This is a genomic window from Streptomyces sp. WMMB303 (assembly GCF_029351045.1).
Classification (GTDB): Bacteria; Actinomycetota; Actinomycetes; order Streptomycetales; family Streptomycetaceae; genus Streptomyces.
Map to the genome: position 1 here is coordinate 1,140,001 of NZ_JARKIN010000001.1, position 55,637 is coordinate 1,195,637.

Genomic DNA, 55,637 nt, shown 5'->3' on the forward strand with positions numbered 1-55,637 from the left:
GGGACCCCGCTCAGCCGAGCAGGATGCTGAGCGGGGTCTCGCGTACCGCCCAGAAGCCGACCGCCGCGGTGAAGACCTCGGCCGCGGCCGCGGCGTCCCCCGGGTCGGCGTGTTCGAACCCGGACCAGCCGGTGGCCAGCAACAGGTAGCCGTCCGGCTTCCCGCACCAGGACAGGTCGGTGAGCAGATCGGCGAGCGCGTCCCAGTTGCGCCCGAAGTAGTCGGGGAGCTCCAGTCCGGTGGCGCAACGCTCCATGAACTCCGCTTTGTTGTCGACGCCGGTCAGATCCACGACCGCGCCGAACCAGCCCGCCGCGTCCGCCTGCATCAGCGCGTCGGGGCCCACCGACGGCAGCCGGTAGACGCCGGGAGGCACCGAGTCGTCGAAGAGGCCGGGGAGGTCGGCCTGGGGCAGCTCGGGCAGGTCCACGGGGCTGGTCATGGTCGCACCACCGCTTCGGGGTCTCGTCGTGGTCAGTCACCTGATGGCGTTGACTCCTGCGGGCACAGGGCTGGGATGCACGGGGTGTGCTGTCGCACCCCGTCATGGTGGCAAAGAGAGACGGTCAGGATCGTTAGGCTGGCCGTTACAGCGATTCGCGTGACGAGGAGGTTCACGACGTGACCGACCAGCAACGGCGCCCGCTCCCCCATGACTTCCACCCCCAGGTGCCGTCGATTCGCGTGCTGAGCGACGATCTGCCGGACGGCGGCCATCTGGGTACCGCACAGGTGTACGCGGAGGGGAACACCTCTCCGCAGCTGCGCTGGGAAGGCTTCCCCGAGGGGACGAAGAGCTTCGCGGTGACCTGCTTCGACCCGGACGCGCCGACCGGCAGCGGGTTCTGGCACTGGTCCGTCTTCGACATCCCGGCCGACGTGACCGAGCTGCCCGCGGGCGCCGGTACGGGCGGGATGAAGGGGCTCCCCGAAGGGGCCGTACACGTGCGCAACGACTTCGGGACGCGCGACTTCGGCGGTGCCGCGCCGCCGCCCGGGGACGGCCCGCACCGCTATGTGTTCACCGTGTACGCCGTGGACACCGAGAAGCTGGGCCCGGACGCCGATGCCTCCCCCGCCGTCGTCGGGTTCAATCTGCGCTTCCACACCCTGGCGCGGGGTCAGCTCATCGGCGAGTACGAGATCCCGGCCGAGGGCTGAGCCCACCGCCGTCCGGAATGCCGGGCTCCGGGTCCCCGGGTTGTCCGGGGGCCCGGCCCCGTTGGATGCTGTTGGTAAATCCGGGGCCTACGCCTTCTTCGCCCCGTCGATCGTCTGGTCGGCGGGGCGAAGTCGTGCGAAATGACTGGTGCGGGTGCGTGCTCGTGGGGTGCCGGTGAGGTGGGCGTCGACGCGGGCGAGGTTGATCGCGGCGCCGGTGAGCTGGTGCTGGAGGCTGGTCTTCGTCAGACCGCGGTAGCGGGATCTGCGCAGGCCGCAGCGCTGAACGCCCTGGGCGATGGTGCCCTCGACCCCCGCCCGGACCTTGTAGCGTTCCTTCCATTCGTCGCTCTTCTGCTCGGCTCTGGCCGTCTGAAGCGCGTGGTGTTCGTCGTGATGGCGTAGTCGCAGCTCACGGCTCTTGCCGGAGGGCGAGTTGATGCACTCCCGCCGCACCGGACAGGGACGGCAGTCAAGCACGGAGAACCGGACCCGCAGCACGGGCTGTCCTGTCTGGGAGAGCCGTTCGCTCCAGTTGATGCTGGTCTTGCCGCCGGGGCAGGTGGCCTGCTTGCTGCCCCAGTCGATGATGAAGGCGTCCTGGCCGAAGCCACTGTCCGTGCTGGACTGGGCGCTGTTATCGGCCTGGAGCGGCCCGTGCAGGGCGATGCCGTGCTCGTCCCGGGCGCTGATCAGGGTGGCACCGGTGGGATAGCCGGCATCTACCCAGTGCTCGCCGGGCGTGCAGTCCCGTGCGGTGAGCTGGGTGTGGATCGTCTCGGCCATCGACCGGTCGGAGACGGTGGCCACCGTCGTGGCGACGTTCGTGATCAGGTTCGGGGTGTCCGGTTCGCAGGTCTCGGTGAGGTGGACCTTGTAGCCGTCCCACGCCGTATCGCGTTTGATGCTGGTGCGCGCGTCGGTGTCATAGGGGGTGACCGGGCGCAACGCGCCCGGCGGGCGGTCTTTTGGGTCCCGCCGCCTCACCTCACCTTCCACCTGGTGGAAGTGCTGGACCCACATCTGCCGCAGCGTCTCCACCTCGGCGAGGGCGCGGAGACCGTCGGGGGCGCCGGGCGCGAAGACGGCTGCCAGCAGGCGTGTTCCGTCCAGGCCGATCCGTAGCCCGACCTCGTCCCGCTTCGCCCGGCTGGTGGGGAACCGGCTGTCCTCGGCCCTCGTCGCGTAGTGCCTGAACCAGTCGGGCTCGGCGACACCGGCCAGCCAGTCCGGGGCCGTCTGCGCCAGCGCGTTCAGCGCCGACCGCAGCGTCTCCGCCACCATCTCCAGCCAGCACAGGTCACGCGCCGCCGACAACACGTGCGTGGAGTCCGTGCGGGCCCGGCCCGCCTTCTTGACCAGCCCCTTCTCGCGGGCTGCTGTCAGGATGCCGTCCAGCACCCGGCGTCCGCCGTCCGCCTGGGCGAGCCGGTCCCTGAACTCCGACAGAACCGAGAAGTTGAAGCCCGGATCATCCAGTTCCAGGCCGAGCGCGTACTTGACATCGATCCGCGCCCGCACCGCCTCCGCGGCCTGCCGGTCGGTCAGCCCCTCCACGAACTGCAACACTGACACCAGCGCCAGTCCGGCCGGTGACCAGGCATGACGCCCCCGGGCGGGGAAGAGATCCGCGAACTCCTCATCCGTGAACAACGGCCCCAGTCCGTCCCGCAGCCGGATCGCCAGGCTCCCCTTCGGAAACGCGGCCCGCGCCACCCGCACCGTCTCCGCCGGGATCTCCCCAGACCCCTTCGGCTGCATCGACATCCGCACCCACCCCATACGACAACGTCGGCCTTCAAGACCACAACCGGGTCTTGAAGGCCGACGTCACGTACAGGCCCCGGATTTACCAACAGCATCCCGTTGTCCGGGGCCCGGCCCCGGGCCGGCCGGAAGAATTCCGTTGCGCCGCGCTGTGTGCGCGGCGCACCGTATACGGGGCAGTCGGCACCGTGGCGCGGTCCATCACCGCGAGCGGGGGCGGCGGGCACTCTGCGAGTGCTGCCGTCCGCCGGAGTCCGGCCGGGGGCCGGACGACCGCGCCGACTGCCTGCTGTCCACCCGCCGGGGCGACCGCTCTCCCTCTCGCGGGCCTGTGCGACCGGTCCCCGCGCCCCAGGCCCTCGGGGCCCCGCGCTCCCTTTCGCGACCTGGCGTTTTCGGCCCCTTCACCTGCCGTACTCCCCGGCGAAATTGCGTTGTCGGCCCCGATGGACAGCGGCACAGTGGGTGCCACCCGGCGCGAAGCGGTCGGGACGGGAGAAGGGGAGGCGGTCGGGATGCGGGAGACGCTGGTACTGAACGCGAGCTTCGAGCCGCTGTCGACGGTGTCGCTGCGGCGTGCGGTGGTGCTCGTGATGCGGGACAAGGCCGTCGTCGAACAGGCGCATTCCGGGCTGCGGGTGCGTGCGGCGCAGGTGGAGCTGCCGGTGCCGCAGGTGATCAGGCTTCGCCGGTACGTGCGGGTGCCGTTCCGACAACGGGCACCGTGGTCGCGGCGGGGCGTCCTGGTGCGGGACCGGCACCGGTGCGCGTACTGCGGACGCCGGGCGACCACGGTGGACCACATCGTCCCGCGGTCGCACGGCGGCGGGGACACCTGGCTGAACACGGTCGCCGCGTGCGCGGCGGACAACCACCGCAAGGCTGCCAGGACACCGGGCCAGGCGGGGATGAAGCTCCTGGTCAAGCCGTTCGAGCCGACACCGGCCGACGCGCTGCTGCTGGCACTGGGGCTCGCGGAGGGGGAGTCGCTCCCGGAGTGGCTGACGCTGCCGGCGACGGCCTGAGGGAAGGCGGCCGGCTCGCCCCGGTCACCGCAGCAGGAGCTGCACGATCGCGGCGAGGCCGACGACCACGATGACGCCCCGGAGCACGCCGGGGGCCAGCTTGCGCCCGATCCTGGCGCCGAGCTGGCCCCCGGCCGCCGAGCCGAGGGCGATCAGCACCACGGCTGTCCAGTCGAAGTCGGCGACGAAGAGGAAGAACACGGCGGCCGTGCCGTTGACCACGGCGCCCAGGACGTTCTTCACAGCATTGATGCGCTGCAGGTCGTCGGGGATGAGCAGCCCCATCAGGGCCAGATAGATGACGCCTTGGGCCGCACCGAAGTAGCCGCCGTAGGCGCTGGCGAACAGGATTCCGCCCTGCAGCGGCACACCGCCGTGCGGGTGGCCGCCGCTGCTCTCCCGTTCGCGGCGCCGACGGAGGGCCGCGGCCAGTCGGGGCTGGAGGACGACGAGGACCAGGGCGAGCGCGATCAGTACCGGGACGATCGTGTCGAAGGCGCTGGAGGGCAGGGTGAGCAGCAGGACGGCGCCCGCGAGTCCACCGAGGAGGGCGACGAGGCCGAGCCGTAGGACGCGGCGGCCCTGGCCGCGCAGCTCCCGGCGGTAGCCGATCGCTCCGCTGACCGAGCCGGGGACCAGCCCGAGCGAGTTGGAGACATTGGCGGTCACCGGTGGCAGGCCGACGGCCAGCAGCACGGGGAAGGTCAGGAGCGTGCCGGAGCCGACGACGGTGTTGATGCCTCCGGCGCCGATGCCTGCCGCACAGACGGCCACGGCTTCCCATATGGTCACGCGTCAGCCCCTCCGGTGTTCGGTTCCAGTGGAACCGATCATGCCCGAAGGGGCTGCGGCTGTGTACGGGGGTCCGGCTGGTGGACGGCCGCTGTCCGGGTTCGCGGGTCGCGGACGGCGGGTCAGGAGTCCAGCGGGGGCTGCTCGCGCGGGGGCCGCGAGGACTTGGCGACGCTGGGCGGAGCGGGGGTGCCGCCGCCGTTGCCGCCGGAGTCCGGGCGGAAGGTGTCCAGGGCGCCGCCGAGGCCCTTGAGTGCGTCGCCGATCTCGCTGGGGACGATCCAGAGCTTGTTCGCGTCACCCTCGGCGATCTTCGGAAGCATCTGGAGGTACTGGTAGGAGAGCAGCTTCTGGTCCGGGTCGCCGGCGTGGATCGACTCGAAGACGGTGCGGATGGCCTGGGCCTCACCTTCGGCGCGCAGGGCCGCGGAGCGCGACTCGCCCTCGGCGCGCAGGATGGCCGACTGCTTCTCGCCCTCGGCGGTGAGGATCTGCGACTGGCGGACGCCCTCCGCCTGGAGGATCGCGGCGCGCTTGTCGCGGTCGGCCCGCATCTGCTTCTCCATCGAGTCCTGGATGGAGGTCGGCGGCTCGATGGCCTTGAGTTCGACGCGGTTGACGCGGATGCCCCACTTGCCGGTCGCTTCGTCCAGCACTCCGCGCAGTGCGGCGTTGATCTCCTCGCGGGAGGTGAGGGTGCGCTCCAGGTCCATCCCGCCGATGATGTTGCGGAGCGTGGTGACGGTGAGCTGTTCGATCGCCTGGATGTAGCTGGCGACCTCGTAGGTGGCGGCACGGGCGTCGGTCACCTGGTAGTAGATGACGGTGTCGATGTTCACCACGAGGTTGTCCTGGGTGATCACCGGCTGCGGGGGGAAGGGGACGACCTGCTCCCGGAGGTCGACACGGTTGCGGACGGTGTCGATGAACGGGACGACGATGTTCAGGCCCGCGTTGAGGGTACGGGTGTACCGGCCGAAGCGCTCCACGATCGCCGCACTGGCCTGCGGAATGACCTGGATCGTCTTGATGAGTGCGATGAAGACAAGCACCACCAGGATGATCAGGACGATGATGATGGCGTCCATGGCCTTGCCCCCTGCATGATCTCAGAAGTCGCTGACTGAAGAATCACTGCCCGTGTTCGGCTGCTCATAGCCATCACATCACGACAGCCGTAGCTCCGTCGATCTCGACCACGTCCACCTGGCTGCCCGGCTCGAAGGCGGTGTCGGTGTCCAGTGCCCGCGCGGACCAGACCTCCCCGGCGAGCTTGATGCGGCCGTTGTCCCCGTCGACCCGCTCCAGCACCACGGCCCGCCGTCCCTTGAGGGCGTCGACCCCGCTGGCCAGCGCGGGGCGTTCGGTACGCATCCGGCGTGCGACCGGCCGTACGACCAGGATCAGCGCCGTGGAGACGAGGGCGAAGACGACGACCTGGGCCACCGGCCCCCCGCCGATCCCCGCCGCTCCGGCGGCCGCCACCGCGCCCACCGCCAGCATGCCGAACTCCGGCATGGCCGTGATGATGAGCGGGATACCCAGCGCTGCGGCGGCTACGAGCCACCAGACCCATGCGTCCACACGGCCATGGTAGGCGCCCGCTCAGCGCAGTGGCAGGCCCTGTGCGGTCCAGCGACCGTTCTGCGCCTCGACGACCAGCGGCAGGCCGAAGCACAGGGAGAGGTTCCGGGAGGTCAGCTCGGTCTCCAGCGGCCCGGCGGCCAGTACCTGGCCCTGGCGGATCATCAGGACGTGGGTGAAGCCCGGCGGGATCTCCTCGACATGGTGGGTGACCATCAGCATGGAGGGGGCGTACGGGTCGCGGGCCAGTCTGCCGAGGCGCCGGACGAGGTCCTCGCGGCCGCCCAGGTCGAGTCCGGCAGCGGGCTCGTCCAGCAGGAGCAGTTCGGGGTCGGTCATCATGGCGCGCGCGATCATGGTGCGCTTGCGCTCGCCCTCGGAGAGGGTGCCGAACCTGCGGTCCAGGTAGTCGGACATGCCGAGCCTGTCGAGGAAGGCCCGGGCGCGGTCCTCGTCGACCTTGTCGTAGCTCTCCTGCCAGTGGGCCGTCATGCCGTAGGCGGCGGTGAGCACGGTCTCCAGCACGGTCTGGCGGCGGGGCAGCTTCTCGGCCATGGCGATGCTGGCCATCCCCACGCGGGGACGCAGCTCGAACACGTCGACGCTGCCGAGGCGTTCGCCCAGGACACCGACGGTGCCGGAGGTCGGGAAGAGGTAGCTGGAGGCGAGGTTGAGCAGCGTGGTCTTGCCCGCGCCGTTGGGGCCGAGGATGACCCAGCGTTCGCCCTCCTTGACCGACCAGGAGACATCTTCCACCAGAGCACGTCCGTCGCGGACCACGGATACGTCCACCAGCTCCAGTACTTCGCTCATGAGCGCGTTGTCTCCTATTGCAGTCGCCTTGAGGTGCCTATGGGCACATTCCCCAGGGGAAAACCTACGCCACCGTGTGCGAAGCCCGTTCCCTAGGCTTGGTCCATGCTCACAGAACCTCGCTCAGGGCGGCTGGCCGCCTGGGGAAACGCACTGCTCGCCGGCCTCGTCGCGCCCGACGAGGCGGCCGAGCGCATCGTGGCCGAGGACGCCCGGCACCGCGTCGCGCTGCCGGGGGACGACGGCGGTCCGGTGGGGCTGACGCTGGCGCTGGGGAAGCTGCGGTCGCTGGGTGCCACGGGGCTGCGGGTGGCGCTGCCGGTGCCCGGGCATCCGCTGGGGCTGAGCGGGCCGCCGGAGTTCAACGCGCGGGCGATGGAGGCCGAGGAGGCCGTGCTGGTGCACGGGACGGCGCTGGGCCTGGTGCCGGAGGTGCACGCGGCGGGGCCAGCCGACGGGGATCCGGAGGACGTGCACACGGAGGTCCGGTGGGAGTGCCTGCCGGTGCGGGAGGCTCCGCCGGCCGACGTGCCCTCGCTGGCGGAGGCCGAGCGGGAGCTGGCCGAGGCCATGCGGGAGGCGACCGAGGTGCTGACCCGGCTCGACGTCGCGGGCTCGGGGCCGGTGGCCGACGCGGCCCTGGAGGCGTACCGGGCGCGGATGGAGGCGGGCAGGCAGCTGCTGGCCCCGGGCTATCCCCCGCGCGCCGTGCGGGTGCTGGAGCTCGGGCAGCGCGTCGCAGCGCTGGTCTCCATCGCCTACGGGGACGGCGGGGGCGACGGGCGGGAGCACGGCGGCGCGGTGAGCGCCGCGGAGATGGCGTCCCGCGCCGAGGCGCTGCGCCCGGTGGAGCGCACGGCCCGCCGTGCGCAGGTGGCGGCCTACAACGCCTACGCGGAGGAGCTGGAGCGGCGCCGGGAGGGCGGACGGGCCTGACCGGCGCCGCCCGCCTCCCGGGGTCCGGGCCGTGTGCCTCAGCTGTTGTGCGTGAGGTTGCCGAAGGCGGGGTTGAGGACGCCGACCACGTTGACGGAGTTGCCCGTCACGTTCGCGGGCACGTGGACCGGGGCCTGCACGAGGTTGCCCGAGCCGACGCCCGGCGAGTTGGCGGCCTGGCCCTGCGCGCCACTCTGGGCGAACGCGGAGCCGGCGGAGGCCCCGGCGGCGACGCCGGCGGCGGCGAGGACGAGGGCGGCCTTCTTGGCAGTGTTCATGGGGTGTTCTCCCTGTGCGTCTGCGGAACCGTGCCCGCGGCCGACCGCCGCGGGCACGCCATGGAGAACGGGACATCAGCCGGGAGGGTGCGCCGAAAAGATGACGACCACACGACAGTATGAAATTCGGCTCGCTGGGAACTGATCTCCGATTCCCGGCTGCCGGCGAGGTGCGGGGACTGGCCGGTCCCACCGTCACCCCGGCGCCGCCCCGTCACAGCGTCACCGCGTCACGGGGCGTCACGCCGTCATCCCGTCGCCCCGTGGCGGACGGCCCACAGGGCTGCCTGGGTCCGGTCGGCCAGGTCGAGCTTCATCAGAATGTTGGAGACGTGGGTCTTGACCGTCTTCTCCGACAGCACGAGCGAACGGGCGATCTCGCGGTTGGAGCGGCCGTCCGCTATCAGCCCGAGCACCTCGCGCTCCCGCTCGGTCAGCGCGGGGCCGCGCCCGGCGGACGCGCTCTGGTCGTCGGTGAGCAACGCCCCGGCGACCTCGGGCTGCAGCAGCACATGGCCCGCGTGCACGGATCGGATGGCGCCGGCCAGCGCCTCGGGGTCGACGTCCTTGTAGACGTACCCCGCGGCACCCGCGCGCAGGGCCGGTACGACCGTGCGCTGCTCGGTGAAGCTGGTGACGATCAGCACCCTTGCCGGGTTGTCCCGCTCACGGAGCGTGCGCAGCGCCTCGACGCCGTCCGCCCCGGGCATTTTGACGTCCATCAGGACGACGTCCGGCCGCAGTTCCTCGGCGCGTGCCACGCCCTCGGAGCCGTCCGACGCCTCCCCCACGACCTCGATGTCGTCCTGCACCTCCAGGAATGTGCGCAGCCCGCGCCGTACGACCTGGTGGTCGTCGACGAGCAGCACACGGATCGGCTCAGCCACCGGGCACCTCCAGAGCGACAGCGGTGCCCTTGCCGGGCTCCGAGCGGACAGTCAATGTGCCCCCGACTCCGGAGGCCCGGTCGCGCATCGAGACGAGGCCCAGATGGCGGCCGGCCGAGTGCACCGCGCCGGGGTCGAAGCCCCTGCCGTCGTCGGTGACGGTGAGGACGGCGGACGGGCCGCGGCGCACCAGGGACACCTGGACACGGCCCGCGTCCGCATGCCGCAGCGCGTTGTGCAGGGCCTCCTGCGCGACCCGCAGCAGGGCCTCCTCCTGGGCCGCGGGGAGAGCGCGCACGCCCTCGCACACGAAGTCCACCTCGGCACTGTGCGCGCGGTCCAGAACCTGGGCCTGGGTGCGCAGCGTGGCGACCAGGCCGTCCTCGTCCAACGCCGCGGGGCGCAGTTCGACGACAGCCGCCCGCAGCTCGTCGGCGGCCTCGCCGGAGAGCCGGGCCACCTCGTGCAGTTCGGCCTTCGCCCGCGCGGGATCGCGGTCGACGAGGGCCGTGGCCGCCTGGGCCGTCAGGCGCAGCGAGAAGAGCTTCTGGGCCACCGCGTCGTGCAGCTCGTGGGCGATACGGGTGCGCTCCTCGGCGATGGTCAGCTCGCGGCTGCGCTCATAGAGCCGCGCGTTGGTCAGCGCGATGGCGGCGTGCTGCGCGAGCAGGCGGAGCAGTTCCTCATCGTCCTCGGTGAAGGCGCAGGTCCGCTCCCGGGACGCCGGTCGGCTCTGCTCCCGCGGAGGCGCGCAGCGCTTGTTGGCGAGGAAGAGCGCGCCCAGTACCTGCTCGCCGTCGGCGATCGGCATGCCGAGGAAGTCGGCCATCATGGGGTGCGCGGTAGGCCAGCCGCCGAACCGGGGGTCCCTGCGGACGTCGGCGAGCCGCTGGGGAGTGGCGTCCTGCAGCATCGCGGCGAGGATGCCGTGCTGCCGCGGGAGCGGGCCGATGGCCTTCCACTGCTCGTCACTCACTCCGGCGACGACGAACTGCGCGAAGCCGCCCTGATCGTCGGGGACGCCCAGCGCCGCGTACTCCGCGTCGAGCAGATCGCGGGCCGAGGCGACGATCGTCTGGAGGACGTCGCGCACCTCGAGCCGGCGGTTCATGGCGAGCAGTGCCGCACTGACCGCGGCGAGCCCTGTGCGGGGGACCATGCCGATCACGGTACCCGGCGGCACCGGGGCACGGATCGGACCCGGGCCAGGGTCGGGACGGGCCGGAGGTCCTAGGTCCGGCGACGCACGGGCCGGTGCACGGGGCGGCGGCGGGGCGGCGGCGCGGCGACAGAAAAAGGGGCCCCGGCCGAGGGACCCCTTCTCCGTGCGGACCGCGCGGTCAGGCACTCACTTGCGCATGATCTCCGGCTCGTGGCGGCGCAGCAGCCGGATGACGATGAAGTAGCACAGGATGCTCATCCCGACGAGGATGCCCACGTCCGTCACCCACTGGTCCAGGGAGTGGTCCCACAGCGGGTCGGTGTTGGTCGGGTCCTTCTTGTCCTGCGGCATCAGGCGGCCCAGCTCGACCGTGGTGCCCAGGGCCGCGACAGCCCACCGCGAGGGCATGAGCCAGGCGAACTGCTCCACACCAGGGCTGTCGAACAGTTTGAAGAGCACACCCGTGAAGACGATCTGCACCACGGCGAAGAGCACCAGCAGGATCATCGTCTTCTCGGACGTCTTCACCAGCGACGAGATGATCAGACCGAACATCATCGACGCCCCGCCGAGGGCGACCAGCGCGAGGGTCATCTCGATGGCCGGGTTGCTCACCAGGAGGCCCTCCTCGGGGAGGTCCCGCGGAGAGAACCCGACGATGCACATGAGCACCACCTGGATGGCGGCGACGATCCCCAGAACGATCACCTTCGACATCAGGTACGCCGACCGGGAGAGTCCTGTGGCCCGTTCCCGTTCGTAGATGACGCGTTCCTTGATCAGCTCTCGGACCGAATTGGCCGCGCCCGAGAAGCCCGCGCCGACGGCGAGGATCAGCAGGATCGTGCCCGCGTCGCCGTTGGTCCTGCGCGGTGGCGCCGTCAGTCCGAAGTCGGACGGCATCAGGGTGCTGACGAAGCCGAGGATGAGCGGGGTGATGAAGGACAGCGCGAGGAAGGAGCGATCCGAGACGATCACCGAGACATAGCGTCTCATCAGTGTCCACAGCTGGCTGCCCCAGCTCTGCGGTTTCTGCAGCCGCGTGGGCTGCATCGCCTGCTGCTGGGCCGCGTACGGGTCCTGCTGCGGATGCTGCGCGTCGATGTCGGCCGCGTACATCTGGTAGTGCTGCGAGCCCTGCCAGCGGCCCATCCAGTCGTAGTCGCGGTAGTTCTCGAAGGCGGAGAAGACATCCGCCCACGAGTCGTAGCCGAAGAAGTTCAGCGCCTCCTCGGGCGGGCCGAAGTAGGCCACGCCGCCGCCCGGCGCCATCACCAGGAGCTTGTCGCACAGCCCGAGCTCGGCCACCGAGTGGGTGACGACCAGCACGGTGCGCCCGTCGTCGGCCATGCCGCGCAGCAGTTGCATCACGTCGCGGTCCATGCCCGGGTCGAGGCCCGAGGTGGGCTCGTCCAGGAAGATCAGCGAGGGTTTGGTGAGCAGCTCCAGGGCTACGGAGACACGCTTGCGCTGGCCGCCGGAGAGGGAGGTGACGCGCTTGTCGGCGTGGATGTCGAGCTTGAGCTCGGCGAGCACCTCCTCGACCCGGGCGTTGCGCTCGGCCTCCGCGACGTCGCCGGGGAAGCGGAGCTTGGCCGCGTAGCGCAGCGCGGTGCGGACCTTCAGCTCCTTGTGCAGGATGTCGTCCTGCGGAACGAGGCCGATGCGCTGCCGCAGCTCGGCGAACTGCTTGTAGAGGTTCCGGTTGTCGTAGAGGACCTCGCCGACGTCGGCGGGGCGGTATCCGGTCAGCGCCCGCAACAGTGTGGACTTGCCGGAGCCGGACGGGCCGATCACCCCGATCAGCGACTTCTCCGGGACACCGAAGGTGACGTTGTTGAGGATGACCTTGCCGCCGTCGACCTTGACGGTCAGGTGGCGGGCCGAGAAGGACACGTCGCCGGTGTCGACGAACTCCTCCAGCCGGTCCCCGACCAGCCGGAAGGTGGAGTGGCCGATGCCGACGATGTCCTGCGGGGAGATGGCGACCGTGCCGGAGCGCGGTATCGGCTGGCCGTTGACGTAGGTGCCGTTGTGGCTGCCCAGGTCGTGGATCTCGCACCGGCCGTCGGGCGAGGAGCGGAACTCCGCGTGGTGCCGCGAGACCTGAAGGTCGGAGACGACCAGTTCGTTCTCCAGCGCACGGCCGATGCGCATCACCCGGCCGAGGGAGAGCTGGTGGAAGGTGGTCGGGCTGCGATCGCCCGCGCCCTGCGGTGGTACTCCGCCCTGGCCGCCGCCGGCGGCGGGAGCGCCCACCCCCGCTGCGGGGCCGCCCATGCCCTGCGCTGCGTGGCCGCCCTGCTGCGGCATCTGCTGCTGGGGCGGCTGCTGCTGGGGCGGCTGCTGCTGGGGCGGCTGCTGCTGGGGCGGCTGCTGCGCGTACTGCGGCGGGGCCGCGTGCTGCATCTGCTGCGGCATCTGCGGAGCCTGCTGCTGCCAGCCGGGATGCGGCTGCTGGGGCTGCTGGCCCCAGCCGGGCGCTCCTCCGACCTGCGGCTGCTGGGTCGGAGCGCTGTGCTGAGCCGCGGCCTGCGCAGCCTGTTGGGGCTGCCCCTGCTGCTGGGGCGCGGTCTGTCCGCCATACATCCCGCCCGCCGGAGCCTGCCCGGCGGGCGCCCCGCCCGAGAAACCGAGCCGGGGGCCGTCGGTGGCGTTACCGAGATGGACGCTCATGCCGGGCGCCAGCTCCAACTGCTGGATCCGCCGTCCCTGCACATACGTGCCGTTGGTACTGCCGTGGTCCTCGATGATCCAGGCGCGCCCTCCCCAGCGCACCGTGGCGTGCCGCCAGGAGACCCTGGCGTCCTCGATCGCCACGTCCCCCTGAGGATCGCGGCCGAGGGTATAGGCCCTGGACGGATCGAGCGTCCAGGTCTGTCCGTTCAATTCCAGTACGAGTTCCGGCACTCCATGCCCCACAAAGTTGTCCCCCGAGGTACCCCCTGCAGCGAGGGAGTCTAGGGATGGCGAACATCGTGAGGAACTATTTCAGGCTCGGCCGTCCGACAGGAAGCCGGGCCAACTGTAGGGACCATGCTGTGACCGTTCCGTCGGAGAACACCGGGGAACCCGTGCAGGCGTCCGGCGAAGCGACGGGAGAACCGCGAAAGAACGGCGGGAAGCCGCAGGAAGCCACAGGAAAGGCCCCCTGGTGCGGTTGTGTGCACGGAACAGAACCGACCGTGACTGATTCCGACCGATCATGACGAGAGGGACGGAAGCGGTACCTCTTCGTGGTGCCCGGCCACGGTCGCACCGCCCCGGCAGGGTTTCGCAACCGCGCAGCGGTAATGTGAGAGGACCATGAGCACACCTGTGGCCCAGCCTCCGTCGTACGCCGACACCCCGACCCTGCTGGTCAAGATCTTCGGCAAGGACCGGCCCGGCATCACCGCCGGCCTCTTCGACACCCTCGCGGCCTTCGCCGTCGAGGTGGTCGACATCGAGCAACTGGTCACCCGCGGCCGCATCACGCTGTGCGCCCTGGTGACCGCACCCACCAACGGCAGCGGCTCCGAGGGCGAGCTGCGCGCGACCGTGCACAGTTGGGCCGAGTCGATGGGCATGATCGCCGAGATCATCTCCGGCACGGGCGACAACCGCCCTCGCGGCACCGGACGTTCGCACGTCACCGTGCTGGGGCATCCGCTCACCGCGGAGTCGACCGCCGCCATAGCGGCCAGCATCACCTCCACCGGCGGCAACATCGACCGCATCTTCCGGCTCGCCAAATACCCGGTACTGGCTGTCGAGTTCGATGTCTCGGGTACCGAGACGGCGCTGCTGCGCACCTCGCTGGCGCTGGAGGCCGCGAAGTACGGCATCGACGTCGCCGTCGTCGCCTCGGGACTCCAGCGGCGCGCACAGCGGCTGGTGGTGATGGACGTGGACTCCACCCTCATCCAGGACGAGGTGATCGAACTGTTCGCCGCCCATGCGGGCTGCGAGGAGCAGGTCGCCGAGGTGACGACACGGGCGATGCGCGGCGAGCTGGATTTCGAGCAGTCGCTGCACGCCCGGGTCGAGCTCCTGGCCGGGCTCGACGCCTCGGTCGTCGACCGGGTGCGCGAGGCGGTGCAGCTCACCCCCGGGGCCCGCACGCTGATCCGCACGCTCAAACGGCTCGGCTATCAGGTGGGGGTCGTCTCCGGCGGCTTCACACAGATCACCGACGCCCTGCAGGAGGAGCTGGGTCTGGACTTCGCCTCCGCCAACACGCTGGAGATCGTGGACGGCAAGCTGACCGGGCGGGTCACCGGTGAGATCGTCGACCGGGCGGGCAAGGCGCGGCTGCTGCGCCGGTTCGCCGACGAGGCGGGCGTGCCGCTCGCGCAGACCGTGGCCATCGGCGACGGCGCCAACGACCTGGACATGCTGAACACGGCGGGGCTCGGCGTCGCCTTCAACGCCAAGCCCCTGGTCCGGGAGGCCGCTCACGCGGCGGTGAACGTGCCGTTCTTGGACACCGTGCTCTATCTGCTGGGTATCACGCGCGAAGAGGTGGAGGCCGCGGACGGAACCGGTGCCGGCCGGCCCGAGGCCCTCTGACCGCGCCGGATCCGCGAGGCGCGCCTCACTCGGAGGGCGCGCCTCACTCGGAGGGCGCGCCTCACTCGGAGGGCGCGCCTCACTCGGAGGGCGCGCCTCACTCGTGGGGCGCCCAGAAGTGGGTCAGCTCCGCACTCCCGGGCTCCACCGACTTCCAGGACCCGGTGTACCGCAGGACGGCGACGGCCGCCGTGGGGAAGCCGCGGGCCAGCCGCTCCTGCGCCTCCCGGTCGGCTTCCCCGGCGAGCACCTCGGCGACCGACTGCATGCCGGGGTTGTGGCCGATGACCAGCAAGTCGTGCACATCGTCGGGGACTTCGTTGATGACCTCGATGATCGCACCGGGCGGCGCCTCGTAGAGGCGCTCCTCGTACACCGTCTTGGGGCGCTGCGGCAGGTGCGAGACCGCCAGCTTCCAGGTGTCGCGGGTCCGGGTGGCGGTCGAGCAGAGAGTGAGTTGCGGAGTGATGCCCTGGCCGGCGAGCCATTCGCCCGCCGCCGGGGCGTCCAGGCGGCCGCGCTCCGCGAGGGGCCGCTCGTGATCCGCCACTTGCGGCCAGTCCGCCTTGGCGTGCCGGAGAAGGACGATACTGCGGGGCACATCGACGCTCATGTGTCCCAGCTTCGCACGAAACGCGCTGCCGGTCGCGGGGTGTTGACCGGTCGGTCCGGCACGGTCGACGGACGGTGACCCGCCGCATACCGGCGGGCGGGCCTCCGCGGCGGCTCATCCCAGGACGGAACCCCACAGATGGGTGAGGAAGGACAGCAGTGGGCTGTCGGCGGCGCGCTGGGCGGCGTCGGCCTGCCCCCCGCCCACCAGGAGGACCAGCAGCAGTGCGAAGCCGACCACCGGCAGCAGCGCGCCCCACCAGGGCAGCCGGGTCTGCGACGCGTCGTGCGTCCGCCGCGGCAGCGCGGCGCCCGGGGCCGGGCGGTGGTTCCTGCTCCGGTCCGGCATGGGGTGCGCGGGGGCCGTCATGGGGCTTGCCTCCGGGGTCCTTCGGCCTTCCTTCTCCTGGCCTCCGACACTACGGAGCACGAGACCCCCGGGCCCATCCGGCAAGCCCCCCACTCGCCCCTGACCCAGGGCCCCTAGGGGATGGTGGTACTGGCACCACCCCGCGGGCCGGAGCGCCGCGGAGGTGGAGAGATCAGCCGGCGGCGATGCTGGCGATCACGCCGATGACCACCGTGACCGCCATCATGGCGCCGAAGATCAGCAGCAGCTTCTTCCGCGGTTCCGGGGGATTCGGTTCGAGCACTGGCATGTGGGCCAGTGTCCCACTCAGCGCCCCTCTTCGATGACCCGGTCCCTGCCCGCCAGCAGGCCCGTCGCCATCTGGGCCAGCATCAGCGCGGCCATCAGCAGCAGCGGAGCGTGCCAGCCGCCGCTGAGGTCGTGCAGCGAGCCGACCAGCAGCGGGCCGGGGATGGAGAGCAGATAGCCGGTGCTCTGCGCGAAGGCGGAGAGCTTGACGACGCCGGAGTGGGACCGGGAACGCATCCCGATCATGGTGAGGGCCAGCGGGAAGGCGCAGTTGGAGACGCCCAGGGCCAGGGCCCACGCCCAGGCACCGGCGGCGGGGGCCAACCACAGACCCGCGTAGCCCACCAGCCCGCACAGGCCCAGCGCGATCACCAGCGGACCCTGGTGCCGCATCCGGGCGGCCAGCTTGGGCAGGACGAAGGAGAGCGGCACCCCCATGCCCATGGTCACCGCGAGCAGCACACCGGCCGCCGAAGCGGAGACCCCGGAGTCGCGGAAGATCTGCGGAAGCCAGCCCATGGTGATGTAGGCGGCGGACGCCTGGAGGCCGAAGAAGACGGCGAGGGCCCACGCCGTGGGTGACGCGGCGATCCGCAGCCCCGGCGCGGTCTCCGAGGGCGTTGCCGGCCCGCTCGGCGCGCCGGTCGGCTCGGTGCGGCCCCGGTCGCGGGGCTGCCCGGCGGCCTCGCCCTCGGCCGTGCGGGCGGGGACGGCTTCGTCTGCGGTCTGCGGTTCGGGGGCGCGGGCCGAGTGGTTCCGGGAGAGCACCGCCCAGGGAACGAGGGCGACCGCTGCCAGTACGGCCCATGCGCCCAGTCCGGCCCGCCAGCCGCCGCCGAGCGCGTCGGTCAGCGGCACGGTGACGGCGGCGGCGCCCGCCGTGCCCAGCGCGAGCGCCATCGAGTACAGCCCGGTCATGGAGCCGACCCGGTCGGGGAACCAGTGCTTGACGATGACGGGCATCAGCACGTTGCTCACCGCGATCCCGGCCAGGGCCAGCGCGGTGGCGGCGAGGAAGGTACCCGTACCGCCGGCCAGCGGCCGCAGCGCGAGACCGAAGGCGATGGCGGCCATGCCGGCCAGCACGACGGGTGCCGGGCCGCGGCGCCGGGCCAGCCGTGGGGCGAGGCCGCCGAAGACGGCGAAGCACAGCGGCGGCACCGAGGTCAGCAGCCCGGCGACGGTGCCGTTCATGTGCAGACCGCGCCGCACCTCCTCCAGCAGCGGGCCGAGTCCGGATATGGCGGGGCGCAGATTCAGGGCCGCGATGACGAGTCCGGCGGCGACGAGACCGAGCAGCCGGCGGGAGACCGCGGCCGGCGCGGCACCGGCTTCGGGCGGGAGGGCCGGGGGGCGGGCGGAGCGCGCGGGGACCGTGCGGGTCCCCAGGTCGGTGGTGGGTGCGGAGTTCCTGCTGTCGTCGTCTGCCGATGCCATGCGGCCCATCATAGAATCATGGGATGAATGCTGCCCAACCGCTTTCCTCCCCCTCGCTGCCCTCGCTGCCCCCGCTGCCCTCGCCGCCCCCGCTCTCGGCTCCCCAGCGCGCCCCCCTGGCCACCCAGGTGATCGCGACGCTGCGCCAGCAGATCACCTCGGGCCGGTGGCCGGTGGGCAGCCGCATCCCCACCGAACCAGAGCTTGTGGAGCAGCTCGGGGTGGCCCGGAACACGGTGCGCGAGGCGGTGCGGGCCCTGGCCCACAACGGGCTGCTGGACATCCGGCAGGGCTCGGGCACCTATGTACTGGCCACCAGCGAGCTGGCCGGGGTGATGCACCGCCGGTTCGCCGGCGCCGATCTGCGGCACGTGGCGGAACTGCGGTCCGCGCTGGAGACCGCGGGCGCCCGGCTGGCGGCACGCCGGCGCACGGAAGCGGACCTGCGGGAACTCGACGGCATGCTGGAACGCCGGGAGACGGCGTGGGACTCCGGCGACGTCGATCGCTTCATCGACGCCGACCGCAGCCTGCACATGGGGGTGCTCTCGGCCTCCCACAACGAGGTGCTGACCGGGGTGTACGCCGACCTCGGCGAGGTGCTGCGGTCCTATCTGCGGCAGGACGTGGGCGGGGAGTTGCGTCCGGAGAACCACATGGACCACGCCCGGCTGCTGGACGCCATCCGGACGCAGGACGCGGAGGCCGCCTCCGAGGAGGCGGCCTCGCACACGGCGGAGTGGGGCCACGGGGCGCTGTAGCGGGCCGCCCCGCCGCAGCCCGGAACCGTGCCGCGGGCCGGGTGCGGGCCCGGCCCACGGCACGGCGGGGTCAGGCCCCCATCATGTGCACACCGCCGTCGACGTGCACGATCTCGCCCGTGGTACGGGGGAAGAAGTCCGACAGCAGGGCGACGACACCGCGGCCGGCCGGCTCCGGGTCGGTCAGCTCCCAACCGATCGGGGCACGGTGGTTCCACACGTCGGCCAGCTCCTCGAAGCCCGGGATGGACTTGGCCGCCATGGACTTGATGGGGCCGGCCGACACCAGGTTGCAGCGGATGCCCTTCGGACCCAGGTCCCGCGCCAGGTAGCGGCTGGTGGACTCCAGAGCCGCCTTGGCCACGCCCATCCAGTCGTACTTCGGCCAGGCGATCTGCGCGTCGAAGGTGAGACCGACGACCGAGCTGCCCTCGTGCAGCAGCGGCAGGCAGGCCATGGTGAGCGACTTGAGCGAGTACGCCGAGACGTGCACGGCGGTGCTGACGTCCTCCCAGGCCGCACCGAGGAAGTCGAAGGCGCCCTGCGGACCGAAGGCGATCGAGTGGACGATGCCGTCCACCCGCGCGTCCGGGCCCCAGTGCTCGCGGATCCGGTCGGCCAGCCCGTCCAGGTGCTCCTGGTTGCTGACGTCCAGCTCGATGACGGGCACGGCCTCGGGCAGCCGCTTGGCGATGCGCTCGACCAGCGAGAGCCGCCCGAAGCCGGTGAGGATGACCTCGGCGCCCTGCTCCTGGGCGACCTTCGCCGCGTGGAAGGCGATCGACCCGTCGGTGATGACGCCCGTGACCAGGACGCGCTTTCCAGCGAGGATTCCGCTCATGTTCAGTGACCCATGCCCAATCCGCCGTCCACGGGAATGACGGCTCCGGTGATGTACGCGGCCTCGTCGGACGCCAGGAAGCGGACCGAGGAGGCGACCTCCTCCGGCGCGGCGTAGCGGCCCAGCGGTACCTGCTTGACGATGTCGGCGCGCTGTTCGTCGGTGAGCGCGCGGGTCATGTCGGTGTCGACGAAGCCGGGCGCGACGACGTTGCAGGTGATGTTGCGGGAGCCGAGCTCGCGGGAGAGCGAGCGGGCGAAACCGACGAGCCCGGCCTTGGAGGCCGCGTAGTTGGCCTGCCCGGCCTGGCCCATCAGCCCGACGACCGAGGAGATCAGCACGATGCGGCCCTTCCGGGCCCGCAGCATGGCGCGGGAAGCGCGCTTGACCACCCGGTAGGTGCCGGTGAGGTTGGTGTCGACGACCGAGGTGAAGTCCTCCTCGGACATCCGCAGCAGGAGCTGGTCACGGGTGACACCCGCGTTGGCGACGAGCACCTCGACCGCGCCCTGCTTCTCCTCGATCTCCTTGTACGCCTGCTCCACCTGCTCCGGCTCGGTGATGTCGCACTTGACGCCGAGGAAGCCCTCGGGCGGCTCTCCGGAGCGGTAGGTGACGGCGACCTTGTCGCCTGCCTCGGCGAAGGCACGGGCGATGGCGAGGCCGATGCCGCGGTTCCCTCCGGTCACGAGCACTGAGCGGCTCACTGTGCGCCCACCCTTCCTGCTTCTGCTGTCGCGGTCCGCCGCGACCTTCTGCCGTCGCGGTCTGTCGCGAACAGACTGCCGTCGCGGTCTGTCGCAAACAGAACCTATCCGGCGCCACCGGGCCGCGAGCACTCGGGCACGGACAGGGGCATCCGCGGCCTCCTGTGGGGTCCCTACAGAAACGCCGTTCCCCGGCGGGGGGGCTGACTGCCCCGGCCTCCGGCGCGGGTACGGGCGCATAGACTTTCCCGTGACCGTATCGAGCACCCACCACACCAGGACAGTGACGTGACACGCCTCGGCGACTCCGTACAGCGCGCCAGCGAGCTGCTGGCCCAGGACCTCTCCACCGACACGAACGTCGAGCGGCTGCTCGCGGAGACCGGGGCGCGGCGCTGTCTGGACCTGAGCGACCTGTCCGCCGAGGAGCAGGCCGAGCTGATCGGGGCGCGGTCGGTCGACCTGCTGCCGTCGGTGGAGAAGCTGGCCGAGCGGATCGAGGAGCGGGCGGCCCAGGGCAAGGGCCTGCACATCAAGCTGGGCATCGACCCCACGATGCCGGACGTGCACCTGGGGCACGCGGTGCCGGTCATCGTGCTCAGCCGCTTCCAGCGGATGGGCCACGACGTCACACTGATCATCGGCGACTTCACCGCCAAGATCGGCGACCCCTCGGGCCGCACGGCCGAGCGTCCCCCGCTGACCGACGAGGACATCGCGCGGAACCTCTCCGGATACCAGGAGCAGGTGCGGCCGTTCTTCGACTTCGAGAAGGTGCGCTTCGCGCGCAACAGCGACTGGCTGGCCCCCTTCACGCTGCCGGAGCTGCTGGGCCTGCTGACACAGGTGCCGGTCTCCGCGCTGCTCCAGCGGGAGGACTTCCGCAACCGGCTCTCGGAGGGCTCCGGCCTGACGATGTCCGAGCTGCTCTACCCCGTCGCCCAGGCCCTCGACTCGGTCGAGCTGGACTGCGACGTGGAGCTGGGCGGCGTCGACCAGCTCCTCAACCTCCAGATGGGCCGCCGGATGATGGAGGTACGCGGACAGCAGCCGCAGCTCGTGGTCACCATGCCGCTGGTCGAGGGCACGGACGGCTCGGGCGCCAAGATGTCCAAGTCCAAGGGCAACTACGTGGGGCTCGGCAGCGCTCCCGACGAGATCTTCGGCAAGATCATGTCGATTCCGGACCGGCTGATGGCCCCCTACCTGCGCGCCTGGACGGAGTGGACCGACGCCGAGATCGACCAGGTGACGGCCCGCATCGACGCCGGTGCGCTGCACCCCATGGACCTGAAGAAGGTGCTGGCCGGCGAGGTCGTCGCAGCCCTGCACGGAGTGCCCGCGGCGATGGCGGCCCGCGCCCACTTCGTGGCCCAGTTCTCCAAGAAGTCCTTCTCCGACCTGGAGACGCTCCCCGGCGTCGCGCTGGACGAGCACGGCGAGGAGGGCGTCGCCGCGGTCCTGACCAAAGTCCTGGAGTTCACACCGAGCGCGTCGGCCGCCCGCCGCATCGCGAAGCAGAACGGGTTGCGGCTGATCGTCGAGAAGGCGGGCCAGAAGCAGCAGTCCGTGGTGCTCTCCGAGGCGGAGGCGCTGCGCCCGCTCGCCGAGATCGCCCGCGAGGCGGTCGCCGCGCGGGCCGACGGGGCGGCCGACGCGCTGTACCTGAAGGCGGGCCGCAAGGTTGCCGAGATCCGCGGGCTGTGACCGCGCCGCGGCGAGGGGGCACTCCGCACGCCCCCTCGCGCGGCCGGAGTACGCCCCCTGCCGGATCCGCCGCACCACCGTCCTGCGCAGGGCGGCCGGTCCGGTCCACGTGGCGCCCCGGTCTCGTGGCGGACGCATCCGAGGCGTACCGTGGAAAGAGTCCGGATCTCCGCGCGCGGCCGCGGGGAACGGCAGGTGAGCAGGTGGTGGAGAGTGACGCGGAAGCAGCACCAGCACGAGGTTTTCCGGATCACCGGGGCCCGGCAGGGCCTGCAGGAGGATGTGCGCGGAAGGCAGCGGCGCTATGTGATCTCCATGCTGGTCCGCACCCTCGCCGTCATCCTGACTGTGGTGCTGTGGAACGTCGAGCGTCCGCTGGCGGTGGCCACGCTGGTGATCGGACTGATCCTGCCCTACATCGCGGTGGTGATCGCCAACGCCGGGCGCGAGAACGCGCCTTCGGCTCCCCCGGCCGCTCCTCCGCCGGAACCTCCGCAGCGGGTGCTGGAAGGCTCCCGGGTGACGAAAGCGGGCGACAAAGCCACGCCGGACGACGCGGATCGGGTCTCGAACGAGACCGCGAGCGACCGCAGTTGATCTGGCTCTTCGCACAAACCTCAAGAAAACCTCAGATCAATCCTGCGGTTCCGGTGCACCACGACCGCTCCCGCATGCCATACTTCATGTGCGCTCCGCATCCCCCGTCGGAGCGATGGACCGACGCCGGGCGGCTCCCCCCGTGGCTGCCCGGCGTCGCTTAATGTCCGGACCGTGAGGCAGGATGAAGCGGTGATCCCTTCCGCCTCCCCCTCCGAAGAGGGACCCGAGACCCCGATCTGCTCCGCCAAGGGCTGCCGCGAGCCGGCCGAGTGGGTGCTCGCCTGGAACAACCCCAAGCTGCACACCCCCGACCGCCGCAAAACCTGGCTGGCCTGCGAGGAACACCGCGAGCACCTGTCGAAGTTCCTGGGCGCCCGCGGCTTCCTCAAAGACACCGTGCCGCTCGCCGAATGGCACGCACCCGACGGCGGCTGATCCCGCGCCCCGACCCCGCCGCAGAAGCCGACCCCGCCGCGACCGTGGGCAGACCGCCCGCCCCGGGTCAGCCCCCGATGGCCGACATCGGGCGCTGCGGCTGCACGAACGACGGGTCATCGATCCCGGCACCCGCCTTCTTGCCCCACATCGCCTGCCGCCACAGCGCCGCGACCTGCGCGTCGGACGCCCCGCCGCGCAGCGCACCCCGCAGATCGGACTCCTCGGTGGCGAACAGACAGGTGCGCACCTGCCCGTCCGCGGTCAGCCGGGTGCGGTCACACGCCCGGCAGAAGGGACGGGTGACCGAGGCGATCACCCCCACGCGCTGCGGGCCGCCGTCCACCAGCCAGCGCTCCGCCGGCGCGGAACCGCGCTCCTTCTCCTGCTCCGGGGTCAGCGTGAAACGGGTGCGCAGCGACGCCAGGATGTCCCCGGCGGTGATCATGCCCTCGCGCTGCCAGCCGTGCTGCGCGTCCAGCGGCATCTGCTCGATGAAGCGCAGCTCATAGCCCTCCTCCAGAGCCCAGGACAGCAGCTCTGGGGCCTCCTGGTCATTCAGCCCCGGCATCAGCACCGCGTTGACCTTCACCGGGGTCAGTCCCGCCGCCCGCGCGGCGGCCAGCCCGCGCAGCACATCCGCGTGGCGCTTGCGGCGGGTCATCCGCCGGAAGGTCTCCGGGTCGAGCGTGTCCAGCGAGACATTGACCCGGTCCAGCCCGGCCTCGCGCAGTGCCTGCGCGGTGCGCTCCAGCCCGATCCCGTTGGTGGTCAGCGACATCCTGGGACGCGCCGGCAGCTCGGCGCAGCGCGCCACGATGCCGGCGAGCCCCGGACGCAGGAGCGGCTCGCCGCCGGTGAAGCGGACCTCGGTGACACCGAGCTCCACGGTGGCGATCCGGACCAGCCGGACGATCTCGTCGTCGGTCAGCAGTTCGGGCTTGGCGAGCCACTGCAGTCCCTCTTCCGGCATGCAGTACGTGCAGCGCAGATTGCAGCGGTCGGTCAGCGAGACGCGCAGGTCGGTGGCGACCCGCCCATAGGTGTCGAGCAGCATGCTGACGGCCCTCCCAAGTGCGTGATCTGCTTCGCAGCGTAAGTCACGTATGTGACATCCGACAGCTTCCGCTGTTACGGGGTCGCACCTGCGAGGGCGCCGGCGCGCCGCACCCCGCATTCGCGCTTCGCGCGTCCTCCCCGGGTACCCGCCCCCTTTCGCGGAGGGCGACTCCTCTTCGCGGGGGTGCGTTGCGTTGTGGGGGCACGCCCCCGTTGTTCTTCGGCTGCCGCCGAGCGGTCGTGTCGGGGGGCGGAGCCGCCCCGACGCCCGCCCGGCGAGGACGACGGGCCCGGGGGCGAAGCCCCCGGGCCCGAAGCCGCACCCGGCGAACAAGGGACGCGGAACGCACCCCGCGAAGGGGGAGACGGCGCCCCCGCAAGGGGGCGCCCGGCGTCAGTGGGCGCCCACTCCTGTCATGGAGCGGACCTCGAGCTCCGCGTACTTGGCGCCTCCGGCGCCCTCGTCCTTGGAGAGGAGGGAGCCGATCCAGCCGAGCAGGAATCCCAGCGGGATGGAGATGAGGCCGGGATTCTGCAGCGGGAACCAGGCGAAGTCGGCGTCGGGGAACATGGAGGTCTCCTTGCCGGTGACCACCGGCGAGAAGAACACCAGGACCACCGAGGAGACCAGTCCGCCGTAGATGGACCACAGCGCGCCCGTGGTGGTGAACCGCTTCCAGAAGAGGCTGTAGAGAAGCGTGGGCAGGTTCGCGGAGGCGGCGACCGCGAAGGCGAGGGCGACGAGTCCGGCGACGTTGAGTTTGCCGGCGAAGATTCCCAGGCCGATGGCGACGCCGCCGATGATGACCGCCGAGACGCGGGCCGCCTTGACCTCTTCCTTCTCGGTGGCCTTGCCCCTGCGGATGACGTTGGCGTACAGGTCGTGCGCGAAGGAGGACGAGGAGGCGAGGGTCAGTCCGGCGACGACGGCGAGGATGGTGGCGAAGGCGACGGCGGAGATCATCGCCAGCAGCACGGCGCCGCCGGTGGAGTCCGCTCCGCCGCCGATCTCCTGGGCGAGCAGCGGCGCGGCGGTGTTGCCCGCGGCGTTCGAGTCGGTGATGGTCTTCGGGCTGAGCAGCGCGGCGGCGCCGAAGCCGAGCGCGATGGTCATCAGGTAGAAGACACCGATGATGCCGATGGCCCAGTTGACGGACTTCCGGGCGGCCTTGGCGGTGGGCACGGTGTAGAAGCGGATGAGGATGTGCGGCAGTCCGGCGGTGCCGAGCACGAGTGCGATGCCCAGGGAGATGAAGTCGATCCGGGAGGTCGTCGAGACGCCGTACTTGAGTCCGGGTTCCAGGAACGAGGCACCCTTGTTGCTGTTCTCGGCGGCGGCGCCGAGCAGGGCGGAGAGATTGTAGTTGAACTTGTGGAACACCAGCACGGTGATCACGACCGTGCCGCCGATCAGCAGGCACGCCTTGATCATCTGCACCCAGGTGGTGCCCTTCATGCCGCCGACCGTCACGTAGAGGATCATGACGATGCCGACGAAGACGACGATCAGATTCTTGCCGGCCTCGCCCGTGATACCCAGCAGCAGCGCGACGAGGGCTCCGGCGCCGACCATCTGGGCGAGCAGGTAGAAGATCGAGACGATGATGGTGGAGACGCCCGCCGCGGTCCGTACGGGGCGCTGCCGCATCCGGTAGGCCAGTACGTCGCCCATCGTGTAGCGCCCGGAGTTCCGCAGCGGTTCGGCGATCAGCAGCAGCGCCACCAGCCAGGCGACGAGGAAGCCGATGGAGTAGAGGAATCCGTCGTACCCGGACAGCGCGATGGCTCCCGCGATACCGAGGAAGGACGCGGCGGACATGTAGTCGCCGGAGATGGCCAGGCCGTTCTGGAAGCCGCTGAACTGGCGTCCGCCCGCGTAGAAGTCGGTGGCGTCCTTGGTCCGGCGCCCCGCCCAGACGGTGACGCCGAGGGTGATGGCGACGAAGACGGAGAAGAGGGTGATGATCAGCGTGCGGTGTTCGCCGGCGCCCTCGGCGGCCAGCTGGGTGGCGGGGGCCGCGAGTTGCTGGGTGAGACTCATGCGTCGTCCTCCTGACCGGCGAGCTCGCCCTTGTCCTCGTCCCGGGGTGCGGCCTGGGGGCCGATTTCGGCCCCGGTGGCCCGCTGCAGGTTCTCCGCCTCCAGTCGCGTCTTGAGCGCTTCGGCCTTGGGGTCGAGCTTCACTGCGGCGAACCGCGAGTACCACCAGGCGATCAGGAAGGTCGTCACGAACTGCGCCAGTCCGAAGACGAAGGCGATGTTGATGTTCCCGACGACCTCGGTGCCCATGAACCCGCCCGCGTAGTTGGAGAGCAGGACGTAGAGCAGGTACCAGACGATGAATCCGACGGTGAGCGGGAAGACGAACGAGCGGTAACCGCGCCGGAGTTCACCGAACTCGGCACTGTGCTGGACGTCCGTGTAGTCGCGGGGGCCCGGTGGGCCGGAGTGCGCGTGCTCTGGGGCGGTGTCCACAGTGACTCCTGACGGAACGTGAGGGGGGACGGAGCGTTCGAAAGGTGTGACCCACGTCTCAATGGTGAGCAGTGCGCGCATCGTAGATCGTCCGTCGCGCCCGCAACAGGGGTCGGTAGTTGAAACAGATAAGACCGATCACGGTTGTGTACAGCCTTCGGACTTTCTCCATCAATCCATTGCAGTTACCTGGCTCCCAGAGATAACTTCCGTCGTCTGTGGACAACTTCAGACGACATGGAGACCCCATGCATGTGAGACCATCCAGGCGGCGGCGTGCTGTGGCGGTGCCGCTGGGACTGGTGTTGACCGCCACCCTCGGCCTGGCGGGCGCGGCATCCGCGAACGCGCAGACCACCGAGCGGGCCGCGGCCGAGGCCGCGACACCCAAGGCGAAGGCCGGCGAGAAGCTCAGCTACATCGTCAACACCGAAACCAGTGGCCGTACCGTCAAACGTGTCAAGAAGGAAATACGCGAGGCTGACGGCAAGGTCATAGCCACTTACCGGAAAATAGGCGTCATCGTCGCGCACTCCAGCAACCCGGAGTTCGGCGAGACGCTGCGCAATGTGGACGGCGTCGACTCGGCGGGCGCCACTCGCACGGCGCCACTCAAGGCGGCGACCACCACCGAGGTGGGCAAGCCGCACTTCGTCAAGGAGCCCAAGGCCAAGTCGGCGCTGACCGCGGCGCGGGCCAAGGACCAGGAGCCGCTGGAGTCCCTGCAGTGGGACAAGCGGGCCATCAAGGCCGACAAGGCCGCCAAGGTCAACGAGGGCAGCAGGAAGGTCACCGTCGGCGTCATCGACACCGGCGTGGACGACACCCACCCGGACCTGAAGGCCAACTTCTCCAAGAAGCAGTCCGCGAACTGCGTCGGCGGCAAGGCCGACACCTCGCCCGGCGCCTGGCGTCCCTACGACCCGAGCGAGGACTACCACGGCACCCACGTGGCGGGCATCATCGCCGCGCCCCGCAACGGTGTCGGCATCGCGGGCACCGCGCCCAACGTGAAGGTCGCCTCCCTCAAGGTGAGCGAGCCCGACACGGCGCTGTTCTACAGCGAGGCCGTGGTCTGCGCCATGGTGTTCGCGGCCGACCACGGTATCGAGGTCACCAACAACAGCTACTACGTCGACCCGTGGCTCTACAACTGCGACGACCAGGCCGACCAGAAGGCCATCATGGAGTCCGTGCAGCGCGCCATCCGGTACGCGCAGCGCAAGGGCGTCACCACGGTCGCCTCGGCGGGCAACTCGTCGAACGACCTGGCCGCGGACGAGATCAAGGACGACAGCAGCCCGGACGACAGCACCCCGGTCGAGCGGACCATCGACCCGGAGCACTGCAAGGACGTGCCGGCGATGCTGGAAGGCAGCACCTCCGTCTCGGCGACCGGCCCGGAGAACCTGAAGTCGTACTACTCCAACTACGGCCGGTACGAGGTCGACGTGACGGCGCCCGGAGGTGACCGCGCGTTCCAGACCCCGGAGGAGCCCGCCAAGGACGGCGGCGTGCTGTCCACCATGCCGAACGGCGAGTACGCCTACCTCCAGGGCACCTCGATGGCCGGTCCGCAGGTCGCGGGTGTGGCGGCGCTGCTCAAGAGCACCCACCCCAAGTCCAGCGCCCAGGAGATCTCCTGGCTGCTGAAGGCGCAGGCCCAGACGCTGCCCTGCCCGGAGAGCTACGACCCGGGCAACCTCGGCACCTACGCCGCGAAGTGCACCGGCGTGCGGGGCAACAACAGCTTCTACGGGCACGGGCTCGTGGACGCGCTGGCGGCCGTCACCAAGTGACGCCGTGACGGAGTGACGACCGCCCGCCTGCCGCACGACGGCCCGGGCGATCGGCCGGGGCCGGACCGCGTATCCAGCGGTCCGGCCCCTTTCCGTTGCCGGGGGCCGGCTACCGGTCGGCGGCGAGTTCCGCCGCGGGCCGGGAGGGGTGGGCGGGCTGCCATCCGGGGCCGCGGAAGATCCGGCCGCCGCGCTCCCGCCAGTTGCGTGCCGCGCGCACGTCGCGGGCGATGGCCGCGTACTCGTGCGTGGCGACGCGCAGTGGGTTGTAGGAGTCGACGTTCTTGGTCAGGCCGAAGACGCAGGGGTCGGTTTCCGGCACGAACGAGCCGAAGAGCCGGTCCCAGACGATCAGGATGCCGCCGAAGTTGCGGTCCAGGTAGCTGCCCTGGGACGCGTGGTGCACGCGGTGATGCGAGGGGGTGTTGAAGACGAACTCGACGGGGCGCGGGAGCTTCCCGATCCGTTCGGTGTGGATCCAGAACTGGTAGACGAGGTTGGTGGCGGAGCAGAACGCGAGGGCTGCCGGGTGGACGCCGCAGGCGATCAACGGCACGTAGAACGGCCACACGGTCCAGGTCGTCCAGGGCTGGCGGAGTGCTGTGGTGAGGTTGAACTTCCTGCTGGAGTGGTGCACGACGTGGCAGGCCCACAGGATGCGGATCACGTGGTGGCCACGGTGCGACCAGTAGTAGAAGAAGTCCTGCGCGAGCAGCATCAGGGGCAGGGTCCACCAGAGGATCGGCACGCGGAGCGGGGTGAGTTCGTAGACCGCCGCGTACAGGGCGACGATCGGGATCTTCCACAGCGCGTCGAACACCAGGCTGCCGAGCCCCATGGTGATGCTCGTCGCGGCGTCCTTCGCGGCGTATCCGGCGGCGTCCTCGTCCGGATGGAGGCGGTAGCTCACCATTTCGACGACGGTGAGCAGGACGAACGCGGGGATGGACCACAGGACCACATCGGGCAGGCTAGACGGCATGTCAGCAAGGTAAGGCCGCCGGAAGCCCCGCGCCAGAGGTTGTTACCGCTTGGTATGGAATCCCGGCCGCACCACACCCACCGCTTCCCTTCCCCGGAGCGGGTACCGCGCGGGCGGGCGCCGTCCGGGTCCCGGCCCGGCACCCGCCCGCTCCCCCGGCGGTCGGCGTCAGGGCTCGGAGACCGTCGTCGCCCGTGCCGTACGGGAGTTGAGCGCTTCGAGGACGTGCGCCGGGCACCGCGCGGCTGCCGCGTGCCCAGGGTCCGTGCGCCCCGTGGCGCCGGCCGGCGACCTGAGCGGAACGTCCGATCCGCCCACGCCGCCGGGGGTTTGACGGCTTTCCGGAGCACCGGGACCAGACCCACCGGAGGCGCGGAGCGTACCGGTGCACGGGCAGGGCGTGCGGCGCTGTCAGTAGCGACCCGTATTCTCTGTGACCATGCTCGAAGACCAGACGGCACGCACGGACGGGACCTCCCCGCGCATCCCCGCGCAGCCCGCCGCCGACTCCCAGCCTCCCTCCGACTGGCCCACCGGATATCCGGACGGCTACGCGGTGGTGGACGTGGAGACCACGGGCCTCGCACGGGACGACCGGATAGTGTCCGCCGCCGTCTACCGCCTCGACGCACGCGGCGAGGTCGAGGACCACTGGTACACGCCGGTCAATCCGCAGCGCGACCCCGGCCCCACCTGGATCCACGGGCTGACCGCCGAGGCACTGGCCGACGCGCCGCTCTTCGAGGAGATCGCCGAGGAGTTCGCCGCCCGGCTGACGGGCCGCGTGCTGGTCGCGCACAACGCCATCTTCGACTGGTCGATGATCGCGCGGGAGTACGCGCGTGCCGAACGCGAGGCGCCGGTACGCCGGCGGCTGTGCACCATCGCGCTGTCCAAGGAGCTGTCGCTGCCGCTGCCCAACCACAAGCTGGAGTCCCTGGCCGCGCACTACGGCGTGGTCCAGCAGCGGGCGCACCACGCGCTGGACGACGCGCGGGTGCTGGCCGAGGCGTTCCGCCCCAGCCTGCATCTGGCCGCCCGGCACCGGGTGCGGCTGCCGCTGCTGGCGTGTCAGCCGCTGACCGAGTGGTCGGACTCGGTGGTCTCGCGCGGCCCCGGCGGCGGGGCGGGTGCCGGGTACCGCTCCTACGGCCGCGGGTACGGCACCTGGCGGCCCGCGCGCAAGCGCCCGGCCTGTCCGTACCCCAACCCGGGACGCTACGAACCGGAGGGGCGGCTGGTGCAGGGGATGCGAGTGGCCATCTCCGGGGACACCTCGGTGGACCGGGATCTGCTGGAGGACCGGGCGATCGAGGCGGGCCTCCACATCGCCACCAGCGTCTCGCGGCTCACCAGCCTCCTGGTCACCAATGACCCGGACTCCCCCACCTCGAAGGTGGTGAAGGCCCGCAGCCACGGCACGCCCGTCGTCGACGAGGCCGCCTTCACCCAGCTCCTGCAGGACGTGGCCCCCGCACCGGAGGGGTGAACCGCCGGGGGGTACCGTCGGTAGACGTGTACCGCTTCCTGCTGTCCCGGCAATGGGTGATCCTCACCCTGCTCGGCCTCGTGTTGATCCCCGCGATGATCAAGCTGGGCTTCTGGCAGCTGCACCGCCACGAGAGCCGGGTCGCGCGCAACGAGGAAGTGGCCGCCAGCCTGGCGGCGCCCACCGTACCGGTCACCGAACTGACCGGGAGAGGCCGGGAGCCCGCCGCCGACGACAAGTTCCGCACGGTCGCCGCGCACGGTACCTACGACACCGCGCACGAGGTCGTCGTGCGGCACCGCACCGGCCCGGACCGCGACACCATCGGCTACTTCGTCGTCACCCCGCTCGTCCTCGACGACGGTTCGGCAGTCCTGGTCAATCGCGGCTGGATCCGTGCCGACCGCGATCTGACGGCCTTCCCCGAGGTGCCCGAGCCGCCCCGCGGCCGGGTCGGCGTCGTCGGACGGATGATGCCGGACGAGACCACCGAGGCCAGCGGGATCAAGGACACCCAGGGGCTGCCCGACCGCCAGGTCATGCTGATCAACAGCCGGAAGCAGGCCCCGGAGGTGGACCACCCACTGCTGGGTGGCTACATCCAGCTGACGAAGACCTCGCCCCGGCCCGGCGGACAGCAGCCGGAGGTCCTTCCCGAGCCCGACCACAGCGGAATCGGCCCGCACATGGCCTACGCCGTGCAGTGGTGGCTGTTCACCGCCGCGGTCCCGGTCGGCTGGGTCGTCCTGGTGCGCCGTGAGGTCAAGGAACGGCGCACGGCGGCCGAAGCCCCGGAGCGTCCGGAGCCGGTGGCCGAGCCCGTCTGAGACCGGTGGGAATCCGGGCCCCGCACTCTCGGGGCCCGCTGGGCGGTCAGGCAGACTGCTCCCCATGGACCTTGGACTTTCAGAGCGCGTCTACGTCATCACCGGGGGCACCCGCGGGCTCGGGTTCGCCACCGCCGCACAGCTGCTCGCCGAAGGAGCGCGCGTCGTCGTCACCGGCCGCTCGGAGAAGTCGGCCGAGGAGGCGGCGGCGCAGCTCGGGGTGGAGGCGTCCGGCGCCGAGGGCCGGGCGCTGGGCATCGGCGCCGACAACGCCGACCCGCAGACCCCGGCGCGAGTGATCGCCGCCGCCCGGGAGCGGTTCGGGCGGTTCGACGGCCTCCTCGTCAGCGTCGGCGGCCCCCAGGCGGGCGTACCCGCCGACCAGCTCACCGACGAGCAGTGGCAGACGGCCTTCGACGACGTCTTCCTCGGCGCCGTGCGGCTGGCCCGCACGGCGGCCGGTGAGCTGGGCGAGGGCGGAGTGGTCGGCTTCGTGCTGTCCGGCTCCGTGCGCGAGCCGATCCCCGGACTGACCCTCTCCAACGGGCTGCGCCCGGGACTGGCCGGGTTCGCCAAGAGCCTCGCGAACGAACTGGGCCCGCGCGGCATCCGGGTGCTGGGGCTGATGCCCGGCCGGATCGGCACCGAACGGATGCAGTACCTCGACTCCCTCTCCGGGGACGGGGACGCCGCCCGCGAGCGCAACTGCTCGGGCATCCCGCTGCGCCGGTACGGCACACCGGAGGAGTTCGGCCGGACCGCCGCCTTCGTCCTCTCCCCCGCGGCCTCGTACCTGACCGGGGTGATGCTGCCGGTGGACGGCGGGGCGCTGCACGGGTTCTGAGTGCCAGGTGCCGCCCGGGGCCGGCCCACTGCGGGGATCAGCTCACCCGTTCCGCACGGTGCCGGGCGGCCCGCATCCTGACCTCGGCCGGCAGCTCGCCGAGCCCGGCCGAGGTCACCGCGTGAGCCAGTGCCTCGCGGTGCAGCCGGTGCACCGCGGGGCCCGGCTTGGCGTGCGCGGTCAGCAGCAGCCCGACGCGGGCCCGCGGGCGGCCGCGCTTCCCCGTCAGAACGACGCGCGCCCGGTCGATACCCGGCTGGGACTCGGCCTCCGCGGCGACGGCGTCCTCCAGAGCCCGCCCCCGGAGGACCGCGCCCTCGCCGTCCCCGCTGCCGATCTCGACTCCGTCCAGCCGCTGCCACCGCAACTGCGCCAGCAGCCACCACAGGAACAGCAGGAACAGCACTGCCAGGACGGCGAGCGCCACCGGCCACCACCAGCCCTCGTCGGTCCACCGGGTGCGCTCGGCGTCGCTCAGCACCACGTCCTCGGGCCGGCTCCAGGGCCAGTCGGCGGGCAGGGTGACCTTCCACCGGCGAGGCAGGTCGAAGCCCGCGAAGAGCACCGCCAGGCCGAGCGCGAGCAGCACCAGCCCGACCAGCGCGAGCAGCACCCGGTCAACAGTCCGCAGCATCGTCCTCGCCTCACCGTCGTTTCGCCGGCCGCCGCACCCGGACGGCCAGTCCCGGTCGTCTGGCCAGGCCCAACTCCGCGATACCGGACCGCAGCGCGCCGTCCAGGTCGCCGCGCACCCGGGCCAGGTCGCGGAAGTGCGCCGTCGCCCGGGCCCGGACCCTGCGGCGGGAGACGGTGACCCGCACCGCCTGCACGCCCGAGACCTCCATGGCCCGGTCCCGCAGCACCAGCGCCGCAGCGGAGCGTTCGAGTCCTGCGCGCACTCCGGGGACGTCCGGCCGCATCGTCAGCAGCGACCGCTTGCCGGGAGTGAGTGCCAGTACCAGCAGCCACAGTCCGAGTGCCGCGAGCACGGCGGCGCCCGCCAGCATGAAGACGTCGTCGAGGCGGCGGGAGGCCAGTTCGTCGGTGAGCGTCCGGCGCCAGGCCATACCCGTGCGACCGGCCCGCACGGAGGCCGCGTCGTAGAGCAGGATCCCGGTGCCGGCGAACAGCAGCAGCGCGACGACGGCGGCCGGCACCCTGCGCACCGACCAGAACCGGCCCGCCTTCCCTTCGCCCGTTCCGGGACCGCCCGTCTCCCCGGGGGGAGCGGCGTCGGAGCCGGACGGTCCGAACGCGGCGGGGGAAGCAGGCCCGGGCGCCTCCGGATCCGAGGGGCCCTCCGGAGTCTCGGGGGTCTCCGGGGGCTCGGTGGATCCGGGGGCCCCGGGGGTCTGCGGGGTCTTCTCGGACGTGGTGCCCGCTCCTGGCCGGCCGGGCCCGGCCGGGCGCGGAGCTCCTGTGTCGCCTGCTGGGGTCACTGCACCCTCCCGGAGCGTCCGCCCCCCAGCTGCGCCGAGGTCAGCCGCTCGATGTCCAGTGCCACGTCCGGCACGTCCATACCGACGAGTTCGCGCACCCGCGCGATGACGCGGCGGCGTACGGCGCCGCACTGCGCGCCCAGGTCCGAGGGGTAGCCGAGTTCCAGTCCGAGGCGTACCCGCGCGCTTTGCTCCCGCACGGTGACCGCTGTACGGCGCACCGAGCGCCCCGCCGGGAGCCGGCCGGCGGGTGGTCCGTCCCCGGCGGGGACTTGGCGCAGCGCCTCGCGTGCGGCCTGGGCGGCAACCTTGGCGACCACCCGGTCGGCGATTCTGGTCGCCCCCCGCTCACCGGCGGAGATCTGGGCATCCGTCACGGAGTCACCTGCGGCGCTCGCCGTCCCGGCCGCGGAAGAAATCCCCCGCCTCCAGGTCTCCGTCCGCGAACCGGCCCACCAGGAAGCCGACGGCCCCCAGCGCCGCGACCAGCACGAAGGCTCCGAATCCGCCGAAGTATCCGGCGAAGCCCAGCGCCAGTCCGGCGATCAGGCCGGCAAAGGCCATACTCATCGTGCGCTCCTTCGGTCGGCGCCGGAGCGGGGCACGCGGCGCTCGGTCACCTGCCCCGGTGTGCCGCGGCGGCTCATTGCACGCGGGTGCGGTCGGAGTCCTCGTCCTCGTCGTCCTCCTCGTCCGGCAGCTTGACGTCGCTCACCGCGATGTTGACCTCGACCACCTCGAGGCCGGTCATCCGCTCCACGGACGAGACGACGTTCTCCCGCACGGCGCGCGCCACATCCGCGATCGACACGCCGTAGTCGACGACGATCTCCAGGTCGAGCGCGGTCTGCACCTCGCCGACCTCGGCCTTGACGCCGCGGCTGACCGACCGGCCGCCGCCGGGGACCCGGTCGCGGACGGCGCCGAAGGTCCGGGCCATACCGCCGCCCATCGCGTGGACACCGACCACGTCGCGGGCCGCCATGCCCGCGATCTTCTCGACCACGCCGTCGGCGATGGTGGTGCGGCCCCGGACACCCGCCGCCCCCGACCCGCGGCGCCCCTGCTCGGCGCCTCCGCCGGTCTGCCGTCCGGCGGTGCCGCTGCGGTTCTCGGAGCGGTTGGACGTGCTGGTCTCGGACATCTCTGCGCCCCTCTCGGAGGTTCGAAGCGGCCTGCCGCTCCGCGCATCACCGTAGGCACAACGCGGCCGACGGCGCGCGCGCAGATCCGCTGCACTCCCCCGTGCGGGTGACCCTTGCCGCCCATACGCCCTGCGGTCCGCACGGGCGCCTCGTCGGCGCGGAAGGTTCTCTCACGGCGACGGGAACGGCGGCGGACGCGGAAGGGAAGTGCGCGCCATGGCGGCGGAACGGCTGACCACGGAGGTTCGGCAGCAGCTCGGGCTGGGACGGATCCTGCCGCTGGGCGAGGCGGCGGACGGCGTCTGGGTGGCGGAGGAGGCGGCGTTGGCGGTGCTGCACCGGTCGGTTCCCGGCGCCCGGCTGAGCGCGGTGCGGCTGGACCCCTCCGGTCCGCGCGCCACAGCCGAGTCCGCCGTACCCGCGCCCGCCGGTGCCCTGCCGCCCGGTCCGCTGACCCTGACCGCGAATCTGGCCATGTACGCCGACCGGCCCCTTCCGGCCGCGGCGGACGAGGTGCGGCGCATCCTGCTGGCGGCAGCCGAGGGGGAGCTGGGTCTGCCGCTGGAGTATGTGGACCTGCGGGTGACCGAGCTGGTGGAGGCGGACGGCGCCGGAGGAGTTCGCCGGCGGGAGGAGTCCGGCCCGCGGGAGGGCGCCCCGGCGCCCGGACGGGAGCCCACGGCGCGGGGCGCCGACCGGGACGGGCGGACGGCGGGGGCCGGAGCGGAGCAGGAGGAGGCGGCCGACCGCGTCGCCCGGGCCGTGCTCGCGGTGGAGGGCGTGGTCGGGCTCGCGCCCACGCAGGGACCGGCCTTCTCGCATGTCGCCGCGGGGCCACGGTTCAGCGCCGTCCGGATCGAGGGCGACCCGGTGGCGGGCCCGTGCCATGTGCTGCTCAGGGTGACCGTCTCGGCCACGCGCCGCGTCCTGGACACCGCGCGCGCCGCGGGAGCCGCGGCGCGCGAGGCGCTCGGTGTCTCCGGCGGAGTGACCGCGGCGGTCCTGGTGGCCGCCGTCGACCGGAGGTGAGCCGCCGACCGGATGCGAGCGCTGGTCGCTAGTCGCCGAGCCCGGCGAGATCGCGGAGGCGGCGTGCCTGGGCGGCGCGCTCGGCGGCGCGCTGCTCCTCGTAGCCGCGCGTGTCGGCACCGGCGAGCAGCGCCTTGGTCTCGACGACGGCTCCCCGCGGTGCGGCCAGCAGCGCGGCGGCCAGGTCGGTGACGGCGCCGTCGAGCTCCTCGGCGGGCACCACCAGATTGGCGAGCCCGACGCGTTCGGCCTCCTCGGCGTGGACGAAGCGGCCGGTGGCGCAGATCTCCAGGGCGCGTGCCTGACCGACCAGGTGCACCAGCGGGTATGTCCCGGTCAGGTCGGGCACCAGCCCGAGACTGGTCTCGCGCATGGCGAACTGCACGTCCCGCGCGCAGACCCGGAGGTCGCAGGCGAGCGCGAGCTGGAACCCGGCGCCGATGGCGTGCCCCTGGACCGCCGCGACACTGATGAGGTCGGGACGGCGCCACCATGTGAACGCCTCCTGGTACTCCGCGATGGCGGTGTCCAGTTCCTCGTCGGTGCCGCGCGCGAGGTCCAGGAACGACGGTTCGCCGTCGAAGCCCTCGGGTTCGAAAGCCTGCCGGTCGAGCCCGGCGGAGAAGGACTTGCCCTCGCCGCGCAGCACGACGACCCGGACCGTGCCCGGCAGCACGCGCCCCGCCTCGGCCAGCGCCCGCCAGGTGGCGGGCGTCTGCGCGTTGCGCTTGGCCGGGTTGGTGAGGGTGACCGTGGCCACCTCGCCTTCGGCAGTGACGTGTACGCCGTCCTGGTCGAGCAGGGTCATCGAGGTCCTCCGGTGGTTACCCAGCAGTATTGCCAACTGAAGAGTAACTACCGGAGGGTCCGCTCGAAAGCCTCCTCAGGAGGAGTTCGACTTCTTGCCTCGGGTCGCTCCGCCGCGTCCGCGCAGGGTCACACCCGACTCGCTGAGCATCCGGTGCACAAACCCGTAGGAACGGCCGGTCTCTTCGGCCAGCGCCCTGATGCTCGCTCCGGAGTCATACTTCTTCTTCAGGTCTGCCGCGAGCTTCTCGCGCGCGGCGCCGGTAACCCGGCTGCCCTTCTTCAGAGTCTCGGCCACCCGTGCCTCCTCATGGGAAGTGCGCTCTGTGCCTCTCATGATCACCCCTCCCTCCACATCTGGCCACCCATTCGGCAAGGTCTTCATCGGCAGCTTGGGAACTTGTGCACACCACGAGGGCCCCTGAACACGCACCTCGGTCCTTGTGCAGATGCACGTGCACGACTCGTTCCGAGTCGGGATGGTGGAGAAAAACGCAGGTCAGCGAGGTATGGATACGGTGCGCACGGCCGACTCCCGGCCGCTGCCACGCGAAGGCGGCGCGGCCGTCGGGCCGCGCCGGGGTACCAGCCGCACTCACTCAGATGAAGGATCAACTGTCGGCCGAATGATCCATCCCGGATGGATCAAGCAAGGGCGACGAGGTCCGCGTACTCCTGCCCCCACAGGTCCTCGACACCGTCCGGCAGCATGATGATCCGCTCCGGCTCCAGCGCCTCGACGGCGCCCTCGTCGTGGGTGACCAGTACGACGGCCCCGGTGAAGGTGTGCAGGGCGCCCAGGATCTCCTCGCGGCTGGCCGGGTCGAGGTTGTTGGTCGGCTCGTCCAGCAGCAGCACATTGGCCGAGGAGACGACCAGCGTGGCCAGGGCCAACCGGGTCTTCTCCCCGCCCGAGAGCACTCCGGCGGGCTTGTCCACGTCGTCACCGGAGAAGAGGAAGGAGCCCAGCGTCTTGCGGATCTCGACCAGATCCATGTCCGGCGCCGCCGAGCGCATGTTCTCCAGCACCGTGCGCTCGGGGTCCAGCGTCTCGTGCTCCTGCGCGTAGTAGCCCAGCTTCAGCCCGTGGCCGGGGACGACCTTGCCGGTGTCCGGCTCCTCGACCCCGGCCAGCAGCCGCAGCAGCGTGGTCTTGCCCGCGCCGTTGAGGCCGAGGATGACGACGCGGGAGCCCCGGTCGACGGCCAGGTCGACGCCGGTGAAGATCTCCAGCGAACCGTAGGACTTGGACAGGTCCTCGGCCATCAGCGGGGTCTTGCCGCAGGGCGCCGGATCGGGGAAGCGCAGCTTGGCGACCTTGTCGCTCTGCCGCTCGCCCTCCAGCCCGGACAGCAGCTTCTCGGCCCGGCGTGCCATGTTCTTCGCGGCGACGGCCTTGGTGGCCTTGGCCCGCATCTTGTCGGCCTGGGAGTTGAGGGCGGCCGCCTTCTTCTCCGCGTTGGCCCGCTCCCGGCGGCGGCGCTTCTCGTCGTCCTCGCGCTGGGTGAGGTACTGCTTCCAGCTCATGTTGTAGATGTCGATGGCCGACCGGGTGGCATCCAGGTAGAAGACCTTGTTGACCACCGTCTCCACCAGGTCGACGTCGTGGGAGATGACGATGAGGCCGCCGCGGTAGGTCTTGAGGAAGTCGCGCAGCCAGACGATCGAGTCGGCGTCCAAGTGGTTGGTCGGCTCGTCCAGCAGCAGGATGTCGGCGTCCGAGAAGAGGATGCGGGCCAGCTCGACGCGGCGCCGCTGACCGCCGGAGAGGGTGTGCAGCGGCTGGCCCAGCACCCGGTCGGGGAGGCCGAGACTGGCGGCGATGGTCGCCGCCTCCGCCTCGGCGGCATAGCCGCCTTTGGTGAGGAACTCGGTCTCCAGGCGCTCGTACTTCTTCATCGCCTTCTCGCGCGTGGCCCCCTTGCCGCCGGCGATGCGCTCCTCGTTCTCCTGCATCTTGCGCAGCACCACGTCCAGGCCGCGCGCGGAGAGGATGCGGTCGCGCGCGAGCACGTCGAGGTCTCCGGTGCGCGGGTCCTGCGGGAGGTAGCCGACCTCACCGCTGCTGGTGATGGAACCGGCGGCGGGCGTGCCCTCACCCGCCAGGCACTTGGTGAGCGTGGTCTTGCCCGCGCCGTTGCGCCCCACCAGGCCGATGCGGTCGCCCTTGGCGACGCGGAAGGTGGCCGACTCGATGAGGACGCGCGCTCCGGCGCGCAGCTCAAGACCGGTTGCGGTGATCACTGGAAGACTCCAAGGCAGGGCTGTGGACGTGCGTACGGAAAGAAGTGCGGAAGCGGCGTACGCACGCCTAATGCACGAGGAGATGAGGCATGCGGGCCAGTCTACCGGCGGGAGGCAAACGCTTTACCGTGCGCTGCCGCACGCCGCGGCCCTGCCGGGCCCGGCAGGAGCGGACATGCTCCGCGTCACTCCCCTCCGGTGTGCACCTGGAAGGCGGCCCGGCGCACGGCCTTGGCCAGCGCGGGGTCCGGATGCGCGGCGGCGAGCGCGACCAGGACCTGGACCGTGCGCGGGTGGCCCGTCGCCCGGACCTCCTCCAGCAGTCCGGGCACCGAGCCCTGTACGGCGGTGCCCAGATGGTCGACCAGCAGGCGCTCCTCACCGTGGTCGGTGACGGCGGCCGCGGTGTCCACCCACAGCCAGGTCGCCTCCTGCCGGGTGAGCACACCGGGTGCGCCGCCCGCGAGGTCCTCCGGGTCGGTGCCCGCCTGCTCGGCCAGCCACAGCAGCGCGTAGGGCCGCAGGGTGGGCTCCTCGGCGGCCTCCTGCACCGCCTCCTCAGCGGGCGCCCCCACCACGCGCAGCGCCTCGAAGGCCAGCCCCCGGATGAGCGCGTCCTCGCCCCGGGCGGCCTCCAGCAGCTCGGTGACCGCCGGTGAGGTGGGGCGCGCGGCGAGCCAGGCGCGGTACTCGTCCCGGGCCGGCCCCGGGGTCATCCGGGCACAGCCGCGCAGCATCTCGCCGGCGGACTGCTCGATGTTCCCGGCCGGGCTCTGCGCCGCCACGCAGATCTGCTCCAGTTTGGTCCACACCGCCCAGTTGCCGAGCGGGGTGAGAACGGCCGAGCCCTGCCGCACGCCGGTCTCCGGAGCGGGTTCCTCGTCCGCGCAGCGGGTCAGCGCACCGACGGCGCAGAGCCCGTCCAGCGCCCAGTCCAGGAGCCCGGGCAGGGCGACGCCGACCGTCGCGCGGTTCGGCTCCTGGTCGCGTTCGGCCCGCAGCTCGGCGATGCGCTGGGCGAGCAGGTCGTGGAGCAGGTCGAAGGTGACGGGGCCGCCGGAGAGGTGCATCACGGACAGGAACTGCGGCACCGCCTCGACGATCTCGGCGACCAGACTCTGCTCGTGCGGCAGCGGCGCGGGGTGCGCGAGCGACCAGGCGTCGAAGAGGGCGACCCAGCCGCGCAGCACCGCGCTGTCGTCGTGGTCCCAGGCCCGCAGCCGCCATCCGGCACGGGCGGTCTCCCCGTGGAGTTCGATGAGGCCCGCCAGCTTGGCCCGGTCCCAGTGGGCGCGCAGCACCGGGACCGTCAACCGCAGCGACTCGGCCGCGCGTTCGGTCTCGGTGCCGGACTGCGGGGAGCGGCCGGTGGCGGCGGCCCAGCGGGCCACGCGGACGGCCTCGGCGAGACAGGCGCGGGCATACCGGGCGAGCTGGTCGCGGGGCAGCACACCGTCCGGGGGCGGTGGCGTCCTGGCGGAGCGCCTGGTCGTCACAGTGCGCCGGGCGGCGGCGACGGGCTGTCGGGGAACGAGCCGGAGCCGGTTGTCCCCCGGGGTACGGGACGTCGTCACAGGAGCAGTCTTCACGCTGTGCCGTCGAAACCCAAACCTGGGGTGCCGATTCCGGTCGTTCATCCCCTCCGGCGGGCCGTCCCGGGGTGGCTGAGGAGGACTCAGGGTGACGCGCCCTCACCCGGACGGCGCGGTCCCGGAGCCGGGGAGTCCGGCTCCGGCGGGGCTTAGGATCGGCAGCCCCCGGACCGGCAGGGCCTCGGATCGACAGGGTTCCGGAGCAGCGGGGCCTCAGATCAGCGGGGTGATGAAGCGGCGCAGCGCCTCCTCGTAGCCGTCCGGGTCGGCGTTCCACATGGCGGCGTGCGGGGCGTCCGGGGTCTCGCGCAGGGAGATCAACCGGGGGCGGCGGGCGGCCAGGGCCCGGGAGCTGTCCACGGGCGCGACGGCGTCGTCGGGCCCGTGCAGCACCAGGGTGGGCACGGCCAGCTTCGCGGAGTCCACCACCGCGACGTCCCGCCCCTCGGGCAGACCGGCGCGGCCCTGCACGGCGCGCACGACGAGCGGCAGCAGCGCGCGCGGGGTACCCCGGGAGGCGGCGAGCGCGCGCACGGTGGCCGGCCAGTCCAGTACGGGCGAGTCCAGCACGAGGCCGGCCACCCGGTCCCGCAGCGGCGAGTTCGCGGCGGTGTGCAGCGCCATCGTGGCACCGCTGGACCAGCCGTGCAGGATCACCCGCCGCGCGCCGTGCTGCACGGCGTAGCGGAGGGCGGCGTCCAGGTCGCGCCACTCGGAGTTGCCCAGGTGCCCGATGCCGTCGGGGTGCGGGGGCGCGCCGGGGTCCCCGCGGTAGGCGAGGTCGAGCACCGGGACGCTGAACCGACGGTAGAAGGGGACGAGCGCCAGGGGGTGCTCGCGGGTGGCGCCGAGGCCGTGCACGGCGATCACCCAGACGCCGCGGTCGCCGGGGACGAACCAGGCCGGGAGCGGGCCGAGTTCGCCGGGGATCTCGGCGTCCGCGTACGCCGTCCCGAGCGCCTCGCCGGGGTCCCCGACGTACACCTGCGGGGTGAGGCGGACGGTGGTCCCGGCGCTCAGCCGTCCCCGGTCGACGCGGCGCAGTTCCCGTACGACGGCGTACGGGCGGGGCTGCGCGGCGGTCGCGTCGGCCAGCACCGGGCCGACGACGGCGTGCACCCCGCGCCCGGTCAGGCCGTAGACGCCGGGCAGGTTGGCGGCCAGGGAGCGGGTGACGGCGATCCTGCCGTCGTCGTGCGAGTGCACCGTCAGCCGGGTGCCCTCGAACCCCGCCGTGGGCCCGCTGCCGGCGTCTCCCCGTGGCCGCGGCGGGCGCAGCGCGGCGTCGGCCGCGTACCGTCCGGCCGCCAGGGTGGCCGCGCCGGTACCGAGCACGGTGGAAGCGGCCAGGGCCGCGGTTCGCAGGCGCATCCTCCACAGTGTTGACACGAACGGCGGCGTGAAACCAGCGGGGCGGGCCGGGAGGGTGACACCCGGCCGGGGGAACCGGGAGGGAAGCGGCAGCACGCACCGGGGTGTTGGCCGGTGGGCGGCCGCGTCACGTTGGCCCCGTGGGGACCGCTGGCTACGGTGTGACCTGTCCCACACAACAGGCGTCAGGGGGCGACACTTCGATGCCCGCCCCAGTTCACCTTCCGTTCACTCGCCGTCTTTACGTTCACGACGTCACTGCCCCTCGAACTGATTGTGCCTGGTGAATGGAACACATCACGCTTCTCATCGGGATCGTGATCGTCACGGCCTTGGTGTTCGACTTCACGAACGGCTTCCACGACACGGCCAACGCCATGGCCACGACCATCTCCACCGGGGCACTGGCCCCGCGGGCAGCGGTCGCCATGTCGGCGGTCCTCAACCTCCTCGGCGCCTTTCTGTCCATCGAGGTGGCCAAGACCATTTCCTCGGGAATCATCGACGAAGGTTCCGGCATCCGGCCCGAAGTGATCTTCGCGGGGCTGGTGGGCGCGATCATCTGGAACCTGCTGACCTGGCTCGCGGGGCTGCCCTCCAGCTCCTCGCACGCCCTGATGGGCGGACTGATCGGCGCGACACTCGCCGCCGTCGGCACCGGCGCGGTCAACGGTGACGTCGTCGTCATGAAGGTCCTCATCCCGGCGCTGGCCGCCCCCGTGGTCGCGGGCCTGGCCTCCCTGTTCGCCACCCGGCTGACCTACCGGGTCGCCCGGCACGCCGACGCGGAGCGGACCGCCAAGGGCTACCGCGCCGGGCAGATCACCTCGGCCGCACTGGTCTCCCTCGCCCACGGCACCAACGACGCGCAGAAGACCATGGGCGTCATCACGCTGGCGCTGGTCACCGGCGGCGCGCTGGCGCCCGGCTCCGACCCGCCGGTATGGGTCATCGCCTCGGCGGGGCTCGCCATCGCGCTGGGCACCTACCTGGGCGGCTGGCGCATCATCCGCACCATGGGCAAGGGCATCACCGACATCCAGCCGCCGCAGGGCTTCGCGGCCCAGACCAGCGCGGCGGCGACCATCCTGGCCTCCTCGCACATCGGTTTCTCCCTCTCCACCACCCACGTGTGCTCGGGCGCCGTGATGGGCTCCGGCCTCGGCCGCAAGGGCGGCGTGGTGCGGTGGGGAACGGCCGGCCGGATGATCGTCGGCTGGGCGCTGACCCTCCCCGCCGCCGGCGGGATCGCGGCGGGTGCCGCGCTCCTGGCCGGGCAGGGCGACTGGGGCGTGACGACGGTCGCCGTCCTCGCTCTCGCGCTCTGCGGCGCCATCTGGGCCCGCTCGCGGCGCGCACCGGTGGACCACACCAACGTCAACGGCGACTCCTCCACCGCGGTGGAGCCCACCGGGATCCCCGGCCCGGCCGCCGAACCGACGGCGGAGCCCGCACCCGTGTCCGTGCCCGCCGGTGTGGTCACCACCGCAGTCCGGGCCGTCGCCCCGCCCCCGCCGCCCGCGGGAGTGGCGGTCGGCTCCGCCGAGGAGGCAGCGGCCTCCGAGACCCCGGCCCCGCATCCGACCGACCGCCCCGCGTCGGCGAGCAGCCTCAGCTAGGCAGAAGGGACGACCGCATGCACATCGACTGGGCCGCGCTCGGCCAGGTCTTCGGCGTCAGCCTGGTGGCGACGGTGGGACTCGTCGGCATCTTCACCCTCGGCATCGTCGCCGGCTCGCCGCGCACCGCCGGCACCGCTCCCACGGCACTGGCCCGCACCGGCGCCTACGCGTGCTATGCGCTGTGCCTGGCAGCGGTGGCGTACGGCATCTACCTGATCGCGGGCTGAGCCCGCTCCCGTCCGGTCGCGGCGGCCCCCGGCAGGGCTGCCACGGCCGGACGAGCCGCGTCGGTGAGGGGGTACGGGAGCATCCCGTACCCCCTCACCGACGGCGCTGCTCGCAGCCCCGTCGCAGGTCAAGGGCGAGTTGACGGGGCCGGACCGGCGTGGTGGACTTCCGGTGCCAAACGGCGGCACGGAGAGGAAGCCGGTGCGAATCCGGCGCGGTCCCGCCACTGTCACCGGGGAGCGCCACCCCCAACGAAGCCACGGCCCGCACGGGCTGGAAGGCGGGGGATGGTGTGGATCCGGGAGCCAGGAGACTCTCGCCGCCGGTCGAGTCGAGCCAGGGCGAGGACCCTGAGTGAGGACGCCGAGATGCGTGGCTGTGCCGCCATATCCGCTGCCGACGTGCCCGCCGCCACCGCGGGGGACACCGTCGCGGGGACCGCTGTCGTGGGTGAGTGCGCCGGATCCGTCCGCTGATGGGCACCGCTGACGTCCGGGTGCGCGGGGTCCTGCTGGGGTTCGCCGCCGACGCGCTGCTGGGCGACCCGCGGCGCGGCCACCCGGTGGCCGTATTCGGCCGGGCCGCCGGAGCGCTGGAGCGCCGCCTGTGGCGCGACCACCGGGGTGCGGGCGCGCTGCACACCCTCCTCGCCGCGGGCGGCGCCGTCGCCGTGGCCGGCGCCGCGCTCCGTGCCGCACGCAGCCGGGCGGCCGCGCCGCTCCCCGAAATCGCCCTGACCGCGGCCGCCACCTGGGCCGTCCTCGGGGGGACGTCGCTGACCCGGGAGGCGCGAGCCGTGTGCGGCGCGCTGGAGGCCGGGGACCTGGAGCTGGCACGCGAGCGGCTGCCCGCGCTGTGCGGGCGCGATCCGCAGCGGCTGGAGGCGCCGGAAGTGGCCCGCGCCGTGGTCGAGTCGGTCGCGGAGAACACCTCGGACGCCGTGGTGGGGGCCCTGGTCTGGGGGGCGCTGGCGGGTGTCCCCGGTCTGATCGGCTTCCGCGCCGTCAACACGCTGGACGCGATGATCGGCCACCGCTCTCCTCGGCACCGCCGCTTCGGCTGGGCCGCCGCGCGGCTGGACGACGTGGCGGGCGGCCCGGGGGCGCGGCTGACCGCCGTGCTGGCCGCGCTCGCCGGCCCCGACCCGCGCGGTGCCCTGTGCGCCTGGCGCGCCGATGCGCACCGCCACCCCAGCCCCAACGCGGGCCCGGTCGAGGCGTCGTTCGCGGGCGCCCTCGGGGTGCGGCTGGGCGGCACCCTCGCCTACGGCGGACGGGTGGAGCACCGGCCCGTCCTCAACGCTTCCGGCCGCGCCGTACGCACCGCCGACATCGAGCGGGCCGTGCGGCTGTCGCGCCGGGTGGGGCAACTGGCCCTGGTGACGAGCTGTCTGACGGGAGCGGCGGTGGGCCGCCTGCGGCAGGGCCGCGCGGTGGGAGGAGCACGGTGAGCGGGCGCGGAACGGGCGGGCTGCTGGTCGCGGGGACGACCTCGGACGCGGGCAAGAGCGTGGTGACGGCGGGCATCTGCCGCTGGCTGGCCCGCAAGGGGATACGCGTCGCGCCGTTCAAGGCGCAGAACATGTCGCTCAATTCCTATGTCACCTCCGACGGGGCGGAGATCGGCCGCGCCCAGGCCATGCAGGCGGCAGCGGCCCGGGTGGAGCCGAGCGCGCTGATGAACCCGGTGCTGCTGAAGCCGGGCGGCGACCGCACCAGCCAGGTCGTCCTGCTGGGCAAGGCGGTCGGTGAGATGTCGGCGCGGGGCTACTTCGGGCGCCACCCGAGCGGCGCGGAGCCCACCGGGGACGGGGTGGACGGCGAGGGCGCGCCGCCCGCGGGGCGCGCGGAGCTGCTGGAGACGGTCGCGGGCTGCCTGGAGGAGCTGCGGCGCACCCACGACGCGGTCGTCTGCGAGGGCGCAGGGAGCCCTGCCGAGATCAACCTGCGGCGCAGCGACATCGTCAACATGGGGCTCGCCCGGGCCTGCCGGCTGCCGGTGCTGGTGGTCGGCGACATCGACCGGGGCGGGGTGTTCGCCTCGCTCTTCGGTACGACGGCGCTGCTGGCGCCGGAGGACCAGGCGCTGCTCGCGGGGTATCTGGTCAACAAGTTCCGCGGCGACGGCTCGCTGCTGGAGCCCGGCCTTCAGATGCTGCGGAGATTGACGGGGCGCCCCACGCTCGGCGTGCTGCCCTACCGACACGGGCTGGGCATCGACGAGGAGGACGGGCTGCGGGTGTCGCTGCGGGGAACCGTGCGCGAGTCCGCCGTCGCCGCGCCGTACGGCGCCGACGTGCTGCGGGTGGCCGTGCTGCCGGTGCCGTTGATGTCCAACTTCACGGATGTGGACGCGCTGGCGGCCGAGCCCGGCGTGGTGGTGCGGTTCAGCGACCGCCCCGAGGAGCTGGCCGACGCGGATCTGGTGGTGGTGCCGGGCACGCGCGGAACGGTCAAGGCTCTGGAGTGGGTGCGGGCACGGGGGCTGGCGGCGGCGCTGGCGCGGCGCGCGGCCGAGGGCCGGCCGGTGCTGGGGATCTGCGGCGGCTACCAGTTGCTGGGCGAGCGCATCGAGGACGACGTCGAGTCGCGGGCGGGCGAGGTCGAGGGGCTCGGACTGCTGCCGGTGCGGGTGCGGTTCGCGCCGGGCAAGACGCTGGCCCGTCCGCACGGAGTCGCGCTGGGCGAGCCGGTGGAGGGGTACGAGATCCACCACGGGGTGGCCGAGGTGCGCGGCGGCGAGCCGTTTCTGCACGCCGCTGACGGGGGTGACGCGGACGGCTGCCGGGTCGGCACCGTGTGGGGCACCCACTGGCACGGCTCGCTGGAGTCGGACGGTTTCCGCCGCGCTTTCCTGCGGCGGGTCGCCGCCGACGCGGGCCGCGCATTCGAACCGGCGCCGGACACCGCGTTCGCGGCGCTGCGAGAGGAGCAGCTCGACCGGCTGGGCGATCTGATCGAGGAGCACGCGGACACGGACGCACTGCTGCGGCTCATCGAAGACGGCGTGCCGGAGGGGCTGCCGTTCGTACCGCCGGGGGCGCCGTGAGAAGCCCCGGGCCCGGGCGGCACGGCACGGCGCGGCAGGCGCGGCACCCCGCGCCACCCGGGGCGCGCGGTTCGGCCGGCCGCCCGCCCGGCAGGGCCGGGCCGGCCGCCTCGGCCCACTCGACCAGCACAGCACGAAAGCCACTCGAAGGAGAGATCAGCGCATGAGCGCCCGGTATCCGTTCACCGCGGTCGTCGGCATGACCGACCTGCGGCTGGCCCTGCTGCTCAACGCCGTCAGCCCGGCGGTGGGCGGTGTGCTGGTGCGCGGTGAGAAGGGCACCGCCAAGAGCACCGCCGTCCGGGCCCTGGCGGACCTGCTGCCGGAGGTGCCCGTGGTGGCGGGCTGCCGGTTCAGCTGTGACCCGGCGGCGCCGGACCCGGAGTGCCCCGACGGGCCGCACGAGACGGCCGCTCCGCAGGCTCGCGCGGCGCGCATGGTCGAGTTGCCCGTCGGCGCCTCGGAGGACCGGCTGGTGGGCGCGCTGGACATCGAGCGTGCGCTCGCGGAGGGCGTGAAGGCGTTCGAGCCGGGGCTGCTGGCGGACGCGCATCGCGGCATCCTGTACGTGGATGAGGTCAATCTGCTCCACGACCACCTGATCGACGTCCTGCTGGACGCCGCCGCCATGGGCGCCTCCTACGTGGAGCGCGAGGGTGTCTCCGTCCGGCACGCCTCCCGGTTCCTGCTGGTCGGCACCATGAACCCGGAAGAGGGTGAGCTGCGCCCCCAGTTGCTCGACAGGTTCGGGCTGACGGTCGAGGTGGCGGCCTCCCGGGAGCCGGAGGAGCGGGTGGAGGTGGTGCGGCGGCGGCTCGCCCACGACGACGATCCGGTGGGCTTCGCGGCCCGCTGGGCGGACGACGAGCGGGAGTTGCGCGAGCGCGTCGCGGCGGCCCGTGCGCTGCTGCCCGCTGTCGAACTCGACGACGCGGCGCTGCGGCAGATCGCCGCCGCCTGCGCCGCGTTCGAGGTGGACGGCATGCGGGCGGACATCGTGATGGCGCGCACCGCGGTGGCGCTCGCCGCCTGGGCGGGCCGGACCCGGGTCGAGTCCGCGGACGTCCGGCAGGCGGCGCTGCTGGCGCTCCCGCACCGGCGCAGGCGCAATCCGTTCGACGCTCCGGGCCTGGACGAGGACAAGCTGGACCGCACGCTGGAGGAGAACGGCGAGCCCGACGGCGGCCCCGACAGCGGCCCCGGACCGGACGGACCGGAGGGACCCGGCGGCCCGGACGGGCCCGACGACGGTGGCCCGGACGGCGGCCCCGGTGGCGGTGGCGCGGCGCCGCCGCGGGAGGAGTCGCGGGACGACGCCGGCGGCGAGCCGTCCGTCCCCGAGCAGGCGCAGCCGGACCCCGCCGAGCAGTCCGGCCCGCAGCCCTCGCCCGGGCCCTCGGCCCAGGCACCCGACGCCGGGCAGGGCGCACCCGACCCCGACGCACCCGCGGCGCAGCAGGGCACCGCGGCCTCCGGCGAACCGTTCGCGGCGCGCACCCTGACCGTTCCGGGGCTCGGCGAGGGCGCGGCGGGCCGGCGTTCGCGGGCCCGGACCTCGCACGGCCGCACCACGGGGTCGCGCCGCCCGCACGGGACGCTGGGCAAACTGCATCTGGCCGCCACCGTGCAGGCGGCGGCCCCGCACCAGCACGCCCGAGGCCGCCGCGGCAGCGGTCTCGTCCTGCGCCGGGACGATCTGCGGGAGGCCGTGCGGGAGGGCCGCGAGGGCAATCTGGTGCTGTTCGTGGTGGACGCCTCCGGCTCGATGGCGGCCCGGCAGCGGATGGGTGCGGTCAAGGGCGCGGTGCTGTCGCTGCTGCTGGACGCCTACCAGCGGCGGGACAAGGTGGGCCTGGTGACGTTCCGGCGCGGGGCGGCCGAGGTGGCGCTGCCGCCCACCTCGTCGGTGGACGCGGCGGCGGCCCGGCTGGAGTCGCTGCCGACCGGCGGGCGCACCCCGCTGGCGGCCGGGCTGCTGCGGGCGCGGGAGGTGCTGCGGGTCGAGCGGCTGCGGGACCCGGCCCGGCGGCCGCTGCTGGTCACCGTCACGGACGGGCGCGCGACGGGCGGCCCGGAGCCGCTGGTGCGGGCCCGGCAGGCGGCGCGGCTGCTGGCGGCGGACGGCACCGCCTCGGTGGTCGTGGACTGCGAGGCGGGGCACGTGCGGCTGGGGCTGGCCCGCGAGCTGGCCGCCGAACTGGGCGGCGAGGCGGTCACGTTGGAGGAGCTGCGCGCGGATGCGGTGACGGACCTGGTCCGGCACACGACGGACGCACGGAGCGGACGGCAGGCAGGCAAGCACACAGGGAGGGCCGCATAGTGCCGAAGGGACAGCCGGAGGTCGTGCCCAGGGACGGTCTCACCACCCGCCAGCGGCGCAACAGGCCGCTGGTGGCGGTCCACACCGGCGTCGGCAAGGGCAAGTCGACGGCCGCCTTCGGGCTGGCGCTGCGCGCCTGGAACCAGGGGTGGCCGATCGGGGTGTTCCAGTTCGTCAAGTCCGCGAAGTGGCGGGTCGGCGAGGAGCGCGCCCTGAAGGTGCTCGGCGACTCGGGCGAGGGCGGCAGCGTGACCTGGCACAAGATGGGCGAGGGCTGGTCCTGGATCCAGCGCAACGTCCAGGACGGCAAGATGGGCAGCGAGGCGGCCGCCCGGGAGGGCTGGGAGCAGGTCAAGCGGGACCTTGCGGCCGAGACCTACCGGCTGCTGGTGCTGGACGAGTTCGCCTACCCCATGCACTGGGGCTGGGTGGACCCGGCGGAGGTCGTGGCCGTGCTGCGGGACCGCCCCGGTACCCAGCACGTGGTGATCACCGGCCGGAACGCGCCGCAGCAGTTGATCGACGCGGCCGATCTGGTCACCGACATGTCGAAGGTCAAGCACCCCATGGACGCGGGACAGAAGGGGCAGAGGGGCATCGAGTGGTGAGGGGCACCGCTGCCGGGCGGCCGGGAGCCGCCGCGTGATCCGTACCCCGCGCCTGGTGATCGCCGCGCCGTCCTCCGGCAGCGGGAAGACGACCGTGGCCACCGGGCTGATGGCGGCGTTCGCCGCGCGGGGGCTGGCCGTCTCGCCGCACAAGGTGGGACCCGACTACATCGACCCCGGCTACCACGCGCTGGCGACCGGCCGCCCGGGCCGCAACCTGGACGCCTATCTGTGCGGCCCGGAGCGGATCGCCCCGCTGCTGGGCCATGCCGCCGGCGGCGCGGATCTCGCCGTCGTCGAGGGCGTGATGGGACTGTACGACGGCGCCGCCGGGCAGGGCGAGCTGGCGTCGACCGCGCACGTCGCCAAGCTGCTGCGGGCCCCGGTGGTGCTGGTGGTGGACGGCTCCTCGCAGTCGCGCTCGGTGGCCGCGCTGGTGCACGGCTTCGCCTCCTGGGACCCGCAGGTGCGGGTCGCCGGGGTGGTGCTCAACAAGGTGGGCTCGGACCGGCACGAGGAGTTGCTGCGGGAGGCCCTGGAGGGCTCGGGCGTGCCGGTGCTGGGGGTGCTGCGCCGCACCAGGGCGGTGCGTGCGCCCTCCCGGCACCTGGGGCTGGTGCCGGTCGCGGAGCGGCGCGCGGAGGCGGTGGAGTCGGTGGCGGCCCTCGCGGAGCAGGTGCGCACCGGCTGCGATCTGGACGCGCTGCTGGCGGTGGCGCGGCAGGCGCCGCCGCTGCCCGAGGAGGCGTGGGACCCGGCCGCCGCGCTGGAGGCGCCGCCGGTGGCCCGGGCGCCGCGGGTGGCGGTGGCCGGCGGCGAGGCGTTCACCTTCTCCTACGCCGAGCACAGCGAACTGCTGCGGGCCGCGGGTGCCGAGGTCGTCCCCTTCGATCCGCTGCGGGACCGGGCGCTGCCGCACGGCACGGCGGGGCTGGTCGTCGGTGGCGGCTTCCCCGAGGTATACGCACCGGAGTTGGCCGAAAACCGACCCCTGCGGGAGCAGATCGCGGCCTTCCGCGGACCGATAGCCGCCGAGTGCGCCGGGCTCCTCTACCTCGCGCGGGAGCTGGACGGCAAGCCGATGTGCGGGATGCTCGACGCGCACGGGCGGATGGCCGAGCGGCTGACGCTGGGCTACCGCGAGGCGGTGGCCGTGGCCGACAGCGCCCTGGCCGAGGCGGGCACCCGGGTACGCGGGCACGAGTTCCACCGCACCGAACTGCTGCCGGGCGCCGGGCAGGTGCCCGCCTGGGGGCTGGTGCGGCCCGAACGCCGCGTCGAGGGCTTCGTCCAGGGCAACGTGCACGCCTCCTACCTGCATGTGCACTGGGCCGCCGCACCGCGGATGGCGACCCGGTTCGCGGCGCGCTGCGCGGCACGGTGGGAGGCCGCAAGCCCGGCGGGAAGTGCCCTATGACCGCTCCGGGTACGGTCGCCGGGCCCCGGCTCGTCACCGTCGGCGTCGGCACCTGCGCCGGGGTGCACGCCGAGGAGGTGCTGGACGTGGTGGTGAGCGTGCTGGCCGCCGCGCGCACGGCCGCCGGGACCGGCAGCCACGAGCCGCTCCCCAGGGGCGGCTCCGGCGTGGCGACGGCGCTCGCGACCGTCCAGGCGCGGGCTGCCGAGCCCGGCCTGCTGGCGGCGGCCCGGCGTCTGGACCTGCCGCTGCTCGCCTACGACGCGCGGACGCTGGCCCGGGTGCGGGTGCCGCACCCTTCGGACTTCTCCCGCGCGGCCGTGGGCACACCGTCGGTCGCCGAGGCGGCGGCTCTGCTGGCCTGCGGGGGCGGCAGCGGAAGGACCGTGCAGGGCGGCGCCCCGGTGCTGCTGGTGCCGAAGACGAAGTCGCGTCCGGCGGCGGGCGCCCCGGTGCGCGCCACCGCCGCCGTCGCCGCCCTCGCCGTCCCGGGGCGGGAGCGGTGAACGGGCACCGGCCCGGCGCGTTCGGGGACGCAGCGGCGGCAGCGGACGGGCTGCGGCACCACGGGGACGCGGAAGTGCGCGGCGACGGTGCCGGGTTGACCGACCTGGCCGTCAACGTGCGCACCGGCACGCCCCCGGCATGGCTGCGGGAGCGGCTGGCGGCCTCGCTGGCGACGCTGGCCGCCTACCCCGACGGCGGTCCCGCCCGCGCCGCGGTGGCCGAGCGGCACGGGCTGCCCGTGGACCGGGTGCTGCTGACGGCGGGCGCCGCGGAGGCGTTCGTGCTGCTCGCCCGGGCCCTTCCGGCCCGCCGCCCGGTCGTGGTGCACCCGCAGTTCACCGAGCCGGAGGCGGCCCTGCGGGACGCGGGCCACCGGGTGGAGCGGGTGCTGCTGGGGCCGCAGGACGGGTTCCGGCTGGCGGCGGACGCCGTGCCGGCCGAGGCCGATCTGGTGGTGGTCGGCAACCCCACCAACCCGACATCCGTGCTGCACCCCGCCGCGGCACTGGCGCGACTCGCCCGCGAGGGACGCACGCTGATCGTCGACGAGGCGTTCATGGACGCGGTACCCGAGGAGCGGGAGTCGCTGGTGCCGCTGCTCGCCCGACTGCCCGGGCGGACGGTCGTACTGCGCAGCCTGACCAAGACCTGGGGGCTGGCCGGACTGCGGGTCGGCTATGCGCTCAGCGATCCGGCGACCGTGGGCGCCCTGGCCCGTCAGCAGCCGCTGTGGCCCGTCTCCACCCCGGCACTGGTCGCGGCACAGGCGTGCACCGCCCCCGCGGCGCTGGCCGAGGCGGAGGCGGCCGCCCTCCGGTTCACGGCGGACCGCGACCGGTTGCGGAAGCGGCTGGCGCCGCTCGCCGCGGCCGGGCTGGGGGAGGCGACCCCGGCACCGCAGGGCCCGTTCCTGCTGGTGCGGCACCCCCGCGCCGCCGCGCTGCGCGACCGGCTGCGGGAGCTGGGGTTCGCCGTGCGGCGCGGGGACACCTTCCCCGGGCTCGGCCCGGAGTGGTTCCGGGTGGCGGTGCGCGACCCGGCGACGACCGACCGGTTCGCGGCGGCGCTGGAGCGGGCGCTGGAGACACCACACGCCGCGGGCGCGCGCTGAGCCGCCCCGCACGCGGCCCGACCGAAGGCGGAACGACCGAAGGAGGAACGCCATGCCCACCGTGCTGCGGCACCCCGGCACCGTGCTGAGGGACCACGTCTTCGCCGTCCCGCTGGATCACGCACGGCCGGACGGCGAGCAGATCGAGGTGTTCGCACGCGAGGTGGTCGCCGCGGGCCGCCAGGACGAGGAACTGCCATGGCTGCTGTTCCTCCAGGGCGGGCCCGGCAACGGTGCGCCGCGTCCGGTCGGCCGGGCCGACTGGCTCCAGGTCGCACTGCGGCACTACCGGGTGCTGCTGCTCGATCAGCGCGGCACCGGGCGCTCCTCCCCCGCCAACCGGCAGTCCCTCGCGGCGCGCGGCACCGCACGGCAGCAGGCCGACCACCTGGCGCACTTCCGCGCCGACTCGATCGTCCGGGACGCGGAGCTGATCAGGAAGCGGCTGCTGGGCGAGGACGTGCCGTGGTCGACGCTCGGGCAGAGCTTCGGCGGCTTCTGCACCCTCACCTACCTCTCGCTCGCGCCCGAGGGGGTCCGGGAGGCGTTCGTGACGGGCGGTCTGCCCGGGCTGCGCACCGGCCCGGAGGACGCCTACCGCGCGGCCTACCCGCGGGTGGCCGCCAAGAACGCGGCGCACTACGCGCGCTACCCGCGGGACGTGGCGGCGGCGCGGCGGATCGCGGCCCACCTGGCGGAGCAGGAGGTGCGGCTCCCGGACGGGAGCCCGCTGACGGTGGAGCGATTCCAGTACCTCGGCATGCTGCTGGGCGAGGGCTCGGGTTCGCACCGGCTGCACTACCTGCTGGAGGACGCCTGGATCGGGGGCGCGGCGGGGCCGGAGCTGTCGGACGGCTTCCTGGAGGGCGTGCGGGCCCAGGTCTCGTCGGCGGCCAACCCGCTCTTCGCCGCGCTGCACGAACCGATCTGGGCGCAGCGCTCGGTGAGCACCGCCGGTACCCGGTGGGCCGCGCAGCGGGTGCGCGCGGAGTTCCCCGAGTTCGACGCGAGGCGCGCGTCGGACGGGGACGGGCCGGTGCTCTTCACCGGGGAGATGATCTACCCGTGGATGTTCGACCTCGACCCGGCGCTGGTACCGCTGCGCGAGGCGGCATGGCTGCTGGCGGAGCGCGGCGACTGGCCGGACCTCTACGACACGCGGCGGCTGGCCCGCAACGAGGTGCCGGTGTACGCGGCCGTCTACCACGACGACATGTACGTCGACCGCGACGACTCGCTGGCGACCGCGCGCGCCGTGGCCGGGCTGCGCACCTGGGTGACCGACGAGTGGGAGCACGACGGGCTGCGGGTCAGCGGGGGCACGGTGCTGGAGCGCCTGGTGGCGATGGCCCGCGGCGAGGTGTGAGGCCCCGGGCACCGGGTCGGGCCGACGGGGCGCGTCAGCGGCCCTCGGTGCGGCGGGCCGAGCGCCACTCCCGTACCGCGCTCTCCACGTCGAAGGGGGCGAGGCGGTGCGGCGGGCCCTCCGGGGGGTGGCGGACGGCCTCGTCGATCTTCTCGTTGATCTCGGTGAGGATCCGCCGCACCTCCGCCTCGGAGCGCGCCCGCGCGGCCTGTTCCCGGGCCTCCTGCGCCTCCTTGCGGAGCGCGAGCGAGGGCGGCAGGTAGGAGAGGTTCTCGTCGCGCATCTTGCGCTCGACCCACCACTGTTCGGTGTACGGCTTGTCCAGGCCGGGCAGCGGTTTCCCGGTGCCGGGCAGGTCGGCGAACTCGCCGCGCTCCTCGGCCTCCCTGATCTGCCGGTCGGCCCAGCTCTCGAAGCTGATTCCGGGCGGCTTGCGTTCCGTCATGGCGCATCCTTCGCTTCGGGTTCGCCGTCGGTGGTCGACTGCCGACGGTCGCCGTGGCGGGCGTCGCCCCCAGTGTCCCAGGCGCCGACGCGTGCGGACAGACGGCTTCGCGCGACGCGCACGCAACCGGCCCTCCCTGGCGACCCGGTGCGCTATCGGCGGCTGCGGGCGAGGAGGTGGAGGAAGTACGGCGTACCGATCACGGCGGTCACCAGTCCGGCGCCCAGCTGGGCGGGGGCGATCACGGTGCGGCCCAGCAGGTCGGCGGAGCCGACCAGGATGGCGCCGAGCAGTACCGCGACCGGGATCACCCGGTGGTGCTGCCTGCCCACCAGGGCGCGGGCCGCGTGCGGGGCGACGAGCCCGACGAAGCCGATGGCGCCGGCGGCCGCCACCGCGGAGGCGCTGAGCACCACGCTCAGGGCGAGGAAGCCGAGCCGGGCCCGTGCCAGGTTCAGCCCGAGGAGCCGCGGGGTGTCCTCGTCGAGCGACACCAGGTCGAGTTCTCTGCGCCGGGCGACCGCGACGGCGACGCCGACGGCGAGCACGGCCGCGAGGGGTATCGCGTCGGCCAGGGTCCGCCCGTAGGTGGAACCCGACAGCCAGGTGAGGGCTTTGACGGCGTTGAACGGGTCGGTGAGGATGATGAGCAGGCTGATCAGCGCGGCGGTCCCGGTGGCGAAGCCGAACCCGACGAGGACCAGCCGGTTCTGCCGGAAGCCGCCCCGGGCGGCGAGTCCGAAGACGAGCACGGCGGTGAGCGCGGCGCCCGCGAACGCCGCACCGGCCACGCTCCACGATCCGGCCAGGGGCACCGTCGTCACCAGGGCCACGGCGCCCAGTGCGGCGCCGCCGGAGACGCCCAGGACGTACGGCTCGGCGAGTGGGTTGCGGGTCACGGCCTGGACGAGCGTCCCGGCCAGCGCGAGCGCCGCACCGGTGAGCAGCGCGCAGAGCGCCCTGGGCACCCGGGTGTCCAGCACGAACGACACGGTCCGGCCGGCCCTGCCCTGGGCCCAGTTGAGCACGTCGCCCAGCAGCAGCTTGGCGTCTCCCAGCAGGACGGCGGCGACGGCCACTCCGACGAGCACCGCCACCAGGACGGCCGCGGTGGCGAGGAAGGCGGCCCGGCTGCGCAGGCGCAGCCGG

At 72.9% G+C, this 55,637-nt stretch carries 54 protein-coding genes, 1 pseudogene and 1 riboswitch (1 of these 56 running past the window's edge); of the genes and pseudogenes, 23 read left to right on the plus strand and 32 right to left on the minus strand.

Annotated elements, in window-relative coordinates; translation table 11 throughout:
* Positions 1 to 10 precede the first annotated feature (10 nt).
* Positions 11 to 442, minus strand: a complete 432-nt coding sequence (locus P2424_RS05210) for a barstar family protein (protein WP_276474612.1) — start codon at positions 440 to 442, stop codon at positions 11 to 13.
* Positions 443 to 621: 179 nt separating this feature from the next.
* Between P2424_RS05210 and P2424_RS05215 the strand changes: the two genes are divergently transcribed.
* Positions 622 to 1,161: a YbhB/YbcL family Raf kinase inhibitor-like protein gene (locus P2424_RS05215; RefSeq protein WP_276474613.1), complete on the plus strand. Its 540-nt coding sequence runs from the start codon at positions 622 to 624 to the stop codon at positions 1,159 to 1,161.
* Positions 1,162 to 1,248: 87 nt separating this feature from the next.
* On the opposite strand, the gene P2424_RS05220 is transcribed toward P2424_RS05215, so the two are convergent.
* A complete protein-coding gene (locus tag P2424_RS05220; RefSeq protein ID WP_276474614.1) occupies positions 1,249 to 2,928 on the minus strand; it encodes an IS1182 family transposase in 1,680 nt (559 codons plus the stop codon).
* A gap of 515 nt (positions 2,929 to 3,443) precedes the next feature.
* On the opposite strand from P2424_RS05220, the gene P2424_RS05225 reads away from it, so the two are divergent.
* A complete protein-coding gene (locus tag P2424_RS05225; RefSeq protein ID WP_276478833.1) occupies positions 3,444 to 3,953 on the plus strand; it encodes an HNH endonuclease in 510 nt (169 codons plus the stop codon).
* 24 nt (positions 3,954 to 3,977) lie between these two features.
* Here P2424_RS05225 and P2424_RS05230 read toward each other — a convergent pair whose 3' ends face one another.
* The 4 genes from P2424_RS05230 to P2424_RS05245 form a co-directional block, all read right to left on the minus strand.
* The gene (locus P2424_RS05230) at positions 3,978 to 4,745 is read right to left on the minus strand and encodes a sulfite exporter TauE/SafE family protein (protein WP_276474615.1); all 768 of its coding nucleotides are present in this window, start codon (positions 4,743 to 4,745) and stop codon (positions 3,978 to 3,980) included.
* 122 nt (positions 4,746 to 4,867) lie between these two features.
* Entirely contained in the window at positions 4,868 to 5,833 is a 966-nt protein-coding gene (locus P2424_RS05235) for an SPFH domain-containing protein (RefSeq protein WP_276474616.1), read from the minus strand.
* Positions 5,834 to 5,906: 73 nt separating this feature from the next.
* A complete protein-coding gene (locus tag P2424_RS05240; protein WP_074998031.1) occupies positions 5,907 to 6,329 on the minus strand; it encodes an NfeD family protein in 423 nt (140 codons plus the stop codon).
* Positions 6,330 to 6,350: 21 nt separating this feature from the next.
* Positions 6,351 to 7,142, minus strand: coding sequence for an ABC transporter ATP-binding protein (locus P2424_RS05245; RefSeq protein ID WP_276474617.1), 792 nt, complete (start codon positions 7,140 to 7,142; stop codon positions 6,351 to 6,353).
* A 105-nt stretch (positions 7,143 to 7,247) separates the two neighbouring features.
* Here P2424_RS05245 and P2424_RS05250 point away from each other — a divergent pair, with 105 nt between their 5' ends.
* On the plus strand, positions 7,248 to 8,078 hold the full coding sequence (locus P2424_RS05250; protein WP_276474618.1) for a hypothetical protein: 831 nt from the start codon (positions 7,248 to 7,250) through the stop codon (positions 8,076 to 8,078).
* A 38-nt stretch (positions 8,079 to 8,116) separates the two neighbouring features.
* On the opposite strand, the gene P2424_RS05255 is transcribed toward P2424_RS05250, so the two are convergent.
* The 4 genes from P2424_RS05255 to P2424_RS05270 all read right to left on the minus strand — a co-directional run bounded on the left by P2424_RS05255 (position 8,117) and on the right by P2424_RS05270 (position 13,315).
* Positions 8,117 to 8,356, minus strand: a complete 240-nt coding sequence (locus P2424_RS05255) for a chaplin (RefSeq protein ID WP_276474619.1) — start codon at positions 8,354 to 8,356, stop codon at positions 8,117 to 8,119.
* A 248-nt stretch (positions 8,357 to 8,604) separates the two neighbouring features.
* Positions 8,605 to 9,243, minus strand: coding sequence for a response regulator transcription factor (locus P2424_RS05260; RefSeq protein WP_276474620.1), 639 nt, complete (start codon positions 9,241 to 9,243; stop codon positions 8,605 to 8,607).
* Entirely contained in the window at positions 9,236 to 10,408 is a 1,173-nt protein-coding gene (locus P2424_RS05265) for a GAF domain-containing sensor histidine kinase (protein WP_276478834.1), read from the minus strand. Before P2424_RS05265 ends, P2424_RS05260 begins: the two co-directional genes overlap by 8 nt.
* Before the next feature lie 183 nt (positions 10,409 to 10,591).
* Complete coding sequence (locus P2424_RS05270; RefSeq protein ID WP_276474621.1) at positions 10,592 to 13,315, minus strand: FHA domain-containing protein; 2,724 nt, start codon at positions 13,313 to 13,315, stop codon at positions 10,592 to 10,594.
* A 396-nt stretch (positions 13,316 to 13,711) separates the two neighbouring features.
* Here P2424_RS05270 and serB point away from each other — a divergent pair, with 396 nt between their 5' ends.
* The gene (serB, locus tag P2424_RS05275; protein WP_276474622.1) at positions 13,712 to 14,956 is read left to right on the plus strand and encodes a phosphoserine phosphatase SerB; all 1,245 of its coding nucleotides are present in this window, start codon (positions 13,712 to 13,714) and stop codon (positions 14,954 to 14,956) included.
* Between the two features lie 97 nt (positions 14,957 to 15,053).
* Here serB and P2424_RS05280 read toward each other — a convergent pair whose 3' ends face one another.
* From P2424_RS05280 to P2424_RS05295, 4 genes are all read right to left on the minus strand, one after another.
* Positions 15,054 to 15,569, minus strand: coding sequence for a histidine phosphatase family protein (locus P2424_RS05280; protein WP_276474623.1), 516 nt, complete (start codon positions 15,567 to 15,569; stop codon positions 15,054 to 15,056).
* A 114-nt stretch (positions 15,570 to 15,683) separates the two neighbouring features.
* Positions 15,684 to 15,938 carry a hypothetical protein gene (locus tag P2424_RS05285; RefSeq protein WP_276474624.1) on the minus strand — a complete coding sequence of 85 codons (255 nt, stop codon included), beginning with the start codon at positions 15,936 to 15,938 and terminating at the stop codon, positions 15,684 to 15,686.
* 172 nt (positions 15,939 to 16,110) lie between these two features.
* Positions 16,111 to 16,227, minus strand: a complete 117-nt coding sequence (locus P2424_RS05290; RefSeq protein WP_254693415.1) for an SGM_5486 family transporter-associated protein — start codon at positions 16,225 to 16,227, stop codon at positions 16,111 to 16,113.
* A gap of 17 nt (positions 16,228 to 16,244) precedes the next feature.
* Positions 16,245 to 17,663, minus strand: a complete 1,419-nt coding sequence (locus P2424_RS05295; protein ID WP_276474625.1) for a CynX/NimT family MFS transporter — start codon at positions 17,661 to 17,663, stop codon at positions 16,245 to 16,247.
* Between the two features lie 23 nt (positions 17,664 to 17,686).
* On the opposite strand from P2424_RS05295, the gene P2424_RS05300 reads away from it, so the two are divergent.
* Entirely contained in the window at positions 17,687 to 18,424 is a 738-nt protein-coding gene (locus P2424_RS05300) for an FCD domain-containing protein (protein ID WP_276474626.1), read from the plus strand.
* Between the two features lie 70 nt (positions 18,425 to 18,494).
* Here P2424_RS05300 and fabI read toward each other — a convergent pair whose 3' ends face one another.
* On the minus strand, positions 18,495 to 19,265 hold the full coding sequence (gene fabI / locus P2424_RS05305; protein WP_276474627.1) for an enoyl-ACP reductase FabI: 771 nt from the start codon (positions 19,263 to 19,265) through the stop codon (positions 18,495 to 18,497).
* A gap of 2 nt (positions 19,266 to 19,267) precedes the next feature.
* Positions 19,268 to 19,972 (minus strand): 3-oxoacyl-[acyl-carrier-protein] reductase, encoded by a 705-nt coding sequence (fabG, locus tag P2424_RS05310; protein WP_276474628.1) that lies wholly within the window; start codon positions 19,970 to 19,972, stop codon positions 19,268 to 19,270.
* A 288-nt stretch (positions 19,973 to 20,260) separates the two neighbouring features.
* On the opposite strand from fabG, the gene tyrS reads away from it, so the two are divergent.
* The 3 genes from tyrS to P2424_RS05325 all read left to right on the plus strand — a co-directional run bounded on the left by tyrS (position 20,261) and on the right by P2424_RS05325 (position 22,714).
* Positions 20,261 to 21,679, plus strand: a complete 1,419-nt coding sequence (tyrS, locus tag P2424_RS05315) for a tyrosine--tRNA ligase (protein ID WP_276474629.1) — start codon at positions 20,261 to 20,263, stop codon at positions 21,677 to 21,679.
* 213 nt (positions 21,680 to 21,892) lie between these two features.
* Positions 21,893 to 22,276 carry a DUF3099 domain-containing protein gene (locus P2424_RS05320; RefSeq protein WP_276474630.1) on the plus strand — a complete coding sequence of 128 codons (384 nt, stop codon included), beginning with the start codon at positions 21,893 to 21,895 and terminating at the stop codon, positions 22,274 to 22,276.
* A 192-nt stretch (positions 22,277 to 22,468) separates the two neighbouring features.
* Complete coding sequence (locus tag P2424_RS05325; protein ID WP_276478835.1) at positions 22,469 to 22,714, plus strand: hypothetical protein; 246 nt, start codon at positions 22,469 to 22,471, stop codon at positions 22,712 to 22,714.
* 67 nt (positions 22,715 to 22,781) lie between these two features.
* Here the strand turns inward: P2424_RS05325 and moaA are convergent, their stop codons facing one another.
* The 3 genes and pseudogenes from moaA to P2424_RS05340 form a co-directional block, all read right to left on the minus strand.
* The gene (gene moaA / locus P2424_RS05330; RefSeq protein WP_276474631.1) at positions 22,782 to 23,771 is read right to left on the minus strand and encodes a GTP 3',8-cyclase MoaA; all 990 of its coding nucleotides are present in this window, start codon (positions 23,769 to 23,771) and stop codon (positions 22,782 to 22,784) included.
* A 396-nt stretch (positions 23,772 to 24,167) separates the two neighbouring features.
* The gene (locus tag P2424_RS05335) at positions 24,168 to 25,814 is read right to left on the minus strand and encodes a cation acetate symporter (RefSeq protein WP_276474632.1); all 1,647 of its coding nucleotides are present in this window, start codon (positions 25,812 to 25,814) and stop codon (positions 24,168 to 24,170) included.
* A 98-nt stretch (positions 25,815 to 25,912) separates the two neighbouring features.
* A pseudogene (locus P2424_RS05340) lies at positions 25,913 to 26,329 on the minus strand (DUF485 domain-containing protein); the annotation flags it as partial.
* A gap of 167 nt (positions 26,330 to 26,496) precedes the next feature.
* Here P2424_RS05340 and P2424_RS05345 point away from each other — a divergent pair.
* Complete coding sequence (locus P2424_RS05345) at positions 26,497 to 28,047, plus strand: S8 family serine peptidase (RefSeq protein ID WP_276474633.1); 1,551 nt, start codon at positions 26,497 to 26,499, stop codon at positions 28,045 to 28,047.
* 109 nt (positions 28,048 to 28,156) lie between these two features.
* On the opposite strand, the gene P2424_RS05350 is transcribed toward P2424_RS05345, so the two are convergent.
* Positions 28,157 to 29,029, minus strand: coding sequence for a sterol desaturase family protein (locus P2424_RS05350; protein ID WP_276474634.1), 873 nt, complete (start codon positions 29,027 to 29,029; stop codon positions 28,157 to 28,159).
* A gap of 439 nt (positions 29,030 to 29,468) precedes the next feature.
* Between P2424_RS05350 and P2424_RS05355 the strand changes: the two genes are divergently transcribed.
* The 3 genes from P2424_RS05355 (at position 29,469) to P2424_RS05365 (ending at position 32,189) form a co-directional block, all read left to right on the plus strand.
* Entirely contained in the window at positions 29,469 to 30,518 is a 1,050-nt protein-coding gene (locus tag P2424_RS05355; RefSeq protein WP_276474635.1) for a DEDDh family exonuclease, read from the plus strand.
* A 26-nt stretch (positions 30,519 to 30,544) separates the two neighbouring features.
* A complete protein-coding gene (locus tag P2424_RS05360) occupies positions 30,545 to 31,345 on the plus strand; it encodes an SURF1 family protein (RefSeq protein ID WP_276474636.1) in 801 nt (266 codons plus the stop codon).
* A gap of 64 nt (positions 31,346 to 31,409) precedes the next feature.
* Positions 31,410 to 32,189 carry an SDR family oxidoreductase gene (locus tag P2424_RS05365; protein ID WP_276474637.1) on the plus strand — a complete coding sequence of 260 codons (780 nt, stop codon included), beginning with the start codon at positions 31,410 to 31,412 and terminating at the stop codon, positions 32,187 to 32,189.
* Positions 32,190 to 32,226: 37 nt separating this feature from the next.
* Here P2424_RS05365 and amaP read toward each other — a convergent pair whose 3' ends face one another.
* The 5 genes from amaP to P2424_RS05390 form a co-directional block, all read right to left on the minus strand.
* The gene (amaP, locus tag P2424_RS05370) at positions 32,227 to 32,823 is read right to left on the minus strand and encodes an alkaline shock response membrane anchor protein AmaP (RefSeq protein WP_276474638.1); all 597 of its coding nucleotides are present in this window, start codon (positions 32,821 to 32,823) and stop codon (positions 32,227 to 32,229) included.
* Positions 32,824 to 32,833: 10 nt separating this feature from the next.
* Positions 32,834 to 33,628 carry a DUF6286 domain-containing protein gene (locus P2424_RS05375; protein ID WP_276474639.1) on the minus strand — a complete coding sequence of 265 codons (795 nt, stop codon included), beginning with the start codon at positions 33,626 to 33,628 and terminating at the stop codon, positions 32,834 to 32,836.
* On the minus strand, positions 33,625 to 34,005 hold the full coding sequence (locus P2424_RS05380) for an Asp23/Gls24 family envelope stress response protein (RefSeq protein WP_276474640.1): 381 nt from the start codon (positions 34,003 to 34,005) through the stop codon (positions 33,625 to 33,627). Before P2424_RS05380 ends, P2424_RS05375 begins: the two co-directional genes overlap by 4 nt.
* 4 nt (positions 34,006 to 34,009) lie before the next feature.
* Positions 34,010 to 34,198, minus strand: coding sequence for a hypothetical protein (locus P2424_RS05385; RefSeq protein WP_026004925.1), 189 nt, complete (start codon positions 34,196 to 34,198; stop codon positions 34,010 to 34,012).
* A gap of 73 nt (positions 34,199 to 34,271) precedes the next feature.
* Positions 34,272 to 34,772, minus strand: coding sequence for an Asp23/Gls24 family envelope stress response protein (locus tag P2424_RS05390; RefSeq protein ID WP_276474641.1), 501 nt, complete (start codon positions 34,770 to 34,772; stop codon positions 34,272 to 34,274).
* 217 nt (positions 34,773 to 34,989) lie between these two features.
* Here P2424_RS05390 and P2424_RS05395 point away from each other — a divergent pair, with 217 nt between their 5' ends.
* Positions 34,990 to 35,802, plus strand: coding sequence for a hypothetical protein (locus P2424_RS05395; RefSeq protein ID WP_276474642.1), 813 nt, complete (start codon positions 34,990 to 34,992; stop codon positions 35,800 to 35,802).
* 28 nt (positions 35,803 to 35,830) lie between these two features.
* On the opposite strand, the gene P2424_RS05400 is transcribed toward P2424_RS05395, so the two are convergent.
* From P2424_RS05400 to P2424_RS05420, 5 genes are all read right to left on the minus strand, one after another.
* Positions 35,831 to 36,610 carry an enoyl-CoA hydratase/isomerase family protein gene (locus tag P2424_RS05400; RefSeq protein WP_276474643.1) on the minus strand — a complete coding sequence of 260 codons (780 nt, stop codon included), beginning with the start codon at positions 36,608 to 36,610 and terminating at the stop codon, positions 35,831 to 35,833.
* A gap of 75 nt (positions 36,611 to 36,685) precedes the next feature.
* Positions 36,686 to 36,907 carry a helix-turn-helix domain-containing protein gene (locus P2424_RS05405; RefSeq protein WP_276474644.1) on the minus strand — a complete coding sequence of 74 codons (222 nt, stop codon included), beginning with the start codon at positions 36,905 to 36,907 and terminating at the stop codon, positions 36,686 to 36,688.
* A 347-nt stretch (positions 36,908 to 37,254) separates the two neighbouring features.
* On the minus strand, positions 37,255 to 38,853 hold the full coding sequence (locus tag P2424_RS05410; RefSeq protein WP_276474645.1) for an ABC-F family ATP-binding cassette domain-containing protein: 1,599 nt from the start codon (positions 38,851 to 38,853) through the stop codon (positions 37,255 to 37,257).
* 185 nt (positions 38,854 to 39,038) lie between these two features.
* Positions 39,039 to 40,304, minus strand: coding sequence for a hypothetical protein (locus P2424_RS05415; protein ID WP_276478836.1), 1,266 nt, complete (start codon positions 40,302 to 40,304; stop codon positions 39,039 to 39,041).
* A gap of 354 nt (positions 40,305 to 40,658) precedes the next feature.
* Positions 40,659 to 41,816: an alpha/beta fold hydrolase gene (locus P2424_RS05420; RefSeq protein WP_276474646.1), complete on the minus strand. Its 1,158-nt coding sequence runs from the start codon at positions 41,814 to 41,816 to the stop codon at positions 40,659 to 40,661.
* A gap of 287 nt (positions 41,817 to 42,103) precedes the next feature.
* On the opposite strand from P2424_RS05420, the gene P2424_RS05425 reads away from it, so the two are divergent.
* The 10 genes from P2424_RS05425 (at position 42,104) to P2424_RS05470 (ending at position 54,043) form a co-directional block, all read left to right on the plus strand.
* Positions 42,104 to 43,435: an inorganic phosphate transporter gene (locus tag P2424_RS05425; RefSeq protein WP_276474647.1), complete on the plus strand. Its 1,332-nt coding sequence runs from the start codon at positions 42,104 to 42,106 to the stop codon at positions 43,433 to 43,435.
* Between the two features lie 17 nt (positions 43,436 to 43,452).
* Positions 43,453 to 43,665, plus strand: a complete 213-nt coding sequence (locus P2424_RS05430; RefSeq protein ID WP_276474648.1) for a hypothetical protein — start codon at positions 43,453 to 43,455, stop codon at positions 43,663 to 43,665.
* Between the two features lie 191 nt (positions 43,666 to 43,856).
* Positions 43,857 to 43,982: riboswitch (cobalamin riboswitch) on the plus strand.
* A gap of 159 nt (positions 43,983 to 44,141) precedes the next feature.
* Positions 44,142 to 45,116, plus strand: a complete 975-nt coding sequence (locus P2424_RS05435; RefSeq protein ID WP_276474649.1) for a cobalamin biosynthesis protein — start codon at positions 44,142 to 44,144, stop codon at positions 45,114 to 45,116.
* Entirely contained in the window at positions 45,113 to 46,714 is a 1,602-nt protein-coding gene (locus P2424_RS05440; RefSeq protein ID WP_276474650.1) for a cobyric acid synthase, read from the plus strand. The genes P2424_RS05435 and P2424_RS05440 overlap by 4 nt, the downstream gene beginning before the upstream one ends.
* A gap of 163 nt (positions 46,715 to 46,877) precedes the next feature.
* Entirely contained in the window at positions 46,878 to 49,034 is a 2,157-nt protein-coding gene (locus P2424_RS05445) for a putative cobaltochelatase (protein WP_276474651.1), read from the plus strand.
* Positions 49,034 to 49,642 (plus strand): cob(I)yrinic acid a,c-diamide adenosyltransferase, encoded by a 609-nt coding sequence (cobO, locus tag P2424_RS05450; RefSeq protein WP_276474652.1) that lies wholly within the window; start codon positions 49,034 to 49,036, stop codon positions 49,640 to 49,642. Before P2424_RS05445 ends, cobO begins: the two co-directional genes overlap by 1 nt.
* A 34-nt stretch (positions 49,643 to 49,676) precedes the next feature.
* Entirely contained in the window at positions 49,677 to 51,059 is a 1,383-nt protein-coding gene (locus P2424_RS05455) for a cobyrinate a,c-diamide synthase (RefSeq protein ID WP_276474653.1), read from the plus strand.
* A complete protein-coding gene (locus P2424_RS05460; RefSeq protein WP_346660067.1) occupies positions 51,056 to 51,565 on the plus strand; it encodes a cobalamin biosynthesis protein in 510 nt (169 codons plus the stop codon). Before P2424_RS05455 ends, P2424_RS05460 begins: the two co-directional genes overlap by 4 nt.
* The gene (gene cobC, locus P2424_RS05465; RefSeq protein ID WP_276478837.1) at positions 51,562 to 52,677 is read left to right on the plus strand and encodes an Rv2231c family pyridoxal phosphate-dependent protein CobC; all 1,116 of its coding nucleotides are present in this window, start codon (positions 51,562 to 51,564) and stop codon (positions 52,675 to 52,677) included. The genes P2424_RS05460 and cobC overlap by 4 nt, the downstream gene beginning before the upstream one ends.
* Positions 52,678 to 52,729: 52 nt before the next feature.
* Positions 52,730 to 54,043: an alpha/beta fold hydrolase gene (locus P2424_RS05470; RefSeq protein WP_276474654.1), complete on the plus strand. Its 1,314-nt coding sequence runs from the start codon at positions 52,730 to 52,732 to the stop codon at positions 54,041 to 54,043.
* A 34-nt stretch (positions 54,044 to 54,077) separates the two neighbouring features.
* On the opposite strand, the gene P2424_RS05475 is transcribed toward P2424_RS05470, so the two are convergent.
* Both P2424_RS05475 and P2424_RS05480 read right to left on the minus strand, forming a co-directional pair.
* On the minus strand, positions 54,078 to 54,488 hold the full coding sequence (locus tag P2424_RS05475; RefSeq protein ID WP_276474655.1) for a DUF1992 domain-containing protein: 411 nt from the start codon (positions 54,486 to 54,488) through the stop codon (positions 54,078 to 54,080).
* A gap of 152 nt (positions 54,489 to 54,640) precedes the next feature.
* Positions 54,641 to 55,637, minus strand: partial view of an iron ABC transporter permease gene (locus tag P2424_RS05480; RefSeq protein ID WP_276474656.1) — the 3' end only. It continues 1,097 nt past the right edge of the window; 997 of the gene's 2,094 nt are visible here — the last part of the coding sequence; the start codon falls outside the window, past its right edge; its stop codon occupies positions 54,641 to 54,643.

What these genes read in the sequence shown, in the direction of transcription:
- P2424_RS05365 (WP_276474637.1), top strand. Translation starts at nt 31,410, where the DNA reads ATGGACCTTGGACTTTCAGAGCGCGTCTACGTCATCACCGGGGGCACC.
- P2424_RS05225 (WP_276478833.1), top strand. Translation starts at nt 3,444, where the DNA reads ATGCGGGAGACGCTGGTACTGAACGCGAGCTTCGAGCCGCTGTCGACG.
- P2424_RS05350 (WP_276474634.1), bottom strand. Translation starts at nt 29,029, where the DNA reads ATGCCGTCTAGCCTGCCCGATGTGGTCCTGTGGTCCATCCCCGCGTTC.
- fabI (WP_276474627.1), bottom strand. Translation starts at nt 19,265, where the DNA reads ATGAGCGGAATCCTCGCTGGAAAGCGCGTCCTGGTCACGGGCGTCATC.
- P2424_RS05280 (WP_276474623.1), bottom strand. Translation starts at nt 15,569, where the DNA reads ATGAGCGTCGATGTGCCCCGCAGTATCGTCCTTCTCCGGCACGCCAAG.
- P2424_RS05390 (WP_276474641.1), bottom strand. Translation starts at nt 34,772, where the DNA reads ATGTCCGAGACCAGCACGTCCAACCGCTCCGAGAACCGCAGCGGCACC.
- P2424_RS05290 (WP_254693415.1), bottom strand. Translation starts at nt 16,227, where the DNA reads ATGCCAGTGCTCGAACCGAATCCCCCGGAACCGCGGAAGAAGCTGCTG.
- P2424_RS05345 (WP_276474633.1), top strand. Translation starts at nt 26,497, where the DNA reads ATGCATGTGAGACCATCCAGGCGGCGGCGTGCTGTGGCGGTGCCGCTG.
- P2424_RS05445 (WP_276474651.1), top strand. Translation starts at nt 46,878, where the DNA reads ATGAGCGCCCGGTATCCGTTCACCGCGGTCGTCGGCATGACCGACCTG.
- P2424_RS05470 (WP_276474654.1), top strand. Translation starts at nt 52,730, where the DNA reads ATGCCCACCGTGCTGCGGCACCCCGGCACCGTGCTGAGGGACCACGTC.
- P2424_RS05220 (WP_276474614.1), bottom strand. Translation starts at nt 2,928, where the DNA reads ATGTCGATGCAGCCGAAGGGGTCTGGGGAGATCCCGGCGGAGACGGTG.
- P2424_RS05435 (WP_276474649.1), top strand. Translation starts at nt 44,142, where the DNA reads ATGGGCACCGCTGACGTCCGGGTGCGCGGGGTCCTGCTGGGGTTCGCC.
- P2424_RS05475 (WP_276474655.1), bottom strand. Translation starts at nt 54,488, where the DNA reads ATGACGGAACGCAAGCCGCCCGGAATCAGCTTCGAGAGCTGGGCCGAC.
- moaA (WP_276474631.1), bottom strand. Translation starts at nt 23,771, where the DNA reads ATGCTGCTCGACACCTATGGGCGGGTCGCCACCGACCTGCGCGTCTCG.
- P2424_RS05420 (WP_276474646.1), bottom strand. Translation starts at nt 41,816, where the DNA reads ATGCGCCTGCGAACCGCGGCCCTGGCCGCTTCCACCGTGCTCGGTACC.
- P2424_RS05235 (WP_276474616.1), bottom strand. Translation starts at nt 5,833, where the DNA reads ATGGACGCCATCATCATCGTCCTGATCATCCTGGTGGTGCTTGTCTTC.
- P2424_RS05425 (WP_276474647.1), top strand. Translation starts at nt 42,104, where the DNA reads ATGGAACACATCACGCTTCTCATCGGGATCGTGATCGTCACGGCCTTG.
- P2424_RS05210 (WP_276474612.1), bottom strand. Translation starts at nt 442, where the DNA reads ATGACCAGCCCCGTGGACCTGCCCGAGCTGCCCCAGGCCGACCTCCCC.
- P2424_RS05430 (WP_276474648.1), top strand. Translation starts at nt 43,453, where the DNA reads ATGCACATCGACTGGGCCGCGCTCGGCCAGGTCTTCGGCGTCAGCCTG.
- P2424_RS05250 (WP_276474618.1), top strand. Translation starts at nt 7,248, where the DNA reads ATGCTCACAGAACCTCGCTCAGGGCGGCTGGCCGCCTGGGGAAACGCA.
- P2424_RS05245 (WP_276474617.1), bottom strand. Translation starts at nt 7,142, where the DNA reads ATGAGCGAAGTACTGGAGCTGGTGGACGTATCCGTGGTCCGCGACGGA.
- P2424_RS05355 (WP_276474635.1), top strand. Translation starts at nt 29,469, where the DNA reads ATGCTCGAAGACCAGACGGCACGCACGGACGGGACCTCCCCGCGCATC.
- P2424_RS05395 (WP_276474642.1), top strand. Translation starts at nt 34,990, where the DNA reads ATGGCGGCGGAACGGCTGACCACGGAGGTTCGGCAGCAGCTCGGGCTG.
- P2424_RS05255 (WP_276474619.1), bottom strand. Translation starts at nt 8,356, where the DNA reads ATGAACACTGCCAAGAAGGCCGCCCTCGTCCTCGCCGCCGCCGGCGTC.
- P2424_RS05385 (WP_026004925.1), bottom strand. Translation starts at nt 34,198, where the DNA reads ATGAGTATGGCCTTTGCCGGCCTGATCGCCGGACTGGCGCTGGGCTTC.
- serB (WP_276474622.1), top strand. Translation starts at nt 13,712, where the DNA reads ATGAGCACACCTGTGGCCCAGCCTCCGTCGTACGCCGACACCCCGACC.
- P2424_RS05335 (WP_276474632.1), bottom strand. Translation starts at nt 25,814, where the DNA reads ATGAGTCTCACCCAGCAACTCGCGGCCCCCGCCACCCAGCTGGCCGCC.
- P2424_RS05285 (WP_276474624.1), bottom strand. Translation starts at nt 15,938, where the DNA reads ATGACGGCCCCCGCGCACCCCATGCCGGACCGGAGCAGGAACCACCGC.
- P2424_RS05460 (WP_346660067.1), top strand. Translation starts at nt 51,056, where the DNA reads ATGACCGCTCCGGGTACGGTCGCCGGGCCCCGGCTCGTCACCGTCGGC.
- P2424_RS05300 (WP_276474626.1), top strand. Translation starts at nt 17,687, where the DNA reads ATGAATGCTGCCCAACCGCTTTCCTCCCCCTCGCTGCCCTCGCTGCCC.
- P2424_RS05400 (WP_276474643.1), bottom strand. Translation starts at nt 36,610, where the DNA reads ATGACCCTGCTCGACCAGGACGGCGTACACGTCACTGCCGAAGGCGAG.
- amaP (WP_276474638.1), bottom strand. Translation starts at nt 32,823, where the DNA reads ATGCTGCGGACTGTTGACCGGGTGCTGCTCGCGCTGGTCGGGCTGGTG.
- P2424_RS05295 (WP_276474625.1), bottom strand. Translation starts at nt 17,663, where the DNA reads ATGGCATCGGCAGACGACGACAGCAGGAACTCCGCACCCACCACCGAC.